Here is a 57,224-nt window from a genome sequence, read left to right as displayed (position 1 = left end):
TCGCCCGCGAGCTCGGCAAGCTCGGCGTCACGTGGTCGTGCAACGCCAAGGCCAACGTGCCGCGCGAGACCCTGAAGGTGCTCAAGGAGAACGGCCTGCGCCTGCTGCTGGTCGGCTACGAGTCCGGCAACCAGCAGATCCTGCACAACATCAAGAAGGGCATGCGGGTCGAGGTCGCCGAGAAGTTCACGAAGGACTGCCACGACCTGGGCATCGCCATCCACGGCACCTTCATCCTCGGCCTGCCGGGCGAGACGAAGGAGACGATCCAGGAGACGATCGCCTTCGCCAAGCGGATCAACCCGCACACGATCCAGGTCTCGCTGGCGGCCCCCTACCCCGGCACCTTCCTGTACAAGCAGGCGGTGGAGAACGGCTGGCTCGACATCGAGAACGCCGAGCTCGTCGACGAGAACGGCGTGCAGGTCGCGCCGCTGCACTACCCGCACCTCTCGCACACCGAGATCTTCACCTCGGTCGAGGAGTTCTACAAGAAGTTCTACTTCCGGGCTCCGAAGATCGCCTCGATCGTCAGCGAGATGGTGCGCTCGCCCGACATGATGAAGCGCCGCCTGCGCGAGGGCGTCGAGTTCTACCGCTTCCTCAAGGAGCGTCAGGGCACCGCCAAGGCGGCGTAAGTCCGGGGTCCGGGGCCCACGGCCCCGGCGGGGTGTGGGGCAGAGCCCCGCACGTCTTCCAGGGCTCCGCCCTGGACCCGTCGACACCCGTTACGAGGTTTGCGTGAAGCGTCTGGTCGTCACCGCGGATGATTTCGGGCTGAGCCCCGAGGTCAACGAGGCCGTCGAGCAGGCCCATCGCGACGGGATCCTCACGGCGGCGAGCCTGATGGTCTCGGCGCCGGCCGCCGCCGACGCGGTGGCCCGGGCCAAACGGCTGCCGTCCCTGCGCGTCGGGCTGCACCTCGTCCTCGTGGAGGCGTGGCCGACCCTGCCGGCCGCCGAACTGCCCGACCTGACCGACGCGGCCGGCCTGATGCGCGCCGACATGGCCCGCCTCGGCCTCGACTTCGCCCGCAGGCCCGCGGCCCGGCGCCAGCTCGCCGCGGAGATCCGCGCGCAGTTCGAGGCCTACCGGGCGACCGGCCTGCCGCTGGACCACGTCAACGCCCACAAGCACTTCCACGTCCACCCGCTGATCGCCGGGGCGGTGCTGCGCATCGGCCGCGACTTCGGGATGCGCGCCCTGCGGGTACCCCGGGAGCCGCGGGAGATCCTGCGCCGCGCCGAGCCCGGTGCCCGGCCACGGCCGGCCCTCGACATCGCCCCCTGGGCGGCGCTGCTCGCCGTCCGAGCCCGGCAGGCCGGGCTGCTGATCCCCGACCGCACCCTCGGCCTCGCGTGGTCCGGTGCGATGACGCCCGCCCGCGTCGCGGCTCTGCTGGCCGAACTCCCGGACGGGCTGACCGAGCTCTACACCCACCCGGCCACCGCCGGCGGCTTCCCCGGCGAGGCGCCGGGCTACCGCTACGCCGACGAGCGGGACGCGCTGATCGCCCCCGCGTCCCTGTCGGCCGCCGGCGCGTCGGGCGCGGCCCGCGGCGGGTTCTCCGACTTCCTGGGTTGATCCAGGCCGATATCTGACTTTAGTCAGATACCATGGATCCTGCCGAGATCGCCCGCGTCCGCCGCTTCGCCCGCGCCGTCACCGCCGAGGTCGGCGCGCTCGACTCCTCGTTCCTCGGCCGAGGCCGTCCCCTGGGGGCGGCGCGCGTCCTGAACGCCGTCGGGGCGGGGCGCGCGGAGATCGGCGAGATCCGCGCCTATCTCGGTCTCGATTCCGGCCTGATGAGCCGTCTCCTGCGCGGCCTGGAGGAGGAGGGACTGGTCGCGACCGCACCGCATCCCGCGGATGCCCGTCGCCGGGTCGCGTCCCTGACCGAGGCCGGGCGGCGCGAGTTCGCGGCCTACGAGGCGCTGTCGGATGCCCGCGCCGTCACCCTGCTGGAGCGCGCGCCGCAGGTGTCGGCGCTCTTGCACGCCATGGACCGGATCGCCCTGGTCCTCGGCCGCGACGCCATCGCGATCACCGAGGCCGATCCCGCGAGCGCGTCCGCCCGCGCCTGCCTCGCCGCCTACTACGCCGAGCTGGCGAGCCGATTCGCCGGCGGGTTCGACGTCGCCCTGTCGTGCGACCCCGAGGCCGGCGCCCTGGTGCGCCCGCGCGGCACCTTCCTGCTCGCCATCGCGGACGGCCTTCCGGTCGGATGCGTCGGGCTCAAGGGGAGCGGCGGCGCGGTGGCGGAGATCAAGCGGCTCTGGATCGATCCCGCGGCCCGCGGGCTGGGCCTCGCCAAGCGGCTCATGCAACAGGTCGAGGCCGCCGCCCGCGACCTCGGGATCCGGACGCTGCGCCTCGACACCAGCAGCGCCCTGCCCGAGGCCCTAGCGCTCTACCGGCGGTCGGGCTGGGTGGAGATCGACCGCTTCAACGACGACCCCTACCCGGACCACTTCTTCGAGAAGGCCCTCTGAGGATGCCCCGGGGCGCGGGCCGGCGCGGTTCGGCCCCTCCTACTTGGCCGGCACCGGATCCTGGTGCGCGGCGGTCTTGCGCAGGGCCGCGCCGGCCGCCTTCTCGGCTTCCGGACGATCCTCGTCGGGCTGCTCGGGCGGCTCGCCGAGGGTCGCCGGCACCACGAAGAACGCCGCCACCAGGGTGAAGAACAGCGACAGCGCCAGCAGCTTGCCCATGCTCGCCGTGCCGGGATGGCTCGACAGGACCAGCGATCCGAAGGCGCTGCCCGTGGTCAGCGCCGAGAAGAAGATCGCCCGGGTCAGGCTGGAGGCGAGCATGTCGGTCACGCCCGCCCGCCACGCGATCACGTAGTAGATGTGGAACGCCACGCCGACCGCGAGCATCAGCGGCAGGGCGATGATGTTGGCGAAGTTCAGCGGCATGCCGACGATGCGCATCGCCATCAGCGTCCAGAGGGTCGCGATCACCAGCGGGCCGAGGGTCATCGCCACGTCCCACGGCTTGCGCAGGGCGACCGACAGGATGACGAAGATCAGCACGAAGGCCGTCACCGCCGCCTGCACGAAGGCGCCCAGGATCGTGTAGCTCGACTGCGTGGTGGCCACGGGCGCGCCGGTGGCGTGCGGGGCGACCTTCAGGACCTCGTCCGAGAACCGGCGGAGCACCGTGTCATCGTTCGAGTCGCCCTTCGGGTGAACCTCGATGCGCGCCCGTCCGTCCGCCGCCACCCAGTCGGCCTTCAGCTGCGGCGGCAGGTTGTCCAGCGTGATCTTCTCGGGATGCAGCAGGTCGCGCAGGCGCGCGAGCAGCGGCACCAGGTCCTTGGTCAGCGCCACCGAGGCCGCCTCGCGCAGCTGCACCGGGCCGGCGGCGAGCTTGTCGAGGGTGCCGGCGAGCTGCTTCGCTTGCTGGGCGCCCTTCGCGTCCCCCTTGGCGTCGGCGGAGAGGCCGTTGAGCGCCGCGGCGGCGTCCTTGAGCGCCTTGACGTTGTCGGCGTCGGTCGGCGGCGGCGGTTTGCGCCCGGGATTGAGCACCGGGTCGAGGAGCTGGGCCGTGTCGGCGATCTGGGCCAGCTTCTTGTCCTGATCCCGCGGCACGAAGGTGTCGATGCTGTTGACCGAGGCGGTGACCGGAAGCGCCAGCAGCGTCTTCGACAGCGCCGGGACCGCCTCGACGCTGGGCGCCAGCACGTCGATGAAGTTCGGGCTCGTCTCGGGATTCTTGATCAGGTCCAGGTAGGTCGCGATGGACTGCGTCTTGGGGCTGCGCAGGTGCATCGGGTTCGAGTCGAACGGCAGGTGCCAGAGCAGCGGAGCGCCGGCCAGGGTGATCAGGCCGACGACGATCAGGATCGGCTTGCGGTGCCGGATGATCCACGGATCGACGCCGACGAGCCACTCGGTCTGCACCGCCGCCTTCTCGCCGACCGGCTTGAACACCGCGATCAGCGCCGGCAGCAGGATCAGCGAGAACAGGAAGGCCACGATCATGCCGACGCCGGCGATCAGGCCCAGCTCCGACACGCCCCGGAAGGCCGTGGGCAGGAAGGCGAAGAAGCCCGCCACCAGCGACACCGCGGCGAGGGTCAGCGACCAGCCCACGCCCCGCGCCGCGGCGCGGATCGCGCTCTCCAGCGTCGGCTGCTCGTAGCGGTCGGCCCGGTAGCGGACCGAGAACTGGATGCCGAAATCGATGCCGAGTCCGACGAACAGGGCCGCGAAGGCCACCGAGATCGGGTTCAGCTCCTTGACCATGATGAGGCCCAGGGCGGCCGTGACCACGAGGCCCGCGAAGGTGGTGATGATCACCGCGCCGACGAGCTTGCCCGAGCGCAGGGCCAGCCACAGGAACAGTACGATCGCGCCGACGATGATGCTGTTGTTGAGGCCGGCATCCTCCGACAGCGTCGCGAACTCCTCGTCCGCCACCGCCACCGTGCCGGTCAGGCGCATCCGCAGGCCGTTCTGGGCGTCGATCCCCAGATCCTTGGCGACGTTGCGGATCAGCTTGGTCGCCTGGTAGCCGGGCTCCAGGGCGTTGAAGTCGAGGACCGGCTGGATCACCACGAACTTCATCTTGTCGGTGACGCTGGTCTCACCCCCCGACAGGAGCTCCTGCCAGGGCATCCGCGCCGGCTGACCGGCCAGCACCTTCTGCAGGGTGGCGTCGATCTGCCCCATGGGCTTCTCGAGATCCTCGATCTTCGCGTCGCCGGTCTTCACGCCGCGCGCGCCCAGCGTCAGCACCCGCATGATGCCCCGCAGCGAGGGGTCGGCGGCGAGCGGCCCGAGCAGACCCTGCTGCTGGGTCAGCGCCTCCAGGGTCTTGTCGAGCTCCGCCTGAGACATCAGCAGCAGGCCATTCTTGTTGAAGAACGGGCCGCCGTCGGGCCGGTACACCGTCTCGATCAGGTTCTTGTGCGCCGTGAGCGCCTTGGCGAGGTTGGCGGCCGCCTCCTCAGTCTCCTCGGGCGTCTCGCCGTTGATGACCGCCACGATGGTGTTGCTGCGCTGCGGGAACGCCTTCTCGAAATTGATCTCGTCCTGCCGCCACGGCTCCTTCGGGTCGATCAGGCGCTCGACGTCGGTGTTGATTCGGAACAGGTGCGCCGCGACTCCGAGGCTCGCGACCGTGAGGAACGCCGTGAGGGCGATCACGATCCACCGATACCGCACCGAGAACGCGACGAGACTTTCGATCACGAGCACCCTGCCTGTTCGCATCGGACGCGCCCCGCGCGCGACCGGCTCCTGCCATCCGTCCGGTCCGAACCCGGGCCACCGACGCCGTCGGGCTCAGGGCTCCGCCGCGCGATCGCTCCGCGATCCGATCGGGCGCGCATCGGGTTCGAGGACCGCCGCACCGCCCGATCCGAACGCGCCGCGCGCGTCCGGCACCCGACTGACTTCGCCCGATGCGGTCCGCGATCCGGACACCGATCGCGGGCCAGGACTTGCATCGCGGCCACGAGGCTCAGTAAAGAGGGCGATGCCAGATTGCAACGCGGCCGCCGCGGCGCGCATCCCGCGCCCGCCCGTGTGCGCTAGCGCACGGCGATTCAGGCGCGGCCTCCCGAATCCTGGGATTTCGGTCGTATTGCCGACGCAATGCACGTGCTGTCCTCAACGATCGGGCGCTTCCGTCCACGGACTTCGCACCCGCGGTCCATGTGGCACCGTTGCGTCAGGAGCGGAATAAGATGTCATCGCCCCGCCCAAACGGGGTCGTTTCAGATTAGTTCCAAGCTAGATCGCTGGAATTCGAGATTTTTTCGCGTTAAGCACCCCGACGCCCCGGGGTCGACGAAGTAAGGAGCCGCAATCTTGGGTATCCCCCTCCGGTACGTCGCGAAGATCGGCGGCTACATCCTGAAGCAGCACCTCACGGGCCGCAAGCGTTACCCGCTTGTGATGATGATGGAGCCGCTGTTCCGCTGTAACCTGGCCTGCGCCGGCTGCGGCAAGATCGACTACCCGGACGAGATCCTGAACAAGCGCCTGCCGGTCGCCGACGCGCTCGAATCGGTGCGCGAGTGCGGCGCCCCGGTGGTGGTGATCGCCGGCGGCGAGCCGCTCCTGCACAAGGACCTGCCGCAGATCGTCGAGGGCATCATCGCCCAGAAGAAGTTCGCGATCGTCTGCACGAACGCGCTGCTCCTCGAGAAGAAGATCAAGGAGTACAAGCCGAGCCCGTACTTCACGTGGTCGATCCATCTGGACGGCGACAAGGAGATGCACGACCAGTCGGTGTGCCAGCGCGGCGTCTACGACAAGGCCGTGGCGGCGATCGCGAAGGCCAAGGAGATGGGCTTCCGCGTCACCATCAACTGCACCTTCTTCAACAATTCCCAGCCGGAGAAGATCGCCGACTTCTTCGACAGCGTGACCCGGATGGGCATCGACGGCATCACCGTCTCCCCCGGCTACGCCTACGAGCGCGCTCCCGACCAGAAGCACTTCCTGAACCGGAAGGCGACGAAGGAGCTGTTCCGCGGCGTGTTCCGGCACGGCAAGGAGAAGGGCCGCGAGAAGTGGACCTTCCAGCAGTCGGGCCTGTTCCTCGACTTCCTGGCCGGCAACCAGACCTACCACTGCACCCCGTGGGGCAACCCGACCCGCACCGTGTTCGGCTGGCAGAAGCCCTGCTACCTGCTCGGCGAGGGCTACGCGGCGACCTTCAAGGAGCTGATGGAGACCACCGACTGGGACGCCTACGGCACCGGCAACTACGAGAAGTGCGCCGACTGCATGGTCCACTCGGGGTACGAGGCCTCGTCGGTCGTCGATTCGGTCCGCAAGCCCTGGAAGCCGCTGGTGCACGCGATTCGCGGCATCAAGACCGACGGCGCGATGGCCCCCGAGGTCAGCCTGGAGAACCAGCGCCCGGCCGAGTTCGTGTTCTCGCGCAACGTCGCGCAGAAGCTGTCCGAGATCAAAGCGGCCGGCGTCGACACGAAGCAGGAAGCCCGCAAGCGCACCGCCGCCTGACCGGGCGCGCACGATCGGCGACACGAGACCCGCGGCCGCGAGGCCGCGGGTCTCGTGTCCGGATCCCGCATCGCCTCAGCCGAGCAGCGGCACGTGCGGGGCGCAGTCGCGCGGCAGAGTCCCGTCGAGCCGCGGATCGGGCGCGACCTCGACGTGGACCGCGAAGGAGACGAAGCCCGAGCGCCGGTAGAAGGCGAGCGCCCCGGGATGGTCCAGGGTGGAGGTATGCACCCAGAACCGCGTGATCGGGCGCGCCCAGGCCCGGCCGATCGCCGCGTTCATCAGCGTGCGGCCGATCCCGGTCCCGACCGCGTCGTCGGTCAATCCGAGGAAGACCAGCTCGCAGGTGCCGGGCTGGCGGAAATCCAGTTCCAGCATGCCGAGGTTCCGCCCGTCGCGCCGGAGCGCGAAGATCTCGACATCGCCGTCGGCCAGGATCGCCGCCAGCGCCCCGTCCGCCAGGGTGAGGCGCGAGAACCACAGCCAGTCGGCGCCAACCTCCCGGAACAGGGTCCGGTAGGTCTCCGGGTCGGTGCCCGCCAGCGGCTCGAGGGCGAGGCCGGGCGGGAGCGGCCGTCCGGGACGCGGCGGCGGCGGCCGGTGCATCTCCAGGCTCGTGACGACGGTGGCGAGATGGCCCCGCGGCACCGCCGCGTAGCCCGGGGTGAGGGTCGGGATTCCCGTATCGGGCAGCATGATTCTCCTCGGCGGTCGCGTCGGCGCGGCCCGGTCAGGCGGCCCGCGGGCGGCGCCGGGCGACCAGCCACGGCAGCACGCAGGCCGCCGACACCGCGATCGAGGCGGCGTAGGCCGCGACCGGGTCGATCCGCCCGAGCAGCAGGTGCACGCAGACATAGAATGCCAGAACGCCGAAGGCGCCCTGGGCGCTGCCGCGCACCACGTCCAGCGCGGCGCCGACCCCGTCCTGCGCCCGGGCGAAGACGATGAGCGGCCAGGAGATGATCGGGATCGGTGCCAGGACGCCGCTCAGGCCCGAGCCGAGATGCGGCGCCAGGCCCGAGACCAGCAGGACCAGGCCGGTGGCGGCCGCGAGCCGGGCCGGCATGTCCCAGCGCGGCGGGCGCGCCCGGCGGACCGGCGCCGCGGTCCCGGCGGCCGGCCGGCAAAGGGCGACCACCAGCGCCATCGCCGGCAGGTCGATCGCCGTGGCGAGCCACAGGCCGGGCTGGACCACCCCGTGCAGCAGCGCGCCCGCGAGGACGAAGGCCGCCAGGGCGAGCAGCGCGGACGCGAGGTTCCCCGTCCGCGGCGCGGAGACGGCGTAGGCGAGGTAGCTGACCGTGACCGCGCCGAGTCCCTCCACCGAGCCGATCGCCGCCTCGGCGGCGAAGCGCTCGCCCTGCTCGGCGGCGAGGTAGATCGAGATCGGCGCCGAGGTGAGCGGCAGGCCCGAGAGCAGGCCGCCGACGAGGCTGCCCCACCGGCGCGCGGCCGCCGACACGGCCCACATCAGGGTCGGTGTGACGACGATCTTGGCGGCGATCAGGCTCATGGCGACCGGCGGGGCCCGGGGCCTCAGGCCGCCTGGGGCGGCCCGTCATCCTCCGGGTCGGCGGGCGAGTTGAGGATGTCCTCCAGCTCGTCGACCAGCCGGTCGACCTGGTCCTCGGTGGCGAGCACCTTCAGCACCTCCCCGGTCTCCGTCTCCACGGCCAGCTCGATATGCGGCCCGACCCGGGCCGTCAGGATCCGGGCCAGGATCTTGATTGCACTCATGTGACTGCCTCCTCCGCGGCGATGAGGCCGACCGCCACCGCCGGTCCACAGGTCGAGATCCCGTCGCGCGCGCCGCCGATCCGGTCCCCCAGCAGCGCCGCCAGCGGCGTCGAGGGCCGACCCAGCCGCTCGGCGAGGCGGGCGCCCACGAAGGCGCCGGCGCCGCACAGGACGAGGGGCGCGTCCGCGCCGAGATCGGGCCGGCTGAGGATCTCCGCCGCCGCGTCGTGCAGCAGGCGCAGCTGCGCCTCCGCGAAGTGGGCGGCGAGCGCCGTCCAGGCCGCTCCGGGCGCCTCCGCCCGGTCCCGCCCGACGATCCGGGCGAGCCGGGTCTCGCTCTCGGCGACCGTCTTGCCCTTGCGGTCGCCGCTCGGCTGCTGGTCGGCGCCCTCGGGGAGGAGGCCGAGGATGCGGTAGACGTCCGCCATGTGGGCGAAGGTCTCGGTCATCAGCCGGGTCCGGCGGCCCGCGAAGGGGGCGTGGTCGGACAGCGCGATCACCGGCGTGCGCACCGCGCCGGTATAGACGAGCTCGCCGGTCTCCAGCCGCTCGGCGTCGCTGTAGCCGGTCGCGGCCGGCCGTCCGCCCGCGACGGGGATCAGGTCGGCGGTGGTCGAGCCGATATCGATCAGGAGCGCGTCCGGGACGTGCCGGCCGGCGAGCGCCGCGGTGGCGTGCCAGTTGGCCGAGGCCACGTCCGCCGCGCGGGACGCGGCCGCCTCCGGGGCGACGAAGCCCGAGCGCCCGGCGTAGATCCGCACGGTCCCGGCGAGGTGCGATCCGGCCCACCCGGCGAGCGCCGCGACGCCGGCGCGCCGGTCGGCGAAGCAGTCGGTCAGCTCGCCCGTCATGGTCACGGCGTGGAGCGCCGCGCCGCGGGCCCAGTCGGGGGCGGCCTCCAGCGCCCGGTCGAGGGCCGGCAGGCCCTGCCAGAGCGGGCACGGCACCTGGGCGGCGGCCGCGACCCGGCCGTCCTCGACCAGGGCGACCTTGACGTGGACCCCGCCGAGGTCCCACCCGATCGTCGTTGGGTTTGATGAGCGCATGGGACCGCGATGAGCGCCTCGATGGACCACAGGATCGGGCGCCCCGGCTTCGCGGTGATCCCGGTGCTCGATCTCCGGGGCGGCCGCGTGGTGCGGGCGCGCCGGGGCGAGCGCTCCTCCTATGCCCCGATCGAGACGCCCTTGGCAAAGGGCTCGGCGCCCGACGCGGTGGCCCGGGGGCTGCGCGACGCGTGGCCCGCCGCCATCCTCTACGTCGCCGATCTCGACGCGATCATCGATCGCGCCGCGCCCGATCTCCGCGCCCTGGAGGCGATCGCCCGCGCCTGCCCGGGCGTCAGCCTGTGGGTCGATGCGGGCTTCGCCGAGCCGGCGGGCGTCGACGCGTTCCTGGCCTCCGGCCTGGGCCGCCCGGTGATCGGCAGCGAGAGCCAGGCGGATGCCGACCTCGTGACGCGGCTCGGCGACCGGGCGGTGTTCTCCCTCGACACGCGCGGCGCGGAGCGGCTCGGCCCGGCGGCCCTCCACGACGATCCCGCGCTCTGGCCGCCGGAGGTGATCGCCATGACGCTGGCGCAGGTCGGCGCCGGGGCCGGCCCGGACCTCGGGGCCCTGGGAGCCCTGCGCGCGCGGGCGCCGGATCGCCGCCTCTACGCGGCGGGCGGCGTGCGCGGCCCGGACGACCTGCGGGCGCTGCGGGCGGCCGGGATCGCCGGGGCGCTGGTCGCCTCGGCCCTCCACGACGGGACCCTGTCCCGGGCGACGGCGCCCGACCTCGCCTGACGCTTCCGGCCCGGGCCGGCGGCTGCTAAACCGCCCGGCAGAGAGACCACCGACACGAGCCGTCAGACGATGGAAAAGTTCACCACCCTGGAGGGCGTCGCGGCGCCCCTGCGGACGATCAACGTCGATACCGACCGGATCATCCCGGCGAAGTACCTGAAGACGATCCGGCGGACCGGGCTCGGCAAGAGCCTGTTCGCCGAGATGCGCTACCGCGAGGACGGCTCCGAGAACCCGGACTTCATCCTCAACCAGCCGGCCTACCGGAACAGCAAGATCCTGGTGTGCGGGGACAATTTCGGCTGCGGCTCGTCCCGGGAGCACGCGCCCTGGGCGCTGGCCGATTTCGGCATCCGCTGCGTGATCTCCACGAGCTTCGCCGACATCTTCTTCAACAACTGCGCCAAGAACGGCATCCTGGCGATCGTCGTGTCGCCCGAGGACCTGGAGAAGCTGTTCGAGGACGCCGAGCGCGGCGCGAACGCCACCCTGACGGTCGACCTGGCGGCGCAGACGATCCGGGGGCCGGACGGCGGCACCCTGCATTTCGACATCGACGAGGGCCGCAAGCACAACCTGCTGAACGGACTCGACGAGATCGGGCTGACCCTCGAGCGCGTCTCGTCCATCGACGCCTACGAGCAGAAGCTCGCCCAGCGCGCGTGGGCCTGAGCGGCGGTATCCGCGTCCCGACGGCGGTCGCGTCGCGCTGAGGCGACCGCCGGTCCGACCCGGATGCGGCCTCACCCGAGCCGCATGGACAGTTCGACGTCGTCGGCGAACGGCACCGACAGGTAGCCCCGGCTCGGCGCGCGCACCCGTGCCAGGTAGTCCGGGCTGTGGTCCGCGTTGTCGGCGACCACGAGGGCGCCCGGCCCGAGGCGGCTCTCCACGAGGCTGAGAACCTCCGGATAGAGCCCCTTCGCCCCGTCGAGGAGCAGCAGGTCGACCGAGTCGGGCAGGTCGAGGCCGAGGGTCTGGAGGGCGTCGCCCTCGCGGAACTCGACGAGATCCGCGAGCCCGGCCGCCATCAGGTTCGCCCGCGCCCGCACCACCTTGGACGGCTCGAACTCGCAGGTGATAAGCCGGCCGCCGCCGTTGTCGCGCAGGGCCGCGGCGAGGTGAAGGGTCGAGAGGCCGAAGGAGGTGCCGAACTCGACGATCGAGCGCGCCCGGCGGGTCCGCGCGAGCATGTAGAGCAGCCGGCCGGTCTCCCGCGAGACCGCGAGGGGCATGTCCTTGAGCCGGCTGTAGAAGTCCCGGTAGCCGGTGCGGCTTCCCATGAGCCGCGTCCGCTCGTCCGCCGAGAGATCCCCGACGGCGCTCAACGGTGAGGATGCCTCTGCCTGCACGAAGAGACTGTCCAGCAGCGAGGCGATACGCGGTTCGGCGAGTGTGGAAGCTGAGAGTGACATGGCGCGTTGCTGTCCGTCTTGCGTGTTCAACTGAACACGACGCAGAGTACCGCTGCCCCCTACCCCCGCCTATTCGCGTTCCGAGCACCACCCCATGCCCGACCGGCCAAGTCTCGGAATTTCCAAGCGAAAGCAGCCCCGGCAGGCGCGCTCCAGCGACCTCGTCGCGGCCGTTCTGGAGGCGGCCACTCAGGTTCTGGGGGAGGTCGGCGCGGAGCGCTTCACGACGGCGCGGGTCGCCGAGCGCGCGGGCGTCAGCATCGGCTCGCTCTACCAGTACTTCCCCAACAAGGCGGCGATCCTGTTCCAGTTGCAGAGCGACGAGTGGCGGGACACGACCGCCCTCCTCGCCGGCATCCTGACGGATCCTGCGACGGCGCCCGGCGCGCGCCTGCGCGCCGCCGTCCACGCCTTCGTGCGCTCGGAATGCGCGGAGGCCGCGATGCGCCGGGCCCTCGACGCGGCCGCCCCCGCCTATCGCGACGCGCCCGAGGCCGCGGAGCCGCAGCTGGCCGGCGCGCAGGCCTTCCGCGAGTTCCTGCACGCGGCCCTTCCGGCGGTTCCCGAGGCGGAGCGTCAGGTCGCGGGCGAGATCATCGCGACGACGCTCGGCACGGTCGGCGAGCGCATCTCGGAGTCGATCCGCGACGAGGCCGCCCTGGAGACCCGCGCGGACGCCCTGGCCGACATGCTCTGCGCCTATCTGGACCGCCTGGGAGGCGAAGGCCGGGCCGTCGGGCCGCCCCGATGACGCGCCACGGCGCCGCCCGAGGTCCCGGGGCGCGGCCCCGGGTCGGCCGGTTCAGCCGGCCTCGCCGGTGAACGCCTCGAAGGCGCGGGCGGTGTAGACCAGGGCGGCGCCGGCGTTCAGCGCCACCGCGACGCCCAGCGCCTCCACGACCTCCTCCTTGCTCGCGCCGGCCTTGCGGGCGGCGTCGGAATGCACGGCGATGCAGCCGTCGCACCGGGTCGTCACCGCCACCGCGAGGGCGATCAGCTCGCGGGTCTTCGCGTCCAGCTTGCGCTCGGTCGGGGCCGCCGCCGCGAGCTGATCGTGGGCCTTGAGGAGGTCCGGGCTCACCGCACCGATGCGCCCGAGCGTGCTGACGAGCTCGGCGCCGTACTGATTCCAGTCCTTCATCATGCGTCCTGTCTCCCTGCTCGGTGGGGCCGACCACTGGCGGGCCGGCTCCGCATCAACCTACCGGTTGGTAGGCAGATCGGTCAAGGTAAGGCGGGTTTCCTCACCGTTCGTTAACCCACATGTCGCCTGAATCCGCGCCCAGACTCCGTTCCGCATCGTGAGGATCGTCAGCATGCCGAAGCACCCGACGGGACCGAGGACGGCGCGCGCGCTCGGGCTGCTCGCCGGCATCGCGGTCCTGCCCTTGGCGAGCCTGCCGGCGCGGGCCGATTTCGACAGCTGCCTCGCCGGCATCCAGTCCCAGGCGGCGGCGGCGGGCGTCTCGGCGCAGACCTTCCGGTCCGCCACGAGCGGCATCAGCTACGACGACAAGGTGATCGAGCTGTCCCAGGCGCAGCCCGAATTCAAGACGCCGATCTGGGACTACATGGCGGCGCTCGTCGACGACGAGCGGGTCGAGGACGGGCGCGCGGCCATGCGCCAGAACGCGGCGGCGCTCGCCCAGGCCGAGTCGCGCTACGGGGTCGACCGGTACACGATCGCGGCGGTCTGGGGCGTCGAGTCGAATTTCGGCAAGAACCTCGGCAAGATGCCCCTGGTGCAGTCGCTGGCGACGCTGGCCTGCTCCAACAACCGCCGCCGGGACTTCTTCCGCGGCGAGCTGATCGCCACCCTGCGGATCATCGAGCGCGGCGACATCGCGCCGGAGCGGCTGACCGGCTCCTGGGCGGGCGCCTTCGGCCAGACCCAGTTCATGCCGACCACCTATCACCGCCTCGCCGTCGACGGCGACGGCGACGGGCGGCGCGACGTGGTCGACTCGACGGCCGACGCCGTCGCCTCCACGGCGAACTTCCTGCACGTCGCCAAGTGGCAGCACGGTCAGGTCTGGGGCTACGAGGTGAAGCTGCCCCGCGGCTTCAACGTCGCCGCCGCCGGGCGCAAGAACAAGAAGCCGGTCGCCCACTGGGCGTCGCTCGGCGTGACCCGCGTGGACGGCCGTCCGCTCTCGGGCGAGGGGCCGGCCGGGATCATCGCGCCCGCCGGCATCGACGGGCCGGCCTTCCTGGTCACCAGGAACTTCGACGCGATCTACTCGTACAACGCCGCCGAGTCGTACGGCCTCGCCATCGCGGTCCTGTCCGACCGGCTGCGCGGCAAGGCCGGCGTCCAGGCGGCGTGGCCGACCGACGACCCGCCCCTGTCGCGGGCCGAGCGGCGCGATCTCCAGACCCGGCTGGCCGCCCGCGGCTACGACGTCGGCGAGCCGGACGGCAAGGTCGGCCAGAAGACGCGCGACGCCATCAAGGACGTGGAGCGCCGGCTCGGCATGACGCCCACGGGCCGCGCCGGCGGCAAGGTGCTGGAAGCCCTGCGCGGCGGATGAGCCGGCGGCTGATCACCTCGGGCTCCCCGTTCGAGCGGGATTATGGCTACTCCCGGGCGGTAATCGACGGCGACACCGTCTACCTGTCTGGGACGACCGGCTACGACTACGCCACGATGACGATGCCCGACGGCGCCGCCGCGCAGGCCGAGGCCTGCTGGCGCACGATCCGCTCGGTTCTCGCCGAGGCCGGGACCGGCCTCGCCGGCCTCGTGCGCGCCACCTACTACGTCACCGACCGGGACGATGCCGAGGCCGTGCTGGCGGTCTGCGGCCGGGTGCTGGCAGATGTCCGACCGGCCGCCACGATCGTGATCGTGGCGGGCCTTCTGCGCCCCGAGATGCGCGTCGAGATCGAGGTGACCGCACGGATCGGCTAGCCGCCTGACCCCGATCTTGGCAGCGCGGTTGTGCCGGGCCGCGGCGCCACGCCGATCCGCCGCCGATATCATCCCCGATCGCGCCCGAGCGGCGCCCGCAATGGGCCGACTTCGCCCAGCTGCCGCGGACGGCCGGGACGTTTCGTCCGCGCGCCGCGGGCAAGATCTCAGGTTCTCCATCGCCGTTCCGCGGCCCGTTCCTCCGCCCGATGCAGACCGCGTCGTGGCCGACGACCTCTTCGTCCGCTCTGCACCGCTGATCCTATCCTCTTTCAGATCTCGCCCCGGATCCTCGGGCTTGCGTTGACATGTACGCGCAGATTTATCAGGTCTCACCGCAGCATCTCCGATGCTGGCGCTCCTGCGGTATGTATTATGATCAGAATATTTTTCAGTAAAAGCCTTTCACGTCGAATGATGGCGCAGATTTCGCTCATAACAATGCTTATCGCGGTCATCGGCGCTGCCGGATTGCGAATGTATTATCAGGAAATGCTGTCGGAGAGGCTGCAGTCCCTGCGCACGGTCACGGAGCTGTTCACCACCTATGCGCAAAGCCTCGAGACCCGGGTCAGGAGCGGCGCTCTGTCCCGGGAGGCGGCCCTGGCGGCACTGGTCGAGACCGCCATGGCCATGCGCTTCGACACGGGCACCAACTACGTCGCCATCTACGCGATGGACGGAACGGCGCTGGCGGTTCCCGACCGCCGACTCGTCGGCAGCAATCAGCTGGAGACTCGGGTCAACGGCGTTCGCGTGGCCGGGACCCTGACCGATCTGCTGAAGAAGTCCGACACGGCTACGATGAGCTATCTCTATCCCCGGCCCGGGCATGAAGGCCTGTCTCCGAAGACGACGCTCGCCGTCAGGTTCGCGCCCTGGGACATCTTGATCGCGGCGGGGACCTACACCGACGACATCAAGGCCGCCTTCCAGGCGCTCGCCCTCGCGGCGATCGGCCTTCTGCTCGGGCTCGGCGCCCTGGGAGTGATCGGCTCGCTCCTGATCGGGCGCGGCATCACGCGGCCGCTCGACCGGCTCGGCCGCCGGATGCAGGTGCTGGCTCAGGGCGACGGCGCGGAGCCGATACCCGGGCTCGAGCGGACAGACGAGATCGGCGAGATGGCCCGGACCGTCGAAGTCTTCCGACAGGCCCTGGTCGCCAAGGCCGCCATGGACCGGGCGGCCGCGCAGGAAGCGGAGGCCAAGGCCCGGCACGCGCAGAGCCTCGACGCGCTCACCCGGGCGTTCGAGGCCCAGGCCGGTGCGCTGATGACGGGCGTCTCCGCGGCCGCGACCGAGATGCAGGCGACCGCCGAGGCGATGGCGCGGACGGCCTCGCGCACGAGTGCCCGGGCGACGCGCGTCGCCGGGGCCGCGCAGGAGACCGCCGGGAGCGTGCAGAGCGTCGCCGCGGCCACCGAGGAGATGGCGATCACCATCCAGGAGATCTCCGGACGGATGGCGCAATCGTCGGCCAAGACCGCGCGGGCGGCGACCGAGGCGCAGCGCACGGACGCCCTCGTGGGCGATCTCGCCGACGGGGCCGAGCAGATCGGGGTCGTCGCCAGCATGATCGCGGGCATCGCCCGACAGACCAACCTCCTGGCCCTCAACGCCACGATCGAGGCGGCCCGGGCCGGCGAGGCCGGCCGGGGCTTCGCCGTCGTGGCGGGCGAGGTCAAGGCGCTGGCCGAGCAGACCGCGGCCGCGACCGAGGAGATCGCCGCGCGGACCGGCGCGGTCCAGGCCTCGACCCGGCAGGCCGTCGAGGCGATCCACGGGATCGGTCGCACCATGGGTGAGGTCAGTACGCTTGCCGCGACCGTGGCGGCCGCGATCGAGCAGCAGGGGGCGACCACCGAGGAGATCGTGCGCAGCGTCGCGCGCGCGGCGGCCGGCACGGAGGCCGTCACCGGCAACATCGCCGACGTGTCGCAGGGTGCCGAGGCGACGGGCGACGCGGCTGAGCGGGTTCTCGGCGCCGCGATCGACCTGTCGCGCAGGTCCGAGCAGCTCTCCGCCGAGATCCACCGGTTCCTCGACGGGATCCGGGCTGCCTGAGGTGGCGTGCCGGCGGCCTGGACGAGACTGTCGGCCAAGAAAAAAACCGGCCCGGCTGAGCCGGACCGGTCTGAAAGCAGGCGACCGCTCCGGCCCGCGGAGCGGTCGAACGGCTTACTCGGCGGCGGGCGCCGCGGCCGGGGTGTCCTTAGCCTTGTAGCGGTCGGTGCGCTCGACGATGCGGGCCGACTTACCGCGCCGGTCGCGCAGGTAGTACAGCTTGGCACGGCGCACCTTGCCGCGGCGGGCCACCTTGATCGAGTCGATCATCGGGGAATGGACCGGGAAGACGCGCTCCACGCCCTCGCCGTACGAGATCTTGCGGACCGTGAAGCTCTCGTTGAGGCCGCCGCCCGAGCGGGCGATGCAGACGCCCTCGTAGGCCTGCACGCGGGTGCGCTCGCCTTCCTTCACGCGGACGTTGACGATGAGCGTATCGCCCGGCTCGAAATCCGGGATGGTCTTGGCGAGGCGCGCGACTTCCTCGCGCTCCAGCTGCTCGATGATGTTCATGGCATAGCTCCGGCCGTCGCGCCGTTCCGCCCCTCATGGGCGATCGGCGCCAGGATTTCGGCGATCCTGTTGTGAGTTGGGCGGCTCTCTACAGGATCGCCGCCGGCTTGTCGATTGGGTACGGGCGCGATCGATCCGCGGCGCCGCCGGGATGTCGGATCGTGCGATCGATCCCGGACGGAGCTCCGCCGCGTCCCGCTCCTCCAGGTGGGGCCGGGTCTTCGCCGCGCCCCTCCCCCAGCCGCGGAGGCACCGCGACCGCGCCGCCCGGCTTCGCGTCAGCCGCGCTCCTCGGATCCCGACCGCACTTCGGGCAGCACGCAGGCGGAGAGGAAGGCGGCGAGATCGTCCGTGATGTGGTCGATATGCGGCTCGCGCACCGCCTCCTGCTCGAAGGCCTCGCGATAGGGATCGGTGACCTTCGGAACCACCAGCACGGTCGCCATGCCGAGGTCGTGCGGCACCGCGAGGTTGCGGGCGATGTCCTCGAACAGGGCGGCCCGGGTCGGCTCGACGGCGTGCTTCTCCAGGAACCGCTCGTAGGTCGTGCGCTCCGGCTTCGGGACGAAGTCGGCGGCGGCGATGTCGAACACGTCCTCGAAGTGGTCGAGGATGCCGAGCTTGCCGGCGACGTTCTCGGCGTGGCGGCGCGACCCGTTGGTCAGGATCAGCTTGCGCCCGGGCAGCCGCTCGATCGCGTCGCCGAGACTCTTGTCGAGCTTGATCGACGAGTGGTCGATGTCGTGGGCGAAGTCGAGGAAGTCGTGCGGATCGATCCGCGACTCGACCATCAGCGCCGACAGCGTCGTGCCGTAGCGGTGATAGAAGTACTTCTGCAGGGCGCGGGCCGAGATGCCGTCGAGCCCGTAGAGCTGCATCACGTACAGGGTGATGCGCTCGTCGACCTTCGGCCAGACCGCGGCGTCGCTCGGGTAGAGGGTGTTGTCGAGATCGAACACCCAGGTGTCGACATCGGCGAAGCCGCGCGCCGCCGGCGTGGTGAACTGGGCCTTGTCGGGGTGGTGCACCGGAACCCCTCAGGTTGCTGTTGCCCCGGAATCTGGACCGGAACGGCCAAGCTCGCAAGTTTGATGCTTGTCCGGACCTTGTGAGGCCGGCCCCTCCGGGGCGGGCGGGGGTACGACAATGCGCCGGGCGCGCGGAGGTTGCGTCCGCGCACCGCACCGCGCCCTCGGGGGCGGCGCGGTGCGCGGGCGGCCGCGTTCTCAGCCCCGACGGATCAGGGTGCCGGCACCGTAATCGGTGAACAGCTCGAGGAGCACGGCGTGGTTGACCTTGCCGTCGAGGATGACGACCGCCTCGACGCCGCGCTCGATCGCGTACATGCAGGTCTCGATCTTCGGGATCATCCCGCCCGTGATGGTGCCGTCGGCGATCAGGCGCCGGCAATCCTCCACGGTCAGCTCGGGGATCAGCTTCTTGTCCTTGTCGAGCACGCCCGGCACGTCGGTGAGCAGCAGCAGGCGCTTGGCCCGGAGCGCCCCGGCGATCGCCCCCGCGAAGGTGTCGGCGTTGACGTTGTAGGTCTGCCCGTCCGCCCCGTAGGCGACCGGCGCGAGGACCGGGATCAGCTCGGCCTTGAGCACCGCGTCGAGGACGCCGCGCTCGACGTGGTCCGGCTCGCCGACGAGGCCCAGATCGACGGTCTGCTCCACGTGGCTCTCGGGATCGACGACGGTCTTCATCGCCCGCTTGGCCCGGACCATGTTGCCGTCCTTGCCGCACAGGCCGACCGCCCGGCCGCCCTCGGCGGAGATCCAGCCGACGATCTGCTTGTTGATCAGGCCCGCCAGGACCATCTCGACGACCTCGACGGTGGCCTCGTCGGTGACGCGCAGGCCGCCGCGGAACTCGGACTGAATGCCGAGCCGGTCGAGCATCTTGCCGATCTGCGGACCGCCGCCGTGCACGACGATCGGCTTCAGCCCGGATTGCTCCAGGAGGACGATGTCCTCGGCGAAGTCCTCGGCCGCGGCCCGGTCGCCCATGGCGTGGCCGCCGTACTTGATGACCACGATCTCCTGGTCGTAGCGCTGCATGTGGGGCAGCGCCTGGGCCAGGACCTCGGCACGCACGTGCACGTTGGGCAATTCGGTCATCGCGGTCCTTCACCGATCCTTGGGTCGGGTCCTCGGGGCGGATCCGGGCCTCCCCGCCGGGCGGGGGCGCTTCTACAGGAAGCCGCCCGCGCTGCGAAGCCGCCCCGCGCGCCTTCGCGGAGGCGCGACCCGCGGACCGGCGGCCGATGCGGGCCGCCCCGCGGCCGGCTGTCAAACTACAGTCATCCTTCGCGGGTGTTGCATTCCCGTGACAGACTGGAGCAGATCCAGGCTGGCCCGGGTTGCATCCGCGTGCGCCCCGGATCATGTTGCATCGCAGCAAGCCGAGGGCGAGCTGCCGGGAGGGCCCGATGCGGATTGCGATGATTGGGGCCGGATATGTCGGCCTGGTCTCCGGCGCCTGCCTGGCCGATTTCGGCCACACGGTCGTGTGCGTCGACCGGGACCCCGACAAGATCGCCAGCCTGAACGCCGGCCGCATGCCGATCTACGAGCCGGGCCTCGACGTCCTGGTCGCCGAGAACGTGCGCCAGGGCCGGCTCGCGTTCAGCACGTCCATGCGGGAGGCCGTGGCCGAGGCCGACGCGGTGTTCATCGCGGTGGGCACGCCCTCCCGCCGCGGCGACGGCTTCGCCGACCTGAGCTTCGTGTTCGACGCCGCCCGGGAGATCGCCGGCGCGCTGTCCGGCTTCACCGTGGTGGTGACCAAGTCGACCGTGCCGGTCGGCACCGGCGACGAGGTCGAGCGCATCATCCGCGAGACCAACCCCGGGGCGCAGTTCGCGGTCGCGTCGAACCCCGAGTTCCTGCGCGAGGGCGCGGCCATCGCCGACTTCAAGCGCCCCGACCGCATCGTCGTCGGTGCCGAGGAGGCCAGCGCCGAGGCGGTGATGCGCGAGGTCTACCGGCCGCTCTACCTCAACCAGGCGCCGATCATGGTCACGTCGCGGCGCACGGCCGAGCTGACCAAGTACGCGGCGAACGCGTTCCTGGCGGCGAAGATCACGTTCATCAACGAGGTCGCGGACCTGTGCGAGGCGGTGGGCGCGGACGTGCAGGCGGTCGCGCGCGGCATCGGCCTGGACAACCGGATCGGGTCGAAGTTCCTGCACGCCGGGCCGGGCTACGGCGGCTCGTGCTTCCCCAAGGACACGCTGGCGCTGGTCAAGACGGCGCAGGACGCCGGCACGCCGCTGCGGCTGGTCGAGACGGTGGTGGCGGTCAACGACCAGCGCAAGCGCGCGATGGCGCGCAAGGTGATCAGGGCCTGCGGCGGGTCGGTGCGGGGCAAGACGGTGGCGCTGCTCGGCCTGACCTTCAAGCCGAACACCGACGACATGCGCGACGCGCCCTCGCTGGCGATCGTGGCCGGCCTGCAGGATGCCGGCGCCGTGGTCCGCGCCTACGATCCCGAGGGCATGGAGCAGGCCCGGATCCTGATGCCGGCTGTGGATTACGCCGAGAACGCCTACGCCTGCGCCGAGGGCGCGGATGCGGTGGTGATCGTCACCGAGTGGAACGCGTTCCGGGCCCTCGACCTCGACCGGCTGCGTCGGGCCATGTCGTCCGGCGAGGCGGCTCCCGTGCTGATCGACCTGCGCAACATCTACGACCCGGTGAGCGCCGCCCGTCACGGTTTCACCTATTGCGGGGTCGGACGAACCAAGGAGAGCGTCGCCCGGATCGGGTCTTGATCGTCGCCGCGCGAGCTCGCGGACCCGGATTCCTGTGCGGGATCTACCCGACACCGCGAAGATTTCTTCCGGAATCGGCATCGATGCCGCTAGACGGGCGGCGGCCGCGGAGGCGCAACTGTGGCTTTCTCGTGATCGAGCCCGCGTCTCGAAAGCCGGTCCGGCGGTTCAAACTTGGCGTTTTGGCCGCAGGAATTGGATAAGCTTCTGATGAATACATGTCACAGCCTCCGGCAATTTTGCCACGCAGGGATGACCTCGCGTTGGGGCTGGTTGGACACCGCAATGGTGCCACAGTAAGGGGTGAGAGGGTACTCACTCGTCGAGAGCCGAGCCGACTTCCGATAACGAGCGTGTGCGAACCGAACGTGACACAACGTACAGACATTGCGATCGTCGGACGCGCATGCCGACTGCCCGGGGCCCCCAGCGTGGACGGCCTGTGGTCACTCCTCTCCGAGGGGCGCTGCGCCGTCAGCAAGGTGCCGGCCGACCGGTTCTCCCTGGAGCGGTTCGCCCACCCGCGCGCCCATGAGCGCGGCAAGAGCTACACCTGGGCGGCGGGCGTCATCGACGACGTGTGGTCGTTCGATCCGGCGGTGTTCGGCATCTCGCCCCGCGAGGCCGAGCAGATGGACCCGCAGCAGCGGATGCTGCTGGAGCTGACCTGGGAAGCCCTCGAGGACGCGGGCCTGCGCCCGTCGAGCGTCGCCGGCAGCAACATCGGCGTGTTCGTCGGTGCCTCGTCCCTCGATTACGGCAACCTGCGCATCCTCGACGCGCCGTCGGGCGACGCCTACGCGGCGACCGGCAACACGCTCTCGATCATCTCGAACCGCATCTCCTACATCTTCGACCTGAAGGGCCCGAGCTTCACGGTCGACACGGCCTGCTCGTCCTCGCTCGTCGCCTTCGACAACGCCGTGCAGGCGATCCGGTCGGGCCGCGTCGACACCGCGGTCGTCGCCGGCGTGAACGTGCTGGCGAGCCCGTTCAACTTCATCTGCTTCTCCACCGCGCAGATGCTCTCGCGCACCGGCCTGTGCCAGGCGTTCTCCAAGAACGCCGACGGCTACGTGCGCTCCGAGGGCGGCGTGGTGTTCGTGCTGCAATCGGCCGAGGCCGCGCGGCGCAACGGCGCCACCGTGCGCGCCGTGGTCGCCGCCTCCGGCATCAACTCCGACGGCCGGACCACCGGCATCTCCCTCCCCTCGGGTTACGCCCAGGGTGCCCTGCTGGAGAAGGTCTATCGCGAGGCCGAGATCCGGCTCGACGACCTCGCCTTCATGGAGGCGCACGGCACCGGCACGCCGGTGGGCGACCCGATCGAGGCCTCGGCCATCGGCTCGAAGCTCGGCCGCGGGCGGCAGGCGCCGCTGCCGATCGGCTCGATCAAGACCAATATCGGCCACACCGAGCCGGTCTCCGGCCTCGCCGGCCTGATGAAGGCGACGCTCGCCCTGGAGCACGACCTCGTGCCGCCGTCGCTGCACGCGGCCGAGCTCAACCCCGAGATCCCCTTCGGCGAGCTCAACCTGCACGTCGTGCGGGAAGCGATGCCGATCAGCCGCGGCGCCCGCGAGCGCTTCGCCGGCGTCAACTCCTTCGGCTTCGGCGGCACCAACGCCCACGTCGTCATCACCGACGCCCCCGCCTGGGCGAAGCCCGCCGCCGCGACCGCGGAGCCCCAGGCCCAGGTGCTGCTGCTCTCGGCCCAGAGCCGCGCCGCGCTGAACGAGCTCGCCCTCGACTACGCCGAGCGCCTCGAGTCCGCCCCCGAGCAGGTCGCGACCGTTGCGGCCGCGGTGGCGCATCGCCGCGAGCGCATGCCCGCCCGCCTCGCCGTCGCGCTCGACGGCAAGGCCGACGTCGCCGCCGCGCTCCGCGCCGTCGGCGAGGGCGAGGACACGCCGGACGCCTTCACCGGGACCGCGGTCGACCGCGTCGCCGAAGTGGCGTTCATCTACTCGGGCAACGGCAGCCAGTGGGCCGGGATGGGCCGCGAGGCCTACGAGGAGAACGCGGTCTTCCGCGCGACCTTCGACCGGATCGACACCCTGTTCCGCGCCTACTCGGACTGGTCGCTGAAGGACGCGCTCTACGCCGACGACCTCGACGAGCGCCTCGCGCTGACCAGCGTCTCCCAGCCGCTGATCTTCGCCATCGAGAGCGCCTCGACGGCCGCGCTCAAGGCGAAGGGCCTGATCCCGTCCTACGTCCTCGGACACAGCGTGGGCGAGATCGCGGCCGCCGAGGCCGCCGGGATCCTCAGCCTGGAGGACGCGGTCCGCGTCATCTACTACCGCAGCCACCACCAGGAGACGACGCACGGCCAGGGCACCATGGCGGTGCTGCTGATGCCGTCCGAGGAGGTCGAGACCTTCCTCAAGGATTACCCGACCCTCGACATCGCCGCCTACAACAGCCCCAAGGCCGTCACGGTCGCCGGGCCGGTGGCCGACATCGACGCCGCCCTCAAGGCCCTGTCGCGCAAGCGCCGCCGCGGCCGCAAGCTCGACCTCGCCTACGCCTTCCACGGCCGGCTGATGGATCCGACCGAGAAGCCGCTGCTGCGCGACCTCGCGGGGCTGAAGGCCAAGGCCGGCACCACCGCGATGGTCTCCACCGTCACGGGCAGCGTGCTCGACGGCTCCCATTTCGGCGCCGGCTACTGGTGGCGCAACATCCGCGAGCCGGTGCGCTTCTGCGAGGCCGTGCAGGACGCGACCCGCCGCGGCGCCCGCGTCTTCGTCGAGGTCGGCCCGCGCGCGACCCTGATGTCCCACGTCGGCGACGCGGTCGAGCCGCTCGGGATCGAGACCGCCACCGTCGGCGTGATGCACCGCAAGGCCTCCGGCGGCGACCCGATCGCCAAAGCGGTCAGCGCCGCCCTCGTCCAGGGCGCGCAGGTCGACGAGACGCTGCTGTTCGGCGACGCGCCGAAGGGCGACGTGCGCCTGCCGACCTACCCCTGGCAGCGCCGCCCGTTCCGCCTCGCCGACACCACCGAGGGCGTGGGCGCGATGAGCCCCCGCCCCTACCACCCGCTGATCGGGTCGCGCACGGCCTTCGACGGGCTGGAGTGGAACGGCTTCGTCGATCCGGTGACCGTGCCGGAGCTGGAGGATCACAAGGTCGACGGCCAGGTGATCATGCCGGGTGCCGGCTTCGTCGAGATGGCGCTGGCCTGCGTCCGCGAGGCCCTGCGCGACGACGCGGTCGTGCTCGCCGACTTCGAGATCGTGGCGCCGATGGTGTTCGCCGAGGACGCCCTGCGCGAGGTCGCGGTGCGCCTGTCGGGTTCCGGCAACGGCATCCAGGTGCTGAGCCGTCCGCGCCTGACCCAGACCCCCTGGCAGCTCCACGCCCAGGCGAAGATCGTCGAGGGCAGCTTCTCGGACCCGAAGGCGCCGGATCTCGACGGCTTCAGCTTCGAGACCGCGGGCGACCACGTCCTCACCGGCGACGCGCTCTACGCCAAGGCCCTCGCCTCCGGGCTCGGCTTCGGCCCGAGCTTCCAGCAGGTGGCGATGAGCGCCCGGCTCGACGACGCCACCATCGTGTCCGACCTGCTGCCGGCCGAGCCCGACACCCGCTACGGCCTCGTGCCGAACCGGCTGGACGCCTGCTTCCACGGGCTGATCCTGCTCTTCGCCGACCTGCTCGGCGAGAACGGCGGCAAGGCCTATATCCCGGTGCGCTTCGGCGAGGTGCGGCTGCTGCGCCCCGGCGCGGTGATCGCCCGCTCGATCATCCGGACCCGCCGCTGCAACGAGCGCTCGATCCTGGCGGACTTCACGCTCCTCGACGCCGAGGGCGCGGTCATCGCCACGATCCGCGAGGGCCGGTTCCAGGCCCTGCGCGCCAAGAGCGGCGGCGACCTCTCGGCCTTCGCGATCTCGCAGGTGCCGGAGCTCGCCACCGAGCCGACCGCGATCCCGATGGAGCGCCGCCCGAGCGTGGCCGCGCGTCTGCGCCCGCTCGCCGCCGAGGCGAAGGGGCCGGCCGACGCCGCCCTCTCGCCGGGCCACCTCCTGCTGGAGGGCTGGGCGACCTCGCTCGCCTACCGCCTGGCCTCCGGGCTGGCGCAGGGCGAGACCGTCACGGTCACCGACAGCCGCGTGCCGGAGGCCCTGCGCCCCTGGCTGCTGAACGCCCTCTACGCCCTGGAGAGCAGCGGCCTCGCCGAGCGCGCGGGCCCGAACTGGACGCTCGGCGACGGCTCCGCCCTGCCCGCGCCCGACGAGATCATGCGCTGGATCGCCGGCGACCACCCGGATCTCTCGGCCGAGCTGGTGCTGATCGCCGATGTCGGCGCCCTGGTCGACCGGCTGCTCGCCGGCACGCTGAGCGACGCGCCGGCCCTGCCGCAGGGGGCGATCGACGCCTTCGTGCTGCGCTCGGCCACCGCGCGCCACGGCGCCGACGTGGTCGCCGACCTGATCGAGCGGAGCCGCGCCCAGCTCCCGAAGGAGCGGGCGCTGCGGGTCCTGCAGGTCGGCTTCGGCCCGCTCTCGGCCCAGACCGCGACCTTCGCGGCCGCCGCCGAGGCCCGGCTCACGGTCTTCGAGACCGACCGCCGGCTCGCCGAGCGCGCCCGCCTGTCGCTCGGCCGCGCCGCCGCCGTGGTCGAGACCGCCGAGGAGCTCGCGCCCGGCAGCTTCGACCTGATCCTGGCCTCGGGCAGCCTGCATCGCGGCGACCGCGCCCTGCCGGGCCAGCTCGCCGGGGCGCTCGCCACCGGCGGCCTGCTGGTGGCGGTGGAGCCGGGGGCCTCCCTGTTCCGCGACCTCGTGTTCGGTCTCACGGCCGGCTGGTTCGAGGAGGCCGCGGGCGGCCTGCCCGTGGGCCGGCTCGAGGACATCGAGGGCTGGCAGCGCATCCTGAGCGCCCACGGCCTGGTCAAGGTCGAGGTCGAGCGGGCGGCGTCGGCCAACGGCGACGACCTGCTGCTGACGGCCGAGGCGCCGGTGCGCCCGGGCCCGGCCCCGGCGCAGAGCTTCGCCTTCATCATCGGCTCGGACGACGAGTTCGCGGCCGAGACCGCCTCCTCCCTGGCCACCCTGCTGGTCGCGGGCGGCGTGCACGTCTCGATCATCCTCGACTCCGAGACCTCCCTGATGGAGCTGGAGAAGGAGACCCCCGACACGGTGGTGTTCCTGGCCGGCGCCTTCACCCGCGGCGGCGAGGCGGCCGAGCGGCTGCGCGACCGCTGCCTCAGCCTGAAGCGCTGCACCGAGCATCTGGGATCCCGCCAGACCCGACTCTGGGTCGTGGCGCCCGGCGCCACCCGCGACCGCGGCGGCCAGACCACCAACATCGAGGCCGGCGTGTGGGCCTTCTCCCGCACGCTCGCCAACGAGGCCCCGAACCTCGACGTCCGCCGCATCGACCTCTCCCCCGAGATGTCGTCGAAGCGCGCCTCCGAGCGCCTGCGCGACCTCATCCTCTCCGGCACGCCGGAGACCGAGATCGTGCTGGACGACGAGCGGACCCAGGTCGTGCGCTTCCACGCCGGCCGGCCGCAGCACCGGGATCCGGCCGACGCCGTCCCGGCGGAGGCCGCGCGCCTGGAGCGCAGCAACACCGGCGGCCTCAGCGAGATGGTCTGGGGTCCGGCCGAGCGCCGCGCCCCCGGCAAGGGCGAGATGGAGATCGCGGTCGAGGCCACCGGCCTCAACTTCCGCGACGTGCTCTGGGCGCTCTCGATGCTCCCCGAGGAGATCCTGGAGGACGGCTTCGCCGGCCCCCGCCTCGGCCTCGAGTGCGCCGGCCGCGTCACGGCCGTCGGCCCGGGCGTGAAGGGCTTCAAGGTCGGCGACCCGGTCGTCGCCTTCGCCCAGTCGGGCTTCGCGACGCACATCGTGGTGCCGGACCTCGTCGTCGCGCCGATGCCGCAGGGCCTCGACCCGATGGCGGCCGCCACCGTGCCGGTGGCCTTCCTCACCGCCTATTACGGCCTCGTCTCCTGCGCCCGGATGCGGCGCGGCGAATGGGTGCTGGTCCACGGCGGCGCGGGCGGTGTCGGCCTCGCGGCCCTGCAGATCGCCAAGCTCAAGGGCGCGCGGGTCATCGCCACGGCCGGCTCCCGCGAGAAGCGGGCGCTGGTGAAGGCGCTGGGCGCCGAGCACGTGCTCGATTCCCGCTCCCTCGCCTTCGTGGACGAGGTCCGGGCGATCACCGGCGACGGCGTCGACATCGTGCTGAACAGCCTGTTCGGCGAGGCGATGGAGCGCTCGCTCAACGCGCTCCGGCCGTTCGGCCGCTTCGTCGAGCTGGGTAAGCGCGACTACGTCGCCAACACCCATATCGGCCTGCGCCCGTTCCGGCGGAACCTCAGCTACTTCGGCGTCGACCTCGATCAGGTGATCCAGCACCAGGGCGACGACGGCGCGCGGATGTTCCGCGAGGTCATGGCGCTGTTCAACGACGGCGGCCTGAAGCCCCTGCCGTACCAGCCGTTCACGGCGGCCGAGACCTCGGACGCGTTCCGGCTGATGCAGCAGTCCGGCCACATCGGTAAGATCGTGATCAGCCCGCCCAAGGCCGGCACGATCATGAAGGACACGGCCCGCCCGTTCGCGGTCTCGGCCGAGGGTGTCCACCTGCTGACCGGCGGCCTCGGCGGCTTCGGCCTGGAGGCGGCGCGCTGGCTGATCGACCGGGGCGCCAAGCACCTCGTGCTCGCGGGCCGCAAGGGCGCGGCCACCGACGAGGCCAAGGCGATCGTCGCGGAGCTGTCGGCCCGGGGCGTGACCGTCGAGGCCAAGGCCGTCGACATCACCAGCCGCGCCTCGGTGGACCGGCTCATCGCCGGGATCGAGCAGGGCGGCAAGAAGCTGGCCGGCGTGCTCCACGCCGCGGCGGTTCTTCAGGACGGCCTGATCTCCAACATCGACGCCGCGGCGCTCGACGCGGTGATCGGCCCGAAGGTGATCGGCGCGCAGCACCTCGACGCCGCCACCCGCGACCGGAGCCTGGACTACTTCGTCCTGTTCTCCTCGGCGACGACCTTCATCGGCAATCCGGGCCAGGGCTCCTACGTGGCCGCCAACGGCTTCATGGAAGGCCTCGCGCGCCAGCGCCGCCGCCGCGGCCTGCCCGCGCTGGCGGTGGCCTGGGGCGCCATCGGCGATGTCGGCATGCTCGCCCGCAACAGGGCGGTCATGGAAGGCCTCGCCGGCCGCGTCGGCGTCACGCCGATGGAGGCCCGCCGCTGCCTCGACCTGATGGCCGAGGCGCTGGGCAGCCAGGGCGCGTCCCCGGACGAGGGCGTCATCGCCATCGCGGCGATGCACTGGGGCAAGGCGCGCGAGCGTCTCGCCACCATGCGCTCGCCGAGCTACGCGGAACTCGGGTCCGACCAGCAGGCCGAGGCCGGCGGCGTCCAGGCGATCAACATCGCCGCGCTGCTCAAGGGCGGCGACCTCGACGCGGTCCGCAAGACCGTGTCGGACGCGATCGTCGAGGACATCGCCCGCATCCTGCGGCTGCCGAAGGACGACATCAGCCGCGTGCGCCAGCTCTCGGAGATCGGCCTCGACTCGCTGATGGGCGTCGAGCTCGGCGCCAGCCTGCAGGAGCGCTTCGCCCTCGACGCGCCGCCCGCCGGACTTTCGTCGGGCATGACCGTCAATGAGCTGTCGGAGTCCTTAATTCAGGCGGTTTCCGCGCCCATGGACGAGACGGCCGGCGTCGCGATGAGCCTCGTCTCGAAGCATGTCGGCGGTGAGGTCGATGCGCAGATCCTCGCGCCTCTCAAGGAACTCATCGAGCAGACGTCCAGCGAGATCAAAGAGACCAACTCATGACCGACACGGCACGGCCGGACGGTGGGCGCGCGGCGCTCGCCGGCTTCGTGACCAACCGGCTCGGGCGCGCGACGCCGCGCCCGGCCCCCGTCAAGACGGCCTCTCCCGCCGGCAAGTCGGCGGCGCAGAACTTCGAGAACCTGCCGGGCTACCGCGAGCTGAAGCTCCAGCGCCAGGCGGCCGATCTGATCGGCCTGGGCAACCCGTTCTTCCGCGTCCACGACGCCAAGGCCGGGGCCACGACGCGGATCGACCAGAAGAGCTTCACCAACTTCTCGTCCTACGACTACCTCGGCCTGAACGGCCATCCGCGGGTGAGCAACGCCGCCCGGGAGGCGATCGAGGCTTACGGCACCTCCGCGTCGGCGAGCCGCGTCGTGGCGGGCGAGCGGCCGGGGCACATCAGCCTCGAGCAGGCGCTGGCCAAGCACTACCAGTCCGAGGGCTGCATCGTGATGGTGAGCGGCCACGCCACCAACGTCACGACCATCGGCGCCCTGCTGGAAGCCGGCGACGTGATCTTCCACGACGCGCTGTCCCACAACAGCATCGTCACCGGCGCGCAGCTGTCGGGCGCCCAGCGGCGCTCCTTCGCGCATAACGATCTCGACGCCCTGGAAACCCTGCTCCAGTCGACCCGCCACGAGCATCGCCGGGCGCTGATCGTGGTCGAGGGCCTCTACAGCATGGACGGCGACGCGCCGGACCTCGCCGGGCTCGTCGCCCTCAAGAAGCGCTACGACGCGTGGCTGATGGTCGACGAGGCGCACGGCCTCGGCGTCACCGGCCGGACCGGCGCCGGCCTGTTCGAGCATTGCGGTGTCGACCCCCGCGAGGTCGACATCTGGATGGGCACGCTGTCGAAGACCCTGTCGACCTGCGGCGGCTACATCTGCGGCCCGATCGCGCTGATCGAGTACCTGAAGCACACCGCCGGCGGCTTCGTGTACAGCGTCGGCATGTCGCCGCCGCTCGCGGCCGCGGCCGAGGCGGCGCTCGCCGTGATGCACGCCGAGCCCGAGCGGGTCGAGCGCCTGCGCCAGAACGGCACCCTGTTCCTGGCCACCGCCAAGAAGCTCGGCCTCGACACCGGTTTCAGCCTCGGCCTCGCGGTCGTGCCGATCATCGTCGGCGATTCGCTGAAGGCCGTGACCCTGTCGGACCGGCTGTTCCGCCGGGGCATCAACGTGCAGCCGATCATCCACCCTGCGGTGCCGGAGCGGGCCTCGCGCCTGCGCTTCTTCCTCACCTCCGAGCACACGCCCGACCAGATCCGCGACACCGTGAACGCGGTGGCCGAGGAGCTGGCGGCCATCGACAAGGGCGGCTCGCTGATCGAGCAGCTGCTGGCCAAGCGGGTCTGAGCCCGGCCAGGGCCGCGCGCCCCGGTTCTTCGAGACCCTTACGAAGAAGGGGCGCGGATGATATCCGCGCCCCTTCTTCGTATCGACAGACCGCGGCAGTCTCGGTCGGACGCGCGCGGCACCCCCAGCGCGGCGACCGGCGGCGGTGCCGCCCGTCGCGGAGCACGGGTCCTACTTGGCGTAGGAATAGGCCAGGGCGGCCGAGGAGGCCGGGCCGGTGATGCCGCTGAAGGCGGTGAGGACCTTCTGGACCTCGGTGAAGGGCGCGTTCGACACGTAGATCAGGTCGCGGTTGCGCATCCGGAACGCCTGCGACACGAACAGGCTGTTGGGGTCGCGCATGTCGATCCGGTAGACCACCGGCACCAGAGGCGTGCCGAGCAGCTTCGAGCCAGGGCTGAGCCGGCGCACGACGCTGGCGGGCTCGAACCGGAAGATGAAGGTGCCGGCCGGGTCGGCGGCGAAGTCCGACAGGCCGCGCGCCTTGGCCAGCGCCTGCGCCAGCGTGATCCCGTCGGCCTGGAACGGCAGCTCGGTGCTGTTGCCCAGCGCGCCCACCGCGATGAAGGTCTGCGGGTCGCGCACCAGGGTCAGCACGTCGTTGGGCCGCAGGTAGATGTTCTCCCGCGGGTTCGACACCACCGTGGTCAGCGGCACGGTCGCGGTCACCGGCCCGCGCGAGAGCCGCACGAAGGTCTCGTTGACCGGCGCGCGGTTGCCGCCGGCGGCGGCGATGACGTCGAGGATGCGGTCGCCGTGGCCCGAGAGCGGCAGGCGGGCGCCGGCGGCGCCCTCGCCGGTGACGGTGACGGCCTGGGAGATCGGGCGTGTGACCGAGACCAGCACCTGCGGCTGGATGGCCTTGCCGGCGAGCTCGTTCTCGATGAGCGCCTGGACGTCCTGGGTGCGGCGGCCGGCGACCTTGATGCGGCCGGCGTAGGGCACCGAGATGGCGCCGTCGCGCCCGACGGGCTGCTCGGGGATGAGGGCGGACTTGGAGCCTGCGGAGAAGCGGTCGGCGACGAGGGGCCCGGAGAACAGGCCGCCGGACCCGGCTTCCCAGACGGAGACCGAGACCATGTCGCCGATGCCGATGACCGGCTCGGAGGAGGGGCGGTGGTCGCCGAAGGAGGCGAGCAGGCTGTCCAGCGGCCGGCCGCGCAGGGCCTCGACCACGGAGGGAGTGACGTCGATGATCTCGTAGCGGGCGAGCAGGCCTCCGTCGGCCGTGGCGACCTCGGATCCGGCCTGGATCGCGCTCGCCGTCGGACCCGCCGCGGGCAGGTACGTGCAACCGCCGGCAGATCCAGCCGCCAGGGCGGCCATCAGGGCGGTGCACGCCGTCTTACGCAGCATCACAAAGATTTCTCCTCGCCGAGCCCGCGCCATCGCTGGCCCGGGCCGGGACACCCAGTTTGACCGCCAAACGCTGCGATCGCTTTAACGGCCGCGCCGGAGCGGCGGCCGTCGCGTGGCCGGTCGCGCTATCCGCGGGCAATGCGTCACCAGCGTGGCACGGCCACGCTTATGCCGCGCAAGCTTAACCTTATCATGTCCCCGCGGCGATGTCCGCGGGCGCGGTCGCGAGACTCGCACGCAGCGCCCGCCCGAGCTCGTCGGCGGCGATGTCGGCGCGCTGCGGGGCCTCGTGCGGGCGGCCGAAGCGGAACAGGGCGTACTCGGTGGTCCGCCCGCCGAAACCGGGTTTGCAACTCGGCAGCGACGGTGCGTGGTCGCCGAACACGCAGAGCGTGATGGTCTGGCCCCGCTCGCGGGCGATGGCGTCCAGGCCGGCGACGAGATCCTCGACCATCTGCCCGGTATGGGCGACGTGATGGAGATACTGCGCCTGCGGGTCGTCGATCCCCGGCAGCCGCCCCGGCTTCCAGGGACCGTGGTTCTCCATGGTCACGCAGAACAGGAACAGGGGCGCGCGGCGGGCCCGCACTTCCGCGAGGAGGCGCGCGCCGAGGGCGACGTCCCCGACATAGGGCCCGACGCGCGGCGCCTCCGCGAAGGCCTCCCCCATCACGAGATCGGCGAAGCCGAAGGCCTCCATCACGCGCGCCCGCCGGAAGAAGTCGCGGTGGAACGGGTGCAGGAACAGGGTCCCGTAGCCCTGCCCCCCGGCCAGCCGGGCGAGGCTCGTCGGCTCGTCGCCGCTGCGGGACGTGTAGGGGTCGAAGCGGCCGAAGCCGAGGCTCTCGGACGGTCGGCCGGTGAGCACCGCGTGCTCGCTGCGCATCGTGTAGGCGCCGTGCGCCGGCACCCGCAGGCGCCCGTACTGCGCGGCCCGGGTGCGGAACAGGTCCATCGCCGGCAGTTTCGGGCCGCCGAGCCGCTCCGGATCGACGAAGGATTCGAGCTGGATCACCACGACGACGTCGTCGCCCGGGCCCTCCGGCAGCGCCGGCGCCGCCGGCACCGGCACGCCGCCGGCCATCGCCCGGGCGGTGTAGCCCAGGAGGCTCGCCGGGAGGCCGACCCGGGTGACATCCGCCTCCAGATCGGGTTCGGGGAACCAGCGGGCGATCAGCCGGGCGAGCGGCGGGCGCGGGGCCGCCCGGACCAGCAGCCAGAGCGCGAGCGGGAGGCCGAGCAGGCACAGCACCCGCGGCAGGGTCGCGACGGGCAGCACGCTCGGCTCGATCCAGTACCACAGCGCGGTGACCGCCAGGGTGAGCAGGACCGGCACGGAGATGCGCGGGTCCCACAGGGGCGGGATGTAGTAGAGCTGCGGATGCCGCGGCACCTGGGGCAGCAGGGCGAAATCGCTGAACAGCAGCGGCTCGCCGATCACCGAGCGCTTCGCGCGGCTGACGACGATCAGGATCGCCACGGTGATCACGCAGGTCAGCCCGGCGAGCCAGGGCCGCCAGGAGAACTCGAACCAGAACAGCAGGATCAGCAGGTAGCCGAGCAGCCGCAGGCCGAGATCCCGCGGCGCGAGGCTCGCCCGCGCGATCGAGTCGCCCGCGAACACCTCCAGGGCGAGGCACGCGGCGAGCGCGAGACCGGTGGCGATGAGGAACGTCGTCAAGACACGGACACTCGGCGTGGGGCGGGCCTGCTCGCCGCCGGGATCCGGTCCGGCGGGAAACAGCGCGCGGGAGCAAGGCGTTACGGGCCGTTCCTGATCCAGAACGATCGGAATCGGCCCCGGGGACGGGCGGCTGCGGGCGGACTCTAGCAGCGCGCGCTATCGCTTTGGTGTCACATCAGGGTCTCGCGGAACGGGATTCGCGCCGCGCGCGCCGCCCTAGCGCGGCCCGCCGCCGGCCTCGCGGCCGACGCCGCGCCGGCTGCGCAGGGCCCGCACGACGGGATTGAGGAGGCCGTAGCGGGCGCGCATCACCAGATGGGCCGTCCGGCCGAGGGAGAGGGCGTTGCGCGGCGCCGCCGCCCGGGCCGCGCTGAGGCGGTCGAGGAGCTGCTCCGGGGTGCACGGCTTCATCGCCACCGGGTCGAGGTAGCGCGCGTAGAGGATCATGGCGCCGGCCACCAGCTCGTCGAGGCTCAGCCGGCGGCCGCGGTCGGCCCCCGGCGCGAGATCCTCCGACAGGCCCCAGCCGGAGTAGAACGGCCGGCCGTGGGTCGCCACGGTGAGGCCGCGGATCAGGGCCTCGAACCCGGCCAGCGACGTCATGGTCTCGACGTGATGCACCCGGTCGAGGAGGTCGACGATGCTGATGCCGCCCACGATCCGGTCGGCAAGAGTCAGGGCCTCCGCCTCCGGGATGATGCCGGGACGGAACCCGGCCTCCACGTCGGGATGCGGTTTGTAGAGCAGGAACGCGTCCGGGTTGCGCCGCCGCGCCGCTTCCAGCAGCGCCCGGTTCGAGCGGACCAGCGGCGAGCCGTGGCGCACCGAGGCGTCGTCCTCGACCTGGCCGGGCACGAGCACGATCCGCCGGCCCGGCGGCCAGTCGAGCGCGGCGGCGTCGAGGCCGACATTGTACTTGCTGAGCCGACGCGCCACGACCTCCTCGCGCAGGCGCCGCGCCCGGGCGACGAGGTCCGGGGTGAAGTCGGCCTCGGCGAGCAGCCGCTGCAGGCGGCTCTCCCGCCGCGGGTCGTAGTAGATGCCGAGGTCGTCCACCACGATGGAGGCGCCGGGCTGCAGGCTGGCGCCGAGCCCCACGGAGCGCAGGAACCCGTCCTCGACCCGGGCCAGCGGCAGGCCGGCCCGCGCGCAAGCCTCCTCGAGCTGGCCCGGTGCCCGCGTCGCCCAGGCCAGGATGCGGCCGCCGTGGCGCTGTCCCGCGGCGATCGCGGCCTCGGTGGTCATGGTGTGGATCGGCCGGCCGGCGGGCCCGGCGCCGAGGACGTCGAGGGCGGGCCGCTTCCAGCGCGACATCCCGACATAGATCACCCGCCGGTCGTTCTCGGCGAAGCGCGCGGCGAGCCACGCCACCCGCTCGGCGCAGGCCGCGCGGTCGATCGGCGCCCGGCTCCAGGGATCGAGGTAGTGGACGCCGCCCTCCCCGCCCAGGGGCGCGCCGTCGAGGCTGATCCGCAGGGACGCGAAGCCGGTCTCCGGCGAGTCGTAGGGGCTCAGGACCGGCCCGGGCGCGACCACGAGCCGGCGCCGCCCCGTCAGCGCCAGCAGGCGCCCCGCGAGGCTGCCCGCGCCCCAGGCCGCGCCGACGGCGCCGGGGCGTGCCGGACCGAAGGCGAGGCCCGTCGCGGCCTCGATCTCCGCCCGCAGGCGGCGGATCGTGCGGCCGGTCGCGTAGAGCGACGGGGTCGGGTCAGCGGGCATGGTCGGTGCGTCCGGCTCCGGTCGGGTCGAGGTGCGGAAGCTGCCTGTAGCGCATTTTCGTCGGCATGGGATGGTGATGCAACGCGGGGACAACCTGAGCGCGCGTCGCCGTCGCCACGTCCTGGAAAGGATTTGGACATATCGTCGCCGCGATTGCCCGCCTAATCCGGAGGCTGAGCCGCAGGCGCGGGACCGTTGCAGACGGGCCACGCTGGCGCGGAAATGCCATGCCGCGGCGTGGCTTCGGATTGCGGGGCCGCCGGGCACCGTGCCACCTCAAGAGTCTCTCGCCGGTGCGGTTCATCCGGCCCAGGGTCAAGGACAGAAGCGCCGCGGAATGCAACAGCCCGCCCCCGACGCCCTCCGCGACCGCCCCGCGACCTTCCTCTTCCTGCAGGGCATCGCGACGCCGTTCTTCTCCGATCTCGGAAAGGCGCTGCGCGCGCGGGGACACAGCGTCCGGCGCATCAATCTCTGCCCCGGCGACTGGCTGTTCTGGAGCGGCGAGGCCGACAATTACCGCGGCCGCCGCGAGGCCTGGGGCGAGTATCTCGAGGCCTATCTGGACCGCGAGAGCGTGACCGACATCGTGCTGTTCGGCGATTGCCGGCCGTTCCACAAGGCGGCCCGCATGATCGCCGAGTATCGCGGCCTGCGGGTGCACGTGTTCGAGGAGGGCTATATCCGCCCGAACTGGATCACCTGCGAGCTGGGCGGCGTGAACGGCTTCTCGTCGCTTCCCCGGACGGCCGCCGAAATCCGGGCCCTGGCGCGGCGCCTGCCGCAGCCCGGCCGGGCGATGCCCTCCACGGGCGACATGGCCCGCCGCAGCGTCTGGGACGTCGGCTACAACCTCGCCAACGTGCTGTTCCCCTACCTCTTCCCGCATTTCCGCAGCCACCGGCCGACCCATATCGCGGCCGAGTATGCCGGCTGGATCAAGAAGTTCGCGCGCCGCGCCCATACCCGCCGCGAGGCGGCCCGCTGCGACGAGATCTACCGCGCGGTCGGCTGCGACTACTTCCTGCTGCCGCTGCAGCTCGACAGCGACTACCAGATCCGGGTCCACTCGCCGTTCCTCGGCGTCGAGGGCTTCATGGACCGGGTGATCAAGTCCTTCGCGGACGGCTCGTCGGCGCCGACCCGGCTGCTGGTGAAGCTGCACCCGCTCGACAGCGGCCTGATCAACTGGCGCAAGTTCGCCCGCGCTTCGGCCCGGCGCCACGGCGTCAGCGACCGGCTCGACTTCATCGACGGCGGCGACCTCCCGGCCCTGATCAAGGGCGCCCGCGGCGTGGTGATCGTCAACTCCACGGTGGGGATGCTGTCCCTCGAGATGGGCTGCCCGACCCACGCGGTCGGCACCGCGATCTACAACATGGCCGGCCTGACCCATCAGGGCGATCTCGACAGCTTCTGGAAGAATCCGACGCCGCCGGAGATGGACCTGATGGCGGATTTCCGCCGCGTGGTCCTGCACCGGACCCAGGTCAACGGCGGCTTCTTCTCCAAGGAGGCGATCGACCGCGCGGTGGCCGGCTCGGTGCCGCGGATGGAGGCGGCCCTGCCCGACGCGATGCTGGCGGCGGCGCGGGCGGTCAGCGAGGTGGCCGAGCGCGACGGCGAGCTCGCGCCGGTCTACTGACCGGACTCGCCGGACTCCGGGGCCGTCGCCGCTCGACGGCCTTTGAAGCGCGTTTCACCGCCGGTGAGCCTTTCCCGGCCTTGATCTTTCCCCGCGCGGCGGCGTAACCCGCCCCATGCCCCGTATCCTGATCACCGGCGCGTCGAGCGGCATCGGCGCCGCGCTGGCGCGCCACTACGCGCAATCCGGCACCAGCCTCATCCTGGTCGGCCGCAACGCCGAGCGGCTGGAGATCGTCGCCCGCGACTGCCGCGCCGGCGGCGCGACCGTCGAGACCGCCCGCCTCGACACCCGCGACCGGGCCGCCACCGTGGCGCTGGTGCACCGGTCGGATGCCGAGGCCCCCCTCGACCTCGTCATCGCCAACGCGGCGGTGAACGGCGGCAATCAGGAGGGGCAGGTGGAGGCCGAGGACGTGGCCTTCGAGACCGCCGACATCAACTACACCGGCACGCTCAACGTGATGCTGCCCACCCTGACGCTGATGCTCCAGCGCGGGCGCGGTCAGATCGTGCTGCTGTCGTCGCTCGCGGCCTACGCGCCGCTCCAGGACGCGCCGGCCTACAGCGGCGCCAAGGCGGCCCTGGTCGCCCACGGCCTCGCCCTGCGCCAGAAGGTCGCGCCCCGGGGCGTGAAGGTCAACGTCGTCACCCCGGGCTACGTGAAGACGCCGATGGGCGGCGAGCTCAAGGGCTGGCGGCCGCTGGAGATCAGCGCCGAGGAGGCGGCCGTGCGGATCGCCAAGGGCATCGCGGCCAACCGCGACGTGATCGCCTTCCCGTTCATCCTCACGGCGCTCGCCCGCACCGTGCTGCTCCTGCCCGAGAACGTCCGCAAGGCCGGCCTCTACGCCTTCCGGTTCCAGCGGCGGAAGCGGCGCTGATGGCGCGGCCCCGGATCGCGCTGTTCGTCCTGGAGGCGCTGCCGAACGCCCGCGCGGTGCGCCGGCTCGTCGCCGATCTCCGGGCCGACATCGCGCTGGTGGGGCTCTCGAACGCCGAGCGGCCGTCGAGCGGCGGTCTGACGGGGCAGATCCGGCGGCACCTCGCGCGCTCGGGCACCGGGATCCTGCCCTACCTCGCGGTCAATTTCGGCCTGCCGGACCTGCTGCGGCCCCTGGCGCCCCTGACCCAGGCGGCGTCCGGAAGCGGCGACGCGCCGGAGGCGACGCCGCTCAGGACCCTGTGCCGCCGCCTGGGCATCCCGACCCTGACGGTCGACGACGTCAACGGCCCGGACGTCGCGCGGGCATTGCGGGACGCCGCACCGGACCTGATCCTCACCTACCATTTCGATCAGATCCTGAAGCCCGAGATCATCGGCCTGGCGCGGCTCGGCGGCGTCAACGGGCATCCCGGCCTGCTGCCGCGCCACCGGGGCCCTGTGCCGACGATCCATGCCCTGGCCGACGGGCCCGGACAGTTCGGCATGACCCTGCACCGGCTGGCCGCCACGATCGACACCGGCGCGATCCTCGCCCAGGAGGCCGTACCGCTGCCCGAGGGCACGACCGCGACCCGGGCCTCGGTGGCGCTCCACGCCCACGGGCGCGCGATGCTCGACCGGCTCCTCGACGAGGTCGCCCGGACCGGGGCGCTGCCGGAGGGGCGGACCGCGCCGGTTCTGCCGTACTGTCCGTTCCCCGACCGCGCGCTGCTCTCCGCGCTCCGCCGCCGCGGCCTGCGCCTCACCGATGGCCAGGATCTCCGGGACGCGCTGAGCCTGTCCGCGCGGCCCTCTTAACCCCCGGTTAAGGCTGGTCGGCGAGGACTCGGTCAGATCGTCGCCGCCGACAGGGCCCGCGCATGCCGGACACCAGCGCCCTCCACTCGGCCTCCGCCGCCCTGGCCGCCGGCCGGCAGGTGCAGAGCGGACGGATCCGCGCGATCTCCGAGAACCTCGCCAACGCCGATTCGGTCCCGACCACCCCGGGTGGGGCCCCCTACGCCCGCAAGATCGCGGTGTTCGCCCCCGTGGCGGCGGACAGCCCCCGCGACCCGGTCGGTCGGATCGCCCGCGACACCACCGGCTTCCGCACCCGCTACGACCCGACCAGTCCCGGGGCCGACCCGAGCGGCTATGTCCGCCTGCCGAACGTGAACAGCGCGGTCGAATCGGCCGACCTGCAGCGGGTGGTCCGGAACTACGAGCTGAGCCTGAGCGCCTCGGCCTCGATCAAGACGCTCGCGCAGGCCACCATCAACCTGATCAGCTGAGCCGACCGTGCCGCCGGCCGTAGCCGGCGTAGATCGCGAGGCCGATCGCCAGCCAGACCGCGAGGCGGATCCAGGTGTCGGCCGGCAGCGACGCCATCAGCGCGAGGCAGGACAGGATCCCGAACCCCGCCGTGAGCGTCACCGCCGGCACGCGGAACGGGCGCGCCCGGTCCGGATCGGTCCGGCGCAGGATCAGCACCGTCGCGCAGACGAGGCAGAACGCCAGGAGCGTGCCGATGCTGACGATCTCGCCCAGGACGTCGATGGGCACGAGCCCCGCCACGGCCGCCGTGAACAGGCCGATCACCAGCTGGCTCGCCACGGGCACCCGCGTCACCGGATGGACCCGGCAGAAGATCCCCGGGAGGAGCCCGTCGCGGGCGATGGCGAAGAAGATCCGGCTCTGCCCGTAGAGGGCTGTCAGCGCCGAGGTGGTCAGGCCGATCAGGGCGCCGGCCTTGATGATCGTCGAGAAGCCCGGCAGGCCGATCACGTCGACCGCCTTGGCCACCGGGTCGGCGACGTCGAGGTCGCGGTAGGGCACGAGGCCGGTGAGGACGGCCGCCACGGCGACGTACAGGATCGTGGTGATCAGCAGGGACCCGATCAGGCCCACCGGCGCGTCGCGCTGCGGTGCCCGGCACTCGCCCGCGGCCGTCGCCACGGTCTCGAAGCCCACGAAGGCGAAGAACACCACCGCGGCGCCGCGGAACACGCCGCTCCAGCCGTAGGCGCCGAAGGTCCCGGCATTCTCCGGCACGAACGGGTGCCAGAGGTCCGGCCGGAGATGGGCCACGCCGACGCCCACGAAGGCCAGGATGATCGCGACCTTGCAGGCGACCAGCAGCCCGTTGACCAGGGAGGCCTCCTCGGTGGCGCGCATCAGCAGGGCGCTGAGCAGCAGCACGATCCCGGCCGCCGGGAGGTTGACGAGGCCGCCGTCGCCGGGCGCCCCGGCCAGGGCCCGCGGCAGATGCAGGCCGAACTCCGCCGCGAGGGACTGCGCGTAGCCCGACCAGCCCACCGCCACGGTCGCCGCCGCCACGGCGAATTCGAGGACGAGGTCCCAGCCGATGATCCAGGCGGGAAACCGCCCGAGGCTCGCGCGGGTGTAGGTGTAGGTGGATCCCGGCTCCGGGATCATGGCGGCCAGCTCGGCGTAGCACAGGCCCACGAGGCCGCAGGCGATACCGCCGATCACGAAGGAGAGGCTGAGCGCCGGGCCCGCGTACTGCGCCGCCGCCGTTCCGGTGAGCACGAAGATGCCGGCGCCGATCGTGGCGCCGAGGCCGATGGCGACGAGGCCCGGCGCGGTGAGGCTCCGGGCGAGGTCGCGCCCTGCCCCCGCACCCGCCCGCTCACCCGTGGTCACCGCGGACTCCGCCATCGCGTCCGTTCCCCTCGCCCGGATCGTCACCCGGCATATTCCATGCCCGGACGGCGGCCTCCGGGAAACCGTCCCGGCCGCTGCCGCACCGCTCGACTCCCGAAACGGTACCGCCTACCGCCGCACCGCACCGCCCCCGTCGGGCGCTCCCGGATCGACCGCGCCCGGCGGGGGCGGTGCGGCGGCCGCGCCGATCATCCGGGTGTCGGTCCGGAACGCCCGGGCGACGAGGCCGCAGAAGCGGATGAAGGCGCTGCCCTGCGGGGTGATGACGTAGCCGTCACCCGCCCGCGCGACGTTGCCGGAGGCCTGCTGCTCGGTCAGGCGCCGCTCCATCTGCCGGAACTCGCCGAGATAGACCCGCTCGAACACCGCCCGCGCCCGCTCCGGGGTGAAGCGCTCCCCGGGATGGGCGGCCATCTGGCCGAGCAGGAACACGCTGATCGAGCGGTCGACCGTCACCGGCAGGATCACGAAGGCGCTCAGGTTCAGGGACAGCGACAGGACGCAGGCGCCGAGGGCGTCCCGCCGGCGCAGCCCCCAGGACCGGCCGAGCCCGGCCAGGGCCGCCGTGACCGACAGCGTCAGCAGGAAGGCGACCGCGAGCAGGATCAGGCCGCGGTAGAACAGGATCGTCACCCCGGACCAGAGATCCGTCTGGAACAGCAGCACGAAGCAGCCGAAGCCGAGGAGGACGGCGCCGGCCTGCAGCAGCGCCTGGGCGCAGAGCCAGCGCAGGGCCTGCGCGGCGCGCGGGTGGGCGGGTGCCCTAGGACCGGCTTCAGTCATGGAGATCCTCGACCCGCAGGATCCGGACGAGCGGATCGGCGTAGACCGCTTGGCTGCGCCAGACCCAGGAATCCGGGCCGCTCCAGGGCGCGTCCTGCGCGGTGACGACCAGGGCGCCGATCCCGGCCGCCTCGGCGCGCCGCCGCACCTCCGCGCCGTCCAGGTGGTCGCGGAAGATCGGCGCGACGTCGGCGAGCCGCGACGCCACGGCCTCCGGCGGGGCGCCGAACAGCCGGGCCTCCGCGTCGGCCACCCCCGTCGGCTGGAGGCCGTAGAGCCCGAAATCGAACACCCGCCGCGGCACGGGCGATTGCTGCAGCACCAGGTCCCGGGGCAGGTGCGTGCCGGCCCAGGCGTAGGCCGCGCGCAGCGCCCGGTCGATGTCGGGACGGCCGGCGAGGCGGGCGAAGGCGGGCCGGTCGGAGGCCGTATAGGCGCGCATGCCGACGAAGCCGTAGAGGGTCGTCGCGTAACCGAGGGCGAGCAGCGCGGCGAGGAGGCCGGGGAACCGGAGCCGCCGCGCCTCGCTGAGGCGGGTCAGGGCCACCACGGTCCAGACCAGGGTCGCGACCTGCGCGAGCAGGACCACGCGCGCGCCGAGGTCGTTGTTGAGGATCGCCGAGCGCAGGACGCCGCCGAGGAGCAGGCTGGCCGCCGCGCAGAGGGTGAGCAGCCGCCCGGCCTCGCGGCCGTGGGCCTCGCGGCGGGGCACGAGGCGCCAGAACAGCAGCGCACCGGCGGCGCAGACGCCCAGGGCCGCGTAGTAGTTCAGCGGCAGGAGGACCAGGCGGAGCGCGCTCAGGGCCGGCTCGTCGACGAGGCCGTCGAGCGGCCCGAATCGCCGGATCGAGAACCGGATCGGCGCGCCGCCGTCGGTCCGGTTGGCCAGCACGCTGAGGAGGTAGGGGGCGGCCAGCGCGGCGCTGAGCAGGCCGGCAGCCGCCAGCCGGGCCGCGGCGCGCCAGCGGCGCTCCAGGCCGAGCAGCGTCAGCCAGATCCCCGCGGCGCCCGCCGTGCCGAGGCAGACCCAGACGGACAGGCCCGCACAGGCCGCGAAGGCCAGCCCCGCGACGCCGACCGCCGCCGCCTCCGCGCGCCGGTCCGGTCGCGTCCGGTCCGCGACCTCCGCCAGGGCCAGGAGACCGAGCCACCCGGCCAGGGCGCCAGCGACGTGGTGCGGCACCCAGACCAGCGAGGCGGGCCAGTTGAGGACCTGCTCGTTCAGCCATTCCGGGATCGGCAGCCACGTCCCGGAGGTGGCCCGGTCCGCGACGACCAGCAGGATGTCGAGGCTTCCGGCCGGCAGCAGCAGGAGCACCGCGCGGCGCACGAGCCGGGGGGCGGCGTCCGCGACGAGGCCGGTCGCGGCGAGGAGCCGGTCGAGCAGGCCGAGGAGCGCGAGGCCGGTCCAGAAGGCCAGGCCCGCGAAGGCGGTCCGGCCGTCGACCAGCCGGCCGCCCGCCCAGTCGACCAGGGCAGTGAGGGTGTAGAAGCCGTAATAGTAGCCCGCCCGCTCGGGCCGGGCGAAGAACGGGTCCACCGGCGGCAATCCGTGCTCGACGATCGCGCGCGTGAGGGCGGCGTGCTTGACGAGGTCGATGACCGTCACGGGCCGGTAGAGGGCGGTGCCGGTGTCGACGTCGATCAGCGCGTAGGCCACGACGCCGAGCCAGAGCAGCGCGAGGGCCAGCGCCGCCCGGTCGCGGGAATCCCGCAGGTCGCGCAGGGCCGGACGCAGCGCGACGAGCCCCGCGGCGCCGGCGGCGAGCGCCGCGGCCGGGACGCCGGCCGCCTCGATCAGAAGGCTGTCGAGGGCCGGCAGGAGCCCGATTCCGAGGAGCGCCCCGCACAGGAGGCGGTCGCCGGGCGCGAGCGCGCGGAATCCGAGGATGCCGGTCAGCCTGCCCAGGGCGTAGCCCGGGAGGAGAACGAGGGGGATGCCGAGCAGCGTCGCGACGACGACGCCGCACGCATCCGAGAAGGTGCCGTTCATCGCCGGGCCGCGTCGCGTGAGCGGCTCCGGGTAGCACGGGGGCGTTAACCGTTCTTTCGGGCGACTCGGGGCGAGGCCGGACCGCCGCGACGCGCAGCCGCCGCGGCTCGCCCGGCTCGGGACTGGCATAACCGTCGGTTTCGTGTATGGATCGCGCGGCCTCGACCCGGGTTTCCGGGCGGGGCTTGAGCCGCTTGGCGCTGTGACCGTGCTGGACGACATCCCGGCACCGGCCGAACGCCGAGCCCGCGCGCGCCCGTTGGGGGCGCCGCATCCGACCAGCACAACCCGAGAGGCACGCGATGTCGATCACGGCAGAGCGCAAGACCGCGCTCATCAAGGAACACCGCAAGGACGCCAAGGACACCGGCTCCCCCGAGGTCCAGGTGGCGATCCTCACCGAGCGGATCACCAACCTGACCGGCCACTTCAAGACCCACGGCAAGGACAACCATTCCCGCCGCGGCCTCCTGAAGCTGGTCTCGCAGCGCCGCTCGCTGCTCGACTACGTCAAGCGCAAGGACGAGGCCCGCTACCGCGCCCTCATCGAGCGTCTCGGCATCCGCCGCTAAGGCGCACTCCGCGCGGTTCCGGGCCCGGCCCGGGGCCGCGTTTCACCATCGCGGGCTGCCGGAATGGGTCCGGCCTCCCGGCAAACGGGCCGCTTCGAGGCGCCAGCGTCGGGGCAGGATCGCGAGACACTTCGCCAAGGGTTCTCAGGCGCAGTGTCTCGCCGTCTTGCCCCCGGGCGGCGCCGGGCTTGGGCCCGCCGCAGGCAAGGAAGAGATTGAGAATGTTCGACGTTCAACGCGAAGAGCTGATGTGGGGCGACCGCAAGCTCGTCCTGGAGACCGGCAAGGTCGCCCGCCAGGCCGACGGCGCCGTCATCGCCACCTACGGTGAGACCTCGGTGCTCGCGACCGTGGTCGCGGCCAAGGAGCCGAAGCCCGGCATCGACTTCATGCCGCTCACCGTGAACTACCAGGAGCGCGCCTACGCCGCCGGCCGCATCCCGGGCGGCTACTTCAAGCGCGAGGGCCGTCCCTCCGAGAAGGAGACCCTGGTCTCCCGCCTGATCGACCGCCCGATCCGCCCGCTCTTCATCGAGGGCTGGCGCAACGACACGCAGGTCGTCGTCACCGTCCTGACCCACGATCTCGAGAACGATCCCGACATCGTCGCGATGGTCGCGGCCTCCGCGGCCCTGACCCTGTCGGGCGTGCCGTTCATGGGCCCGATCGGAGGCGCCCGCGTCGGCTACATCAACGGCGGCTACCGGCTGAACCCGCTGGTCACCGAGACCAAGGAAGAGTCCAGCCTCGACCTCGTCGTCGCCGGCACGCAGGACGCGGTGCTGATGGTCGAGTCGGAGGCCAAGGAGCTCTCCGAGGACGTGATGCTCGGCGCCGTGATGTTCGGCCACAAGCACTTCCAGCCGGTGATCGAGGCGATCATCCGCCTCGCCGAGAAGGCCGCCAAGGAGCCGCGCGACTTCAAGGCCCCCGAGAACGCCGACGTCGAGAAGGCCGTCCTGGAGGTCTGCGAGGCCGAGCTGCGCGCCGCCTACACCAAGACCGTCAAGCAGGAGCGCTACGCCGCCGTCGACGCCGTGAAGGCGAAGGTGATGGCCGCCCTCTGCCCCGAGGGCGCCGAGAAGTTCCCGGCCGAGAAGGTCAAGGCCGCCTTCAAGGAGGCCCAGTCGAAGGTGGTCCGCTGGAACATCCTCGACAGCGGCGCCCGCATCGACGGCCGCGACGTGAAGACGGTCCGCTCGATCCTCTCCGAGGTCGGCGTTCTGCCCCGCGCCCACGGCTCGGCCCTGTTCACCCGCGGCGAGACCCAGGCGCTGGTCGTGGCGACGCTGGGCACCGGCGAGGACGAGCAGTTCATCGACGCGCTGGAAGGCACCTACAAGGAGCGCTTCCTGCTTCACTACAACTTCCCTCCCTACAGCGTCGGCGAGACCGGCCGGATGGGCTCCCCGGGCCGTCGCGAGATCGGCCACGGCAAGCTCGCCTGGCGGGCGATCCGTCCGGTCCTGCCGCCGGCCCACGAGTTCCCCTACACGATCCGCGTCGTGTCGGAGATCACCGAGTCCAACGGCTCGTCCTCGATGGCCTCGGTCTGCGGCGGCTCGCTGTCGCTGATGGATGCCGGCGTGCCGCTGCGCCGTCCGGTGGCGGGCATCGCCATGGGCCTCATCCTCGAGGGTGAGCGCTTCGCGGTCCTGTCCGACATCCTCGGCGACGAGGATCACCTCGGCGACATGGACTTCAAGGTGGCCGGCACGGACGAGGGCGTGACCTCGCTCCAGATGGACATCAAGATCGCCGGCATCACCGAGGAGATCATGAAGATCGCCCTCGCCCAGGCGAAGGACGGCCGCGCCCACATCCTGGCCGAGATGGCCAAGGCCCTGACGGCGGCCCGTCCGGAGCTCGGCGAGTACGCGCCGCGCATCGAGACGATGCAGATCCCGACGGACAAGATCCGCGACGTGATCGGCACCGGCGGCAAGGTGATCCGCGAGATCGTCGAGAAGACCGGCGCCAAGATCAACATCGAGGATACCGGCGTCGTGAAGATCGCCTCGGCCGACGGCAAGGCGATCAAGGCGGCCTACAACTGGATCCGCTCGATCGTGGCGGAGCCGGAGGTCGGCGTGATCTACGACGGCACGATCGTGAAGTGCATGGAGTTCGGCGCCTTCGTGAACTTCTTCGGCGCGAAGGACGGCCTGGTCCACATTTCGGAGCTCGCCGCCCAGCGGGTCGCCAAGGTTCAGGACGTCGTCAAGGAAGGCGACAAGGTCAAGGTGAAGTTCCTCGGTCAGGACGACCGCGGCAAGATCCGCCTGTCCATGAAGGTCGTCGACCAGCAGACGGGCGAGGACATCACCGACAAGATCAAGGCGCAGCGCGACGCCGAGCGGGCCGAGCGCGGCGACGAGCCGCGCGAGCCCCGCGAGGGCGGCCGCCACCGCGGCGAGCGCCGCCGCGAGGCCGGCGAGTAAGCAGGGGAACACCCGCGCCGGCTGCGGTCGGCGCGGGGTGACTCAGACGGGCGCGGTCCTCCGGGGCCGCGCCCTTTTTCGTTCCGTCGCGGGAAGGGGCCCGCGCCGGCCGCCGGCCGGGAACGGGGCGCCCGATGCCGCGTTCCCCCGCGACTTCCCAACCGGAGACCCTCATGGCCAACGACATGATGCACGACATCTTCAGCGGGCAACCGAACCTGTCGACGACGGAGCGCGCCGTCTCGGTCGCGCTGGGCCTCGGCATCGCCGCCGCGGCCGCGCAGCCCCGGCCGAACAAGCTCCTGAGCCTGCTGGCCCTCGTGGTCGGAGTCGGCCTCGCGGTGCGCGGCGCCACCGGTCACTGCGCCGTGAAGGCCGCGTCGGAGCATTTCTGAGATCCACGGCCGGTCGCGGCCACGAAAAAGGGGCGCCCCTCGGGGCGCCCCTCGTCGTTTCCGGACCGGCCGGAGAGGTCAGTAGGTCGTGGTGCGGCGGCCGGCGATCAGGCCGTAGATGAACAGCACGACCACGGCGCCCACGATGGCGCCGATGAAGCCCGCGCCCTGGTTCGGCCCGTACCAGCCGATGGCTTGGCCCAGGAAGGTCGCGACGAAGGCGCCGACGATGCCGAGGATCGTGGTCAGGATGAAGCCGGCGGGCTCGTTCGGGCCCGGCATGAGGAACTTGGCGATGACGCCGGCGAGAAACCCGATGATGATGGTCCAGAGAATACCCATGACTGACCCCAAGGCGTGATTGTCGATGGCGGCAGAACGCTTCGAGACCCGCGACGGTTGCCCGCACCCTGGCCGCCGATGACGATTTTCCTCGGGTTCAAGCCTCGCGTGCGCGCGCGGGCCTTTACGGCCAGGCCGGTGCGGCGGCAGATACGCCGGTTCTCGAGGATGTGGAGACGGGTATGGACATTCAGCGTATCGAGCCGGGCAAGCGGATGTCGCAGGCCGTCACCTTCGGCGACATGGTCTACCTCGCCGGGCAGGTCGCGTCCGACACGGTCGGCACCGGGGTCACGATCCAGACCCAGCAGATCCTGTCGGAGATCGACCGGCTCCTGGCCGCGGCCGGCAGCGACAAGGCGCGGATCCTCTCGGCCACCGTCTATCTCGCCGATATCGCGACCTTCGCGGAGATGAACGCCGCCTGGGACGCCTGGGTCTCCCCGGAGAACCCGCCGGCCCGCGCCACGGTCGAGGCCAAGCTCGCCGCGCCCGAGTACCTGGTCGAGATCGTGGTCGTGGCCGCGAGGAGCCGGTGAACGGCGGGCGCCGGTCCGTCCTGGCAGCCGCTGCGGCCGTTCTCGCGGGAGGGCTCCTGGCGGCCCTGCCCCTCGTGCGGCCGGCACCGGCCGCCGAGGAGCGGGTCGTCAACATCTACAACTGGTCGGACTATATCGACCCCACGGTGCTCGAGGCCTTCACCCGCGAGACCGGGATCAAGGTCGTCTACGACACCTACGACAACAACGAGATCTTGGAGACCAAGCTGCTCGCCGGCCGGTCGGGCTACGACATCGTCGTGCCGTCAGGGCCCTACCTGCAGCGCCTGATCCGGGCCGGCGCCTTCCTGCCCCTCGACAAGTCCAGGCTGAAGAACCTCGGCAATCTCTGGCCCGAGGTGACCAGCCGGCTGGCGGCCTACGATCCCGGCAACACCTACGCCGTCGACTACATGTGGGGCACGACCGGCATCGGCTACAACGTCGCCGCCGTCCGCGAGCGCCTGGGCGCCAACGCGACGGTGAACTCGTGGTCCGTCGTCCTCAACCCCGCCTCGGCGAACAAGCTGAAGGAGTGCGGGATCATGATGCTCGACAGCCCCGAGGACCTGATCCCCAGCATGCTCCCGGCCTTCGGCGCGAAGGCGGATTCCAAGCGCTGGGACGACATGACCCTGGTGACCGACGCCCTCTACAAGGTGCGCGGCGCCGTGCGGAAGTTCCACTCGTCGGAGTACATCCAGGCGCTGGCGAACGGCGATATCTGCCTGGCCGTCGGCTACTCGGGCGACATCATGCAGGCGAAGCGCCGCGCCGAGGAGGCCAAGAACGGGATCGACATCGCCTACGTCGTGCCGAAGGAGGGCGCGCTGATGTGGTTCGACACCTTCGCGATCCCGAAGGATGCCGCCCACCCGGCCGAGGCGCTGGCCTTCATCGACTACATGATGCGGCCCGAGGTGGCGGCGGCCAACACCAACTTCGTCTCCTACGCCAGCGGCAACCTCGCGGCGAAGAAGTTCGTGAAGCCCGAGATCCTGAGCAATCCCGGCATCTACCCGGACGAGGCGACGATGCAGCGCCTGTCCATCAACACCGCCTGGGACGACCGCACCCAGCGCTTCGTCACCCGCCTCTGGACCCGGGTCCGCACCGGGCGCTGACGCGGAGCCCGGCCGGGTCTCGTCAGCGCCCCGCCTCCGCGGGGACGCCGTGCCGGACGAGCCACGCGCGGACCGCCGCGCGGGTCTCGCGCGCTTCGTCGTTGAGCAGGCGATCCGGCGTCGCGAAGAAGTACGGCTGGAAGGTCTTTCGCTGCGCGTTGCGCAGGGTCGGGTCGATCCCGGCCTCGAGCAGCCGCAGCACCCAGGGATTGGCCGCGCCGACCTGGGCGGCCACGTGCAGCAGCGAGTTGCCGGTAGCGTCGACCCGGCTCAAATCCGCGCCGGCTCGCAGCAGCAGCACGATCTGCGCCTCGCGGCGGTTCTGGACGGCGCGGAACAGCGGCGTCCACCGAGCGCGCGGGCTCACCGGGTCGACCGGCGCGCCGTGCCGCAGCAGGATCTCCAGGTAGGTCGGCTCCTCGACCATCGCCGCCATGTGCAGCGCGGATTCCAGATCGAGCCCCGGCACGGACGGGTCCGCGCCCGCGTCGAGCAGGGCCGACACCGCGCGCGGCCGCGCGTTCCAAATCGCCCATTCGAGCAGCGTGAGGTTCCGGTCGCCGCGGAGGGAGAGATCCAGGCCGGGCGCCAGCGCGGCGATGCGTGCCACATCACCGCGGGCGACCGCCGCGGCGATCGCGGCGAGAGGGGACGCCTCGAAGGCGCCGCTGCGGTCCCCGGTCGGGCTGTCCATGACCGTTCGCTCCTCGGCGCCGCCTGATTCGGCGCTGCGTGACGCGGGCCATGTGACCGAGAAAGACCGGGGCGCTGCAAGGGCTCGTCTGCAGGTGTCGCCGTCGGCGTGAACCGCCGGCGCCCGACGGGCCCGAGAAGCGACATCGCCGCGGCGACGGTCGAGACCGTCCGCGGCGATGCCCGTCGATCGCGGGGTCGGCGCTCTAGTGCTTCAGATCGTCCGGAACCTTGCCGCCGTTCTCGGCGAGCTTCTGCATGACCTGCTTGTGCAGCCAGATGTTCATGCTCGCCGAATCGTCCTTGTCGCCGGTGTAGTGGAGCTCGTCGGCGAGCTGCTTGCGCGAGGCGAGGCCGGAATCGAGGCCCAGCAGCTTCATCAGGTCGACGATCGAGTGGCGCCAGTCGAGCTTCTGCGGGTTCTTCTCGGCGAGGCTGGTGAGCACCGCCTCGACGTCCACCGGCTCGCTGCCGCCGGCCGTGCCGGGGGCCGACGGGGTCGAGGGCGTGCTCGTGCCGGCCGGGCCGCCGGAGCCGGCGTTGGGCGCGGGGGCGGCGTCCGCGGTGCCACCACCGAACGGATGGAGGATCTTGCTGACGATGCTGCCGAGGAGGCTCATGGATCCGCTCCGATAATCGAGGCCCGATCTCCGCGCCGGGCGGCCATTCAACTGGCTGTGAGCCTTGGCGTTCCGCGGTCCGGCGGGCCCTGGACGGTCGACGCGGCGCCGCTCGGAGCGGTCAGGACGGTGCCCAGAGGGCGGCGATGAGCGCGTTCCGCTCCTCCGCGAGCGTGCCGTTCGGGACCGGGCGGTCGGCGCGGGCGTACCAGTAGCGCGCATTGCCGTCGTCGCCCTCGATCCGGTGGAGATGGGCATGGACCCAGGCCGCGTCGGGTCCCCCGGCGTCCTGGACGAGGCGGTGCGCCCGCTCCCAGGCGGCGGAGGCCGGTCCGGAGCCGTCCCGGGCGAGCCACCAGAGCGCGGCGAGCGGGGCGGCCCAGCCCCTCGGCGGCTCGGACGCGGTGAGTGTCGCGGCGAAGGCGGCGGGCGGGCTCTCGGTCACGGCTGTCTCCTTCCCGGGCGATTCAGCGGCCGGCGGCGCGCTCCGGCTGCCAGCGCCCGCGGCGCTGGCGAGCGGACCACGCGTAGCGGGCGTCGCCGTCGAGGCGGTCGAGATGGTCGGAGAGGCGGTTGCGCTCGAGCCAGGACAGGGCCGCCTCCAGCTCCGGGAGGGTCATGGTCGCGCGGCCCTTGCCGAGCACGCGCTTGAGAACGGCGTTGTAGCGGTGGGCGAGATTGCCGCCGCGGGGGACGCGCAGAGAGGTCTCGTCCTCCACCGCCTGGGCGGCCACCGCGGCGGCGAGCCGCTGGCGCAGGGTCCGCTCGGTGACGGAGGGCGGTTCGGGCGCGGGCGCCGCGGGGACCGGTTCGGGGAGGCGCGGGCGCAGCAGGGCGTAGCGCATCCCGATCGCGTTGCTCTCCAGGGGCGTGATCCCGCCCGGCTCGTCGTCGCGCCAGCGGGTCCGCTCGGGCACGACGGCGCTCGCCGGCCGCTCGCGGGGCGGCCGGACGCTGCTGCCCTGCTCGGTCTCGAGTTCGAGGCGGAACCGCGCGAAGAGCGGGTCGTCCGGGTGGAAGATCAGCGCCTGCTGCCCGTCGTAGGGCCCGGCATGGGGATCGACCCGGGTGGCCCGGGCGAGCATCTGCTCGAGCCAGGGCCGGGAGCGGATATGGGTCAGGGCCGCGACCACCGCGACCTCCGGGGCGTCGAGGCCCTCGTAGGCCATCGCCACCGTCACCAGCACGGCCGGTTCCGGCGTGAGCCGGAACGCGGCCAGCGCCGCGTGGGCGTCGCCCTGGCCGGAGGTCGCGAGGCGGACATCGCGCTCGCCCTGCCCGGCCGGCATCCAGTCCCGCAGGGTCCCGAGATAGGCCCGCGCGCTCGCCTGATCGGGCGCCACCACGAGGAGCTTGCCGAGCCCCCGGGCCGGCTCGCCGGGCGGGAGCTCGCGCTCGGCCCGGCGCCGGGCGCGCAGGCGCTTCGTGGCGAAGAACGCCTCGCTCAGGAGGTCGCGGGCGAACCCGGTCCGCAGGGCGGTGAACAGCGCCGGCCGGGTGGTGATCCGGACCGAGCCCGCGCCGAGCCGGTGCGGTCCGACGCGCGGGCTGTCGCCCGCGATCCGGCCGCCCTCCAGCCAGCTCGCCTCGCCGTCGATGGCGCCGAACGTCACTGGCAGCACCGCCCGCTCGGCCAGCGCCTGCGCCCGCGAGTAGCCGATCACCGCGAGGCCGGGAGCGTCGAGGTCGAGCTCCGGACCGCGGCCGGGCCCGGCGGGTCGGTAGGGCAGCCCGAGGATCCGCCGCCCGTCCGCCCGCTCCAGCGTTCCGGACAGGTACAGGCGCACGGTCGCCGCCTCCATGACGGGCAGCATCGCGCGGGACCACGCCCCGGCCTCGGCATCCTCCGCGGAGGGGTCGTCGGCGCCCGGGCGGCCGGGGACCGGCAGGTGATGGACCTCGTCGACCACCAGCAGGGTGCGGTGCGCCCGCGCCTCCGCGAGGTGGAGCGCCGGGGCGGCCGCGACCGCCTGATAGGTGGTGACGTAGCCGGCCAGACCCCGCGCCGGGTCGCGCTCGTTGTCGGCCGCCCGCACGCTGAGGGCGTGCCCGAAGGCCGCGCGCCAGAGCGGATCGGCGAAGGCCTCCTCGGCCTGCAACCGCAGCGAATCCCGCGGCACCACCCAGACCACGCGCTCGACGAGCCCCGCCGCGATCAGCCGGTGCGCGGCGATGACCGGCAGCAGCGACTTGCCGCCGCCGGGGGTGACCGCGGCCAGGATCTTCCGGACATGGGCCGCCTCCCCGCTCGCCATGGCCGCGACCAGGGCCATCAGCGTGCGCTGGTGCGACCGCAGGGACGGGGCGGGACGGGTCAAGGGCCGGCGAAGCAGGGCGACATCGGCGCACCGTGGCCGATCCGGATTCCTTTGTGAATCCCCGCAGTCGCGGAACGTTCGCGTTTTCGTCCCGGCGGCGGAGCCGCGGGCGCGGCGCTTTCGGGCGAAACCGCCCCGCTCTCCACGATTGCCGCACCCGCCGGGCCGGATCGGTGCACCATAAGCGTTGACACCCGGCCCACCCCTCACCATAAGGGCGCCGCGGGCGATGCCCGCCTTGGGGGAATGTCCCGAGCGGCAAAGGGGGCGGACTGTAAATCCGCTGCGTAAGCTTCGTAGGTTCGAGTCCTACTTCCCCCACCAAGTCCTTCCCGATCCCGTCAGCCTTGTTTCGCCAGCGCGGCCTCGATGCGCGCGGCGGCGGCGGCGGAGAATCCCTTCCCTGCGAGCCCCTGTCCCGCGGCCGCCTGACCGGTGAGCGAGCGGCGCTTGCCCCCCGGCAGATGCGCCTGCCGCAGCGCGTGGGCGTCCCGGTGACTGGCATGGGTGATCGCGATGGCCAGCGCGTCGGCGGCGTCCGCGACGCGGAACTCCGCCTTCGGCAGAAGGAAGCGGACCATCGCCTGGATCTGCACCTTCTCGGCGTGGCCGGAGCCCGCCACGGTCTTCTTGATCAGGTTGGGGGCGTACTCGAACACCGGCAGGCCGGCGAGGGCCGGCACGAGCAGCGCCATCGCCCGCGCGTGGCCCAGCTTGAGCGTCGCCTGGGCGTCCTTGTTGACGAAGGTCTCCTCCACGGCGACCTCGTCGGGCCGCACGGCCTCGACGATGCGGCCGATCCCCTCGAACAGCTCCCGCAGGCGCAGGGCCAGCGGAAGCTCCCCGTCCGAGGTCACGACCCCGCAATCGCCGTAGGTGAGCTTCGTACCCTGCGCGGTGATCAGGCCCCAGCCGGTGCGGCGGAGTCCGGGATCGATGCCGAGAATGCGGACGGGGCTGGTCATGGGGCTCCACGGCTCGGTGAACGGCCCGAGGCTGCCGTACGTATCGTGAACGCTTGGTTTCACCAAGGTTCCGGCCGCGGAGGTTGCCACCTGTGGCCGTCCCGGCAAGGTGCGCTGCCGCGCCGCTGTCACCCCCGGCGGCCGAGGAGGATCAGCGCCGTTCCGGCGAGGCAGACCGCGCTGCCCGCGAGGTCCCAGCGGTCGGGCCGCTGGCCCTCCGCGAGCCACAGCCACAGGACCGAGGCCGCCACGTAGACGCCGCCGTAGGCCGCGAAGGTGCGCCCCGCCGCCGGGCTGTCCACGAGGGTCAGCAGGGCCGCGAAGGCCGCCAGCGAGGCGAGACCCGGAAGCGTCCACCAAGCCGACCGTCCGAGCCGCATCCAGGCCCAGAACGCGAAGCAGCCGGCGATCTCGGCGAGGGCGGCGGCCGCGTAGGCGAGGAGGCTCATCGGGTCAGCTTGGCACGGCGCGCCGCGCGGCACGAGCCCGGCCCTGGGGGCGGACGGCGACCGGCATTAAGCTCCCGGCAACGCGGATCCGGTCGAGTGTCGCCATGAGTACGCACGCGAGCACGCACGAGACCCAGGGCGACCGGCTGCTGTTTCCGGGTGACGCCCGCCTTCGCGACGCCGTCCTGGCCTGGATCGAGGCGCTGGCGCGGGAGCGGCGGATGTCGTCCAACACCGTCGAGGCCTACGGGCGCGACCTCCGCCAGTTCCTACACCACCTCGCGTCCCGTCAGGGGACACCGACGATCCCGATGCTGATCGGGCTCAAGGTGCGGGACATCCGCGGCTTCATGGCCGCGCGCCGGGCCGACGAGGTCTCGGGGCGCTCGCTGATGCGCATGCTGGCAGGCCTGCGCTCCTTCGCCCGCTTCCTCGAGCGCGAGGGCTTCGGCACCGTCTCGGCCCTGGGCGGCGTGCGCTCGCCCAAGGTTCCGCGGCGGCTTCCACGCCCCCTGCCCGTCTCCGCCGCGGTGGCGCTGACCGATACCGCGATCCGCGCCGGCGAGGAGCGGGAGCCCTGGGTCCTGGCCCGGGACGCCGCCGTGCTGGCGCTGCTCTACGGCGCGGGGCTGCGCATCTCCGAGGCGCTGGGCCTGAGTCGCCGCGACGCCCCCCTGCCGGGCGTCGATCAGGTCACCGTGCTCGGCAAGGGCGGCAAGCAGCGCATGGTGCCGATCCTGCCCGTCGTGGCGCAGGCCGTGGCCGACTACGTCGCCGCCTGCCCCCTGCCGCTGCCGCCGGAGGGGCCGCTGTTCCTCGGCGCCCGGGGCGGCCCGCTCTCGCCGCGCATCATCCAGTACACCGTCGCGCGCGCCCGCGGCGCCCTAGGCTTGCCCGAGAGCGCCACGCCGCACGCCCTGCGGCATTCCTTCGCGACCCATCTGCTGGCGCGCCAGGGCGAGCTGCGCGCGATCCAGGAACTCCTGGGCCACGCTTCCCTGTCCACGACGCAGCTCTACACGCAGGTCGACGCCGCCCGTCTCATGAGCGCCTACGCGGCGGCTCACCCGAGGGCCGGCCATTGACCAAGATTGCTAAAAACTTCGACTTCGAGAGAGCTCATCGGCGGCTATAGGCGCGTCATCCGTTTCGCCTAGTGCATAGCCGCGCTCTTTAAGAGCTTCGTCACGATCCTCGGCCATTATGGGCAACGAACGGGATCGGCTTGGGCGGGCGTCATGGATCTTCAGGATGGGAGGGCGCCGGCACGTGTCGTGATCGCGGACTGCGATCCGGGGCGCCGCGTCTCCCTGAGGGAGATCGTCTTGCGGTTCGATCCCGGCGCCGTGATCGACGAGGCGACCTCGGGTCAGGCCCTCTGCGACATCCTCCTCCGCCACCGTCCGACCCTGGCCTTCGTCGGGCTGCAGCTCGACGACCTCAGCGGTCCCGAGGCGGTCGCCGTCGCGCGTCGCGCGGGTGCGGAGCCCCCCTGCCTGGTGCTGGTGGCGACCCGCGTGCTGCCGCACTGGCAGGAGATCGCCACGAGCCTCGGGGCCTACGAGGTGCTGAAGACGCCCCTCGACCCGAGCCATATCGAGCAGCTGCTCCACGCGGATGCCCGCCGTCGCGCGCCGACACGGGCCTTGCTCGCCTGCTCGACCCCGGCCGGGCGTTCGGCGATCAGCCGCGTCGTGGCGCGCAGCGGCTTCGCGATCGAGCTCGACGAGACGGATGACGGCCGCCACGCTCTCAAGCAGCTGAAGCTCGCCGCCTACGACTTCGCCTTCATCGACGTGAAGCTCGGCGGCATCGACGGGCTCGAACTGGCCTGCCAGATCCAGCCCCTGGGCCTCCCGACCCGGATCACCCTGCTGACCACGTCCGAACTGGAGCCCGTCGCCCAGGCCGGCCGCTACTTCGGCGTCGACGCCGTGCTGCGGATGCCGTTCTACGCCCGCGACATCGATCTCGCCCTGCACAACGCGCTGGGCCTGCGCCGGCCGTACCTCCTGAACGCCCTGACGGCCCCGCCCGCGCCGAGCGCGCTGCTGCGGATCGCCGACCTGCCCAATCCCCGGCGCAAGATCGCCTGATCCCGCGCCGGGGCTTCCCCCGACGGGCCGCACAAAGGCGAGGCCCGCGGCCCTTCGAGCTGACGGCTCAGCCTGCCGAGCCATCGAACGCGTGCCGCCGTGGGCCTTCGCCCGTCAGACGTGGTCCGTCAGACGTGGCCCGTCAGACGTGGATCGCGCGCTTGTTCACCGCCAGCGCGGCTTCCTTGACGGCTTCGGTCAGCGTCGGGTGCGCGTGGCAGGTGCGGGCGATATCCTCCGACGAGGCGCCGAACTCCATCGCTACCGCCACCTCGGCGATCAGGTTGCCGGCATCCGCGCCGACGATGTGCACGCCGAGCACCCGGTCGGTCTGGGCGTCGGCGAGCACCTTCACGAACCCGTCCGTGGTGCCGTTCGCCTTGGCCCGGCCATTGGCCGTGAACGGGAACTTGCCGGCGTTGTAGGCGATGCCGTCCTTCTTCAGCTCCTCCTCGGTCTTGCCCACCGAGGCGACCTCCGGGAACGTGTAGACCACGTTCGGGATCACGCCGTAGTTCACGTGGCCGGACTGGCCGGCCAGCATCTCGGCGATCGCCACGCCCTCGTCCTCGGCCTTGTGGGCGAGCATCGGGCCGGCGATGACGTCGCCGATGGCGTAGATCCCGGTCACGTTGGTGGCGTAGTGGGAATCAGTGAGGACCCGGCCCTTGTCGTCCCGCTGGACGCCGACCGTGTCGAGGCCGAGGCCCTCCGTGTAGGGCGTCCGGCCGATGCAGACGAGGACCACGTCCGCCTGCAGCGTCTCGGCGGCGCCCCCCGCGGCCGGCTCGACCGTGACCGTCGCGCCGCCCTTCTTGCCGACCTCGACGCCGGTCACCTTGGTGGACAGCTTGAAGGCGATGCCCTGCTTGGTCAGGATCCGCTGGAACTGCTTGCCGACCTCGCCGTCCATGCCGGGCAGGACCCGGTCGAGATACTCGACCACGGTGACCTCGGAGCCGAGCCGGCGCCAGACGGAGCCCAGCTCCAGCCCGATCACGCCGGCGCCGATGACGAGGAGCTTCTTGGGCACTCGGTCGAGCTCGAGGGCGCCGGTGGAGGAGACCACGACCTTCTCGTCGATGGTGACGCCGGGCAGGCGCGCCACGTCCGAGCCGGTGGCGATGACGATGCTCTTGGTCTCGAGCATCCGGTTGCCGCCGTCCTCGGCGATGACCTCGACGCGGCCGGCGCCCGCGATCCGGCCGGTGCCGTGGAAGGTGTCGACCTTGTTCTTCTTGAGCAGGAACTCGACGCCCTTGGTGTTGCCGGCGACGCCCTCGGCCTTGAACGCCATCATCTTCTTCAGGTCGAGCTTCGGCGTGCCGACGTCGATGCCGAGATCGGCGAAGTGCGTGTTGGCCTCCTCGAAGGCCTCGGACGCGTGCAGCAGGGCCTTGGACGGGATGCAGCCGACGTTGAGGCAGGTGCCGCCGTGCGTCGCGCGCTTCTCGACCACCGCGGTCCGCAGGCCGAGCTGCGCCGCGCGGATCGCGCAGACGTAGCCGCCGGGACCGG

General features: G+C 72.2%; 48 protein-coding genes and 1 tRNA gene (2 of these 49 running past the window's edge). 25 read left to right on the top strand and 24 right to left on the bottom strand.

The features are described 5' to 3' along the window. The 3 genes from hpnJ to J3A75_RS08800 all read left to right on the top strand — a co-directional run. Positions 1-638, top strand: partial view of a hopanoid biosynthesis associated radical SAM protein HpnJ gene (gene hpnJ, locus J3A75_RS08810; RefSeq protein ID WP_012317976.1) — the 3' portion only. 796 nt of this gene lie to the left of the window's left edge; only the last 638 of its 1,434 coding nucleotides appear in the window; the start codon falls outside the window, past its left edge; it ends in the stop codon at positions 636-638. 103 nt (positions 639-741) lie between these two features. Next, positions 742-1,584 carry a hopanoid biosynthesis-associated protein HpnK gene (hpnK, locus tag J3A75_RS08805; RefSeq protein WP_012317975.1) on the top strand — a complete coding sequence of 281 codons (843 nt, stop codon included), beginning with the start codon at positions 742-744 and terminating at the stop codon, positions 1,582-1,584. A 32-nt stretch (positions 1,585-1,616) separates the two neighbouring features. Then, positions 1,617-2,492: a helix-turn-helix domain-containing GNAT family N-acetyltransferase gene (locus J3A75_RS08800; RefSeq protein WP_209650007.1), complete on the top strand. Its 876-nt coding sequence runs from the start codon at positions 1,617-1,619 to the stop codon at positions 2,490-2,492. A gap of 39 nt (positions 2,493-2,531) precedes the next feature. Here J3A75_RS08800 and J3A75_RS08795 read toward each other — a convergent pair whose 3' ends face one another. Beyond that, complete coding sequence (locus J3A75_RS08795; protein WP_209650914.1) at positions 2,532-5,198, bottom strand: MMPL family transporter; 2,667 nt, start codon at positions 5,196-5,198, stop codon at positions 2,532-2,534. Between the two features lie 621 nt (positions 5,199-5,819). On the opposite strand from J3A75_RS08795, the gene hpnH reads away from it, so the two are divergent. Beyond that, positions 5,820-6,983, top strand: coding sequence for an adenosyl-hopene transferase HpnH (gene hpnH / locus J3A75_RS08790; RefSeq protein ID WP_012317972.1), 1,164 nt, complete (start codon positions 5,820-5,822; stop codon positions 6,981-6,983). Between the two features lie 75 nt (positions 6,984-7,058). Here the strand turns inward: hpnH and J3A75_RS08785 are convergent, their stop codons facing one another. The 4 genes from J3A75_RS08785 to J3A75_RS08770 are packed head-to-tail and all read right to left on the bottom strand — an operon-like array spanning position 7,059 to position 9,766. Further along, complete coding sequence (locus J3A75_RS08785; protein ID WP_209650005.1) at positions 7,059-7,679, bottom strand: GNAT family N-acetyltransferase; 621 nt, start codon at positions 7,677-7,679, stop codon at positions 7,059-7,061. A 34-nt stretch (positions 7,680-7,713) separates the two neighbouring features. Beyond that, on the bottom strand, positions 7,714-8,496 hold the full coding sequence (locus J3A75_RS08780; RefSeq protein ID WP_116656754.1) for a hypothetical protein: 783 nt from the start codon (positions 8,494-8,496) through the stop codon (positions 7,714-7,716). Positions 8,497-8,519: 23 nt separating this feature from the next. Further along, complete coding sequence (locus J3A75_RS08775) at positions 8,520-8,720, bottom strand: hypothetical protein (RefSeq protein WP_012317969.1); 201 nt, start codon at positions 8,718-8,720, stop codon at positions 8,520-8,522. Next, positions 8,717-9,766: a hydantoinase/oxoprolinase family protein gene (locus J3A75_RS08770; RefSeq protein ID WP_209650003.1), complete on the bottom strand. Its 1,050-nt coding sequence runs from the start codon at positions 9,764-9,766 to the stop codon at positions 8,717-8,719. The genes J3A75_RS08775 and J3A75_RS08770 overlap by 4 nt, the downstream gene beginning before the upstream one ends. Positions 9,767-9,775: 9 nt before the next feature. On the opposite strand from J3A75_RS08770, the gene J3A75_RS08765 reads away from it, so the two are divergent. Both J3A75_RS08765 and leuD read left to right on the top strand, forming a co-directional pair. Further along, a complete protein-coding gene (locus J3A75_RS08765) occupies positions 9,776-10,507 on the top strand; it encodes a HisA/HisF-related TIM barrel protein (RefSeq protein WP_209650001.1) in 732 nt (243 codons plus the stop codon). A 69-nt stretch (positions 10,508-10,576) separates the two neighbouring features. After that, complete coding sequence (gene leuD, locus J3A75_RS08760) at positions 10,577-11,179, top strand: 3-isopropylmalate dehydratase small subunit (protein ID WP_043073244.1); 603 nt, start codon at positions 10,577-10,579, stop codon at positions 11,177-11,179. A gap of 71 nt (positions 11,180-11,250) precedes the next feature. Here leuD and J3A75_RS08755 read toward each other — a convergent pair whose 3' ends face one another. Further along, positions 11,251-11,922, bottom strand: coding sequence for an O-methyltransferase (locus J3A75_RS08755; RefSeq protein ID WP_012317965.1), 672 nt, complete (start codon positions 11,920-11,922; stop codon positions 11,251-11,253). 94 nt (positions 11,923-12,016) lie between these two features. Between J3A75_RS08755 and J3A75_RS08750 the strand changes: the two genes are divergently transcribed. Further along, positions 12,017-12,673: a TetR family transcriptional regulator gene (locus J3A75_RS08750; RefSeq protein WP_043073243.1), complete on the top strand. Its 657-nt coding sequence runs from the start codon at positions 12,017-12,019 to the stop codon at positions 12,671-12,673. Positions 12,674-12,724: 51 nt separating this feature from the next. Here the strand turns inward: J3A75_RS08750 and J3A75_RS08745 are convergent, their stop codons facing one another. Continuing rightward, positions 12,725-13,066 carry a carboxymuconolactone decarboxylase family protein gene (locus tag J3A75_RS08745; RefSeq protein WP_012317963.1) on the bottom strand — a complete coding sequence of 114 codons (342 nt, stop codon included), beginning with the start codon at positions 13,064-13,066 and terminating at the stop codon, positions 12,725-12,727. Positions 13,067-13,238: 172 nt separating this feature from the next. Here J3A75_RS08745 and J3A75_RS08740 point away from each other — a divergent pair, with 172 nt between their 5' ends. The 3 genes from J3A75_RS08740 (at position 13,239) to J3A75_RS08730 (ending at position 16,897) form a co-directional block, all read left to right on the top strand. Continuing rightward, the gene (locus J3A75_RS08740) at positions 13,239-14,453 is read left to right on the top strand and encodes a lytic murein transglycosylase (protein WP_012317962.1); all 1,215 of its coding nucleotides are present in this window, start codon (positions 13,239-13,241) and stop codon (positions 14,451-14,453) included. Further along, positions 14,450-14,833 (top strand): RidA family protein, encoded by a 384-nt coding sequence (locus J3A75_RS08735; RefSeq protein ID WP_024830876.1) that lies wholly within the window; start codon positions 14,450-14,452, stop codon positions 14,831-14,833. Before J3A75_RS08740 ends, J3A75_RS08735 begins: the two co-directional genes overlap by 4 nt. Before the next feature lie 477 nt (positions 14,834-15,310). Then, positions 15,311-16,897, top strand: a complete 1,587-nt coding sequence (locus tag J3A75_RS08730) for a methyl-accepting chemotaxis protein (protein WP_354404360.1) — start codon at positions 15,311-15,313, stop codon at positions 16,895-16,897. Between the two features lie 114 nt (positions 16,898-17,011). On the opposite strand, the gene rplS is transcribed toward J3A75_RS08730, so the two are convergent. The 3 genes from rplS to argB form a co-directional block, all read right to left on the bottom strand. Beyond that, complete coding sequence (gene rplS, locus J3A75_RS08725) at positions 17,012-17,410, bottom strand: 50S ribosomal protein L19 (RefSeq protein WP_012317959.1); 399 nt, start codon at positions 17,408-17,410, stop codon at positions 17,012-17,014. Between the two features lie 278 nt (positions 17,411-17,688). Continuing rightward, positions 17,689-18,438, bottom strand: a complete 750-nt coding sequence (locus J3A75_RS08720) for a pyrimidine 5'-nucleotidase (RefSeq protein ID WP_209649994.1) — start codon at positions 18,436-18,438, stop codon at positions 17,689-17,691. A 198-nt stretch (positions 18,439-18,636) separates the two neighbouring features. After that, on the bottom strand, positions 18,637-19,530 hold the full coding sequence (argB, locus tag J3A75_RS08715; protein WP_012317957.1) for an acetylglutamate kinase: 894 nt from the start codon (positions 19,528-19,530) through the stop codon (positions 18,637-18,639). A 311-nt stretch (positions 19,531-19,841) separates the two neighbouring features. On the opposite strand from argB, the gene J3A75_RS08710 reads away from it, so the two are divergent. The 3 genes from J3A75_RS08710 to J3A75_RS08700 all read left to right on the top strand — a co-directional run bounded on the left by J3A75_RS08710 (position 19,842) and on the right by J3A75_RS08700 (position 30,360). Continuing rightward, entirely contained in the window at positions 19,842-21,185 is a 1,344-nt protein-coding gene (locus J3A75_RS08710; RefSeq protein ID WP_012317956.1) for a UDP-glucose dehydrogenase family protein, read from the top strand. A gap of 368 nt (positions 21,186-21,553) precedes the next feature. Beyond that, positions 21,554-28,996 (top strand): type I polyketide synthase, encoded by a 7,443-nt coding sequence (locus tag J3A75_RS08705; protein WP_209649991.1) that lies wholly within the window; start codon positions 21,554-21,556, stop codon positions 28,994-28,996. Next, entirely contained in the window at positions 28,993-30,360 is a 1,368-nt protein-coding gene (locus tag J3A75_RS08700) for an aminotransferase class I/II-fold pyridoxal phosphate-dependent enzyme (protein WP_012317954.1), read from the top strand. Before J3A75_RS08705 ends, J3A75_RS08700 begins: the two co-directional genes overlap by 4 nt. Positions 30,361-30,531: 171 nt before the next feature. Here the strand turns inward: J3A75_RS08700 and J3A75_RS08695 are convergent, their stop codons facing one another. The 3 genes from J3A75_RS08695 to J3A75_RS08685 all read right to left on the bottom strand — a co-directional run bounded on the left by J3A75_RS08695 (position 30,532) and on the right by J3A75_RS08685 (position 35,122). Then, positions 30,532-31,716: a polysaccharide biosynthesis/export family protein gene (locus tag J3A75_RS08695; RefSeq protein ID WP_070998689.1), complete on the bottom strand. Its 1,185-nt coding sequence runs from the start codon at positions 31,714-31,716 to the stop codon at positions 30,532-30,534. Positions 31,717-31,909: 193 nt separating this feature from the next. Beyond that, the gene (locus tag J3A75_RS08690) at positions 31,910-33,400 is read right to left on the bottom strand and encodes an LTA synthase family protein (protein ID WP_076730137.1); all 1,491 of its coding nucleotides are present in this window, start codon (positions 33,398-33,400) and stop codon (positions 31,910-31,912) included. Positions 33,401-33,619: 219 nt separating this feature from the next. After that, on the bottom strand, positions 33,620-35,122 hold the full coding sequence (locus J3A75_RS08685; RefSeq protein ID WP_012317951.1) for a capsular polysaccharide biosynthesis protein: 1,503 nt from the start codon (positions 35,120-35,122) through the stop codon (positions 33,620-33,622). 337 nt (positions 35,123-35,459) lie between these two features. Between J3A75_RS08685 and J3A75_RS08680 the strand changes: the two genes are divergently transcribed. The 4 genes from J3A75_RS08680 to J3A75_RS08665 all read left to right on the top strand — a co-directional run bounded on the left by J3A75_RS08680 (position 35,460) and on the right by J3A75_RS08665 (position 38,983). Continuing rightward, complete coding sequence (locus J3A75_RS08680) at positions 35,460-36,767, top strand: capsule biosynthesis protein (protein ID WP_012317950.1); 1,308 nt, start codon at positions 35,460-35,462, stop codon at positions 36,765-36,767. Positions 36,768-36,882: 115 nt separating this feature from the next. Further along, the gene (locus tag J3A75_RS08675; protein WP_012317949.1) at positions 36,883-37,650 is read left to right on the top strand and encodes an SDR family NAD(P)-dependent oxidoreductase; all 768 of its coding nucleotides are present in this window, start codon (positions 36,883-36,885) and stop codon (positions 37,648-37,650) included. Then, positions 37,650-38,510, top strand: coding sequence for a formyltransferase family protein (locus tag J3A75_RS08670; RefSeq protein WP_012317948.1), 861 nt, complete (start codon positions 37,650-37,652; stop codon positions 38,508-38,510). Before J3A75_RS08675 ends, J3A75_RS08670 begins: the two co-directional genes overlap by 1 nt. Before the next feature lie 62 nt (positions 38,511-38,572). Continuing rightward, positions 38,573-38,983: a flagellar basal body rod protein FlgC gene (locus tag J3A75_RS08665; protein ID WP_012317947.1), complete on the top strand. Its 411-nt coding sequence runs from the start codon at positions 38,573-38,575 to the stop codon at positions 38,981-38,983. Here the strand turns inward: J3A75_RS08665 and J3A75_RS08660 are convergent. From J3A75_RS08660 to J3A75_RS08650, 3 genes are all read right to left on the bottom strand, one after another. Further along, positions 38,976-40,370: an amino acid permease gene (locus J3A75_RS08660; RefSeq protein ID WP_012317946.1), complete on the bottom strand. Its 1,395-nt coding sequence runs from the start codon at positions 40,368-40,370 to the stop codon at positions 38,976-38,978. The genes J3A75_RS08665 and J3A75_RS08660 overlap by 8 nt on opposite strands. Positions 40,371-40,484: 114 nt before the next feature. Then, positions 40,485-41,159, bottom strand: a complete 675-nt coding sequence (locus J3A75_RS08655; protein ID WP_053620703.1) for a hypothetical protein — start codon at positions 41,157-41,159, stop codon at positions 40,485-40,487. Beyond that, positions 41,152-43,152, bottom strand: coding sequence for a hypothetical protein (locus J3A75_RS08650; protein ID WP_209649989.1), 2,001 nt, complete (start codon positions 43,150-43,152; stop codon positions 41,152-41,154). Before J3A75_RS08650 ends, J3A75_RS08655 begins: the two co-directional genes overlap by 8 nt. A gap of 302 nt (positions 43,153-43,454) precedes the next feature. Here J3A75_RS08650 and rpsO point away from each other — a divergent pair, with 302 nt between their 5' ends. The 3 genes from rpsO (at position 43,455) to J3A75_RS08635 (ending at position 46,560) form a co-directional block, all read left to right on the top strand. Further along, the gene (gene rpsO, locus J3A75_RS08645; RefSeq protein WP_012317943.1) at positions 43,455-43,724 is read left to right on the top strand and encodes a 30S ribosomal protein S15; all 270 of its coding nucleotides are present in this window, start codon (positions 43,455-43,457) and stop codon (positions 43,722-43,724) included. Between the two features lie 221 nt (positions 43,725-43,945). Then, on the top strand, positions 43,946-46,165 hold the full coding sequence (pnp, locus tag J3A75_RS08640; protein ID WP_012317942.1) for a polyribonucleotide nucleotidyltransferase: 2,220 nt from the start codon (positions 43,946-43,948) through the stop codon (positions 46,163-46,165). Positions 46,166-46,338: 173 nt separating this feature from the next. Further along, entirely contained in the window at positions 46,339-46,560 is a 222-nt protein-coding gene (locus J3A75_RS08635) for a YgaP-like transmembrane domain (RefSeq protein ID WP_012317941.1), read from the top strand. A 78-nt stretch (positions 46,561-46,638) separates the two neighbouring features. On the opposite strand, the gene J3A75_RS08630 is transcribed toward J3A75_RS08635, so the two are convergent. After that, complete coding sequence (locus J3A75_RS08630) at positions 46,639-46,902, bottom strand: GlsB/YeaQ/YmgE family stress response membrane protein (protein ID WP_012317940.1); 264 nt, start codon at positions 46,900-46,902, stop codon at positions 46,639-46,641. Between the two features lie 182 nt (positions 46,903-47,084). Between J3A75_RS08630 and J3A75_RS08625 the strand changes: the two genes are divergently transcribed. Together J3A75_RS08625 and J3A75_RS08620 are read left to right on the top strand one after the other, a co-directional pair. Then, a complete protein-coding gene (locus J3A75_RS08625) occupies positions 47,085-47,441 on the top strand; it encodes a RidA family protein (protein ID WP_024830885.1) in 357 nt (118 codons plus the stop codon). Then, the gene (locus J3A75_RS08620; RefSeq protein ID WP_024830886.1) at positions 47,438-48,565 is read left to right on the top strand and encodes a polyamine ABC transporter substrate-binding protein; all 1,128 of its coding nucleotides are present in this window, start codon (positions 47,438-47,440) and stop codon (positions 48,563-48,565) included. Before J3A75_RS08625 ends, J3A75_RS08620 begins: the two co-directional genes overlap by 4 nt. 22 nt (positions 48,566-48,587) lie before the next feature. Here the strand turns inward: J3A75_RS08620 and J3A75_RS08615 are convergent, their stop codons facing one another. The 4 genes from J3A75_RS08615 to J3A75_RS08600 form a co-directional block, all read right to left on the bottom strand. After that, positions 48,588-49,259, bottom strand: a complete 672-nt coding sequence (locus tag J3A75_RS08615; protein WP_209649987.1) for an ankyrin repeat domain-containing protein — start codon at positions 49,257-49,259, stop codon at positions 48,588-48,590. Between the two features lie 205 nt (positions 49,260-49,464). Then, positions 49,465-49,878, bottom strand: coding sequence for a DUF3597 domain-containing protein (locus tag J3A75_RS08610; protein ID WP_012317936.1), 414 nt, complete (start codon positions 49,876-49,878; stop codon positions 49,465-49,467). 121 nt (positions 49,879-49,999) lie between these two features. Continuing rightward, entirely contained in the window at positions 50,000-50,323 is a 324-nt protein-coding gene (locus J3A75_RS08605; protein ID WP_012317935.1) for a hypothetical protein, read from the bottom strand. A gap of 22 nt (positions 50,324-50,345) precedes the next feature. Next, entirely contained in the window at positions 50,346-52,196 is a 1,851-nt protein-coding gene (locus tag J3A75_RS08600; protein ID WP_083460928.1) for a DEAD/DEAH box helicase, read from the bottom strand. Positions 52,197-52,436: 240 nt separating this feature from the next. Between J3A75_RS08600 and J3A75_RS08595 the strand changes: the two genes are divergently transcribed. Further along, positions 52,437-52,520: transfer RNA gene (locus J3A75_RS08595), tRNA-Tyr, on the top strand. 17 nt (positions 52,521-52,537) lie between these two features. On the opposite strand, the gene ruvC is transcribed toward J3A75_RS08595, so the two are convergent. After that, positions 52,538-53,161, bottom strand: coding sequence for a crossover junction endodeoxyribonuclease RuvC (gene ruvC, locus J3A75_RS08590; protein ID WP_012317933.1), 624 nt, complete (start codon positions 53,159-53,161; stop codon positions 52,538-52,540). A 128-nt stretch (positions 53,162-53,289) separates the two neighbouring features. Next, the gene (locus J3A75_RS08585; protein WP_012317932.1) at positions 53,290-53,610 is read right to left on the bottom strand and encodes a YnfA family protein; all 321 of its coding nucleotides are present in this window, start codon (positions 53,608-53,610) and stop codon (positions 53,290-53,292) included. Positions 53,611-53,714: 104 nt separating this feature from the next. Between J3A75_RS08585 and J3A75_RS08580 the strand changes: the two genes are divergently transcribed. Together J3A75_RS08580 and J3A75_RS08575 are read left to right on the top strand one after the other, a co-directional pair. Continuing rightward, entirely contained in the window at positions 53,715-54,695 is a 981-nt protein-coding gene (locus J3A75_RS08580) for a tyrosine recombinase XerC (RefSeq protein WP_012317931.1), read from the top strand. 240 nt (positions 54,696-54,935) lie between these two features. Further along, entirely contained in the window at positions 54,936-55,706 is a 771-nt protein-coding gene (locus J3A75_RS08575; protein ID WP_245364349.1) for a response regulator, read from the top strand. A 142-nt stretch (positions 55,707-55,848) separates the two neighbouring features. Here the strand turns inward: J3A75_RS08575 and lpdA are convergent, their stop codons facing one another. Continuing rightward, positions 55,849-57,224, bottom strand: partial view of a dihydrolipoyl dehydrogenase gene (gene lpdA, locus J3A75_RS08570; RefSeq protein WP_012317929.1) — the 3' portion only. 28 nt of this gene lie beyond the right edge of the window; only the last 1,376 of its 1,404 coding nucleotides appear in the window; the start codon falls outside the window, past its right edge; the stop codon is at positions 55,849-55,851.

Origin of the sequence: Methylobacterium sp. PvP105, assembly GCF_017876975.1 — a bacterium.
Classification (GTDB): Bacteria; Pseudomonadota; Alphaproteobacteria; order Rhizobiales; family Beijerinckiaceae; genus Methylobacterium; species Methylobacterium radiotolerans.
Note: the sequence above shows the minus strand (reverse complement) of the source record. Positions and strands in the feature narration are given on the sequence as shown.

Coding starts and splice junctions, on each gene's coding strand:
- J3A75_RS08770 (WP_209650003.1), bottom strand. CDS start 9,766: ATGCGCTCATCAAACCCAACGACGATCGGGTGGGACCTCGGCGGGGTC.
- J3A75_RS08655 (WP_053620703.1), bottom strand. CDS start 41,159: ATGACTGAAGCCGGTCCTAGGGCACCCGCCCACCCGCGCGCCGCGCAG.
- pnp (WP_012317942.1), top strand. CDS start 43,946: ATGTTCGACGTTCAACGCGAAGAGCTGATGTGGGGCGACCGCAAGCTC.
- J3A75_RS08745 (WP_012317963.1), bottom strand. CDS start 13,066: ATGATGAAGGACTGGAATCAGTACGGCGCCGAGCTCGTCAGCACGCTC.
- leuD (WP_043073244.1), top strand. CDS start 10,577: ATGGAAAAGTTCACCACCCTGGAGGGCGTCGCGGCGCCCCTGCGGACG.
- J3A75_RS08700 (WP_012317954.1), top strand. CDS start 28,993: ATGACCGACACGGCACGGCCGGACGGTGGGCGCGCGGCGCTCGCCGGC.
- J3A75_RS08800 (WP_209650007.1), top strand. CDS start 1,617: ATGGATCCTGCCGAGATCGCCCGCGTCCGCCGCTTCGCCCGCGCCGTC.
- J3A75_RS08740 (WP_012317962.1), top strand. CDS start 13,239: ATGCCGAAGCACCCGACGGGACCGAGGACGGCGCGCGCGCTCGGGCTG.
- rplS (WP_012317959.1), bottom strand. CDS start 17,410: ATGAACATCATCGAGCAGCTGGAGCGCGAGGAAGTCGCGCGCCTCGCC.
- J3A75_RS08610 (WP_012317936.1), bottom strand. CDS start 49,878: ATGAGCCTCCTCGGCAGCATCGTCAGCAAGATCCTCCATCCGTTCGGT.
- J3A75_RS08625 (WP_024830885.1), top strand. CDS start 47,085: ATGGACATTCAGCGTATCGAGCCGGGCAAGCGGATGTCGCAGGCCGTC.
- J3A75_RS08735 (WP_024830876.1), top strand. CDS start 14,450: ATGAGCCGGCGGCTGATCACCTCGGGCTCCCCGTTCGAGCGGGATTAT.
- J3A75_RS08685 (WP_012317951.1), bottom strand. CDS start 35,122: ATGCCCGCTGACCCGACCCCGTCGCTCTACGCGACCGGCCGCACGATC.
- J3A75_RS08630 (WP_012317940.1), bottom strand. CDS start 46,902: ATGGGTATTCTCTGGACCATCATCATCGGGTTTCTCGCCGGCGTCATC.
- J3A75_RS08785 (WP_209650005.1), bottom strand. CDS start 7,679: ATGCTGCCCGATACGGGAATCCCGACCCTCACCCCGGGCTACGCGGCG.
- J3A75_RS08675 (WP_012317949.1), top strand. CDS start 36,883: ATGCCCCGTATCCTGATCACCGGCGCGTCGAGCGGCATCGGCGCCGCG.
- J3A75_RS08615 (WP_209649987.1), bottom strand. CDS start 49,259: ATGGACAGCCCGACCGGGGACCGCAGCGGCGCCTTCGAGGCGTCCCCT.
- J3A75_RS08710 (WP_012317956.1), top strand. CDS start 19,842: ATGCGGATTGCGATGATTGGGGCCGGATATGTCGGCCTGGTCTCCGGC.
- J3A75_RS08755 (WP_012317965.1), bottom strand. CDS start 11,922: ATGTCACTCTCAGCTTCCACACTCGCCGAACCGCGTATCGCCTCGCTG.
- J3A75_RS08650 (WP_209649989.1), bottom strand. CDS start 43,152: ATGAACGGCACCTTCTCGGATGCGTGCGGCGTCGTCGTCGCGACGCTG.
- J3A75_RS08765 (WP_209650001.1), top strand. CDS start 9,776: ATGAGCGCCTCGATGGACCACAGGATCGGGCGCCCCGGCTTCGCGGTG.
- J3A75_RS08680 (WP_012317950.1), top strand. CDS start 35,460: ATGCAACAGCCCGCCCCCGACGCCCTCCGCGACCGCCCCGCGACCTTC.
- J3A75_RS08585 (WP_012317932.1), bottom strand. CDS start 53,610: ATGAGCCTCCTCGCCTACGCGGCCGCCGCCCTCGCCGAGATCGCCGGC.
- J3A75_RS08750 (WP_043073243.1), top strand. CDS start 12,017: ATGCCCGACCGGCCAAGTCTCGGAATTTCCAAGCGAAAGCAGCCCCGG.
- J3A75_RS08660 (WP_012317946.1), bottom strand. CDS start 40,370: ATGGCGGAGTCCGCGGTGACCACGGGTGAGCGGGCGGGTGCGGGGGCA.
- J3A75_RS08670 (WP_012317948.1), top strand. CDS start 37,650: ATGGCGCGGCCCCGGATCGCGCTGTTCGTCCTGGAGGCGCTGCCGAAC.
- J3A75_RS08635 (WP_012317941.1), top strand. CDS start 46,339: ATGGCCAACGACATGATGCACGACATCTTCAGCGGGCAACCGAACCTG.
- ruvC (WP_012317933.1), bottom strand. CDS start 53,161: ATGACCAGCCCCGTCCGCATTCTCGGCATCGATCCCGGACTCCGCCGC.
- J3A75_RS08695 (WP_070998689.1), bottom strand. CDS start 31,716: ATGCTGCGTAAGACGGCGTGCACCGCCCTGATGGCCGCCCTGGCGGCT.
- rpsO (WP_012317943.1), top strand. CDS start 43,455: ATGTCGATCACGGCAGAGCGCAAGACCGCGCTCATCAAGGAACACCGC.
- J3A75_RS08730 (WP_354404360.1), top strand. CDS start 15,311: ATGTATTATCAGGAAATGCTGTCGGAGAGGCTGCAGTCCCTGCGCACG.
- J3A75_RS08665 (WP_012317947.1), top strand. CDS start 38,573: ATGCCGGACACCAGCGCCCTCCACTCGGCCTCCGCCGCCCTGGCCGCC.
- J3A75_RS08780 (WP_116656754.1), bottom strand. CDS start 8,496: ATGAGCCTGATCGCCGCCAAGATCGTCGTCACACCGACCCTGATGTGG.
- argB (WP_012317957.1), bottom strand. CDS start 19,530: ATGACCGAATTGCCCAACGTGCACGTGCGTGCCGAGGTCCTGGCCCAG.
- J3A75_RS08580 (WP_012317931.1), top strand. CDS start 53,715: ATGAGTACGCACGCGAGCACGCACGAGACCCAGGGCGACCGGCTGCTG.
- J3A75_RS08775 (WP_012317969.1), bottom strand. CDS start 8,720: ATGAGTGCAATCAAGATCCTGGCCCGGATCCTGACGGCCCGGGTCGGG.